We start from the raw sequence: 56640 nt of genomic DNA, 5'->3' as shown, positions 1-56640 counted from the left end.
CCAATACCGGACCGAAGGTCAGGGTTTTCAGGGGTTTTATGCCGCAGAACTCCAGGGTGGTCTTGCGCATTTGGTGCAGGCCTGGCATGCGATACACCCACCGGTAGTACCACGGCGGCGTGTCCATGGTCACCAAAAGGTGAGCCGTGCGGCCCTTGAGCAGCTTATCCGGGAAGGGCGAGCCCTTGCGGTACTTGAAGGCAAAACCGGGCAGAAACACGCGGTCGAAGAACCCCTTGAGCAACGCCGGAATGCCGCCCCACCAGATCGGGTATACCAATGTCAGGTGTTCGGCCCAGGTAATGTCGTTCTGTGCGTTGATCAAATCGGGCTCAAGCAACTGGATCTGGTTATAGCCATCGTGCAAGACCGGATCGAAATCCAGGGTGTCCAGGCGCAGCAGGCGCACCTCATGGCCTGCTTGCGTGGCAGCCTCGACATAACGTTCGGACACAGCGCCGCAAAAGCTGTCGTTCGAAGGGTGGCCGAGGATTACGAGCATGCGTTTGCGCTTCATGACAAACTCCAGGTAATGAAGTGCCAAGGGTAAAGTCTGCCCCTTACGGTAGAGTCAAGCCTTGCCGGTTAGCGGTAGAGACAAACAGTCCAGCAGCGCTCGGGTGTAGCCCGGCAAACCGTTGAATGAAGGGGCGCAGAAACGCAATGTGCGTTTTTCCGGCAGCTACGAGTGGATTACAGTGGAAGCACCGAGGGGGCGGTGTCGAACGTGCAATCCCTCACCCAGTCGCGCAGCTTATGCTTTGGGCTCGTCCCAGTCGCTACGCGTCGCAGCAGTCAGCGTATCCCAGTCATCAGGAGGGTTGCCGCGGCCCAGCATCTTCTCGAATACGGCGTAGGGATCGGATTTGCTGCCTGCGGACTGTAGAGTATTTTCGTCGTTCACCCATGCGTAGACGATGACCTTGGACCTTGAGTCGTAGCGAAAGAACAGCCGAAAGCGCCTACCGATTTTCGCCCGCCGCCAATGTCGGTAGGCGGTGCCCAGCGTGTTGCCTTGGCGGAACTCGTCACGGCCCGGGTCGGCAGGCACAGCCTCCATGATCAGATGGCTCAACGCCCGAAACAGCTTGACGTTGGCGTTGCTTTCAAAACCTTGCGGGTCGTTCTGCTCGGCCCGGGCGGCGGCTTCTTGCAATTTGCGTAGCTGTAAAGTCACACCTTCATGGAACAACAGTGTCCAGCCATGTCGCAGCATCAGATCGCGACCTCACCGTCGATATCTTCGTCCAGATTTACAGCGTGGCCCGCATTGGCGAGCATGGTTTGCGCCAGGTCTTCCGGCAGGGTGGTGAGGTTGCGCCCGCTTCGGATATCAGCCTCCAGCAAACCCAGGAATGCACCGATGGCAGGGTCCTCATGGATGGATTCTACGCGGCTGACCACGACTTCCCCGGCGCGTACGTCGAATGCGATCTTGCCACCCGTGTCGAGGCCTAAAAGCTGGCGAACGGACTTGGGCACTGTGACCTGCCCCTTCGAGGTCAACGTGGCGATTTCGTGGATGGCAGGCATGAGCGTTCTCCCAGATGTATTGATTGAATGGTAAGGAATAATCCTTACACGGTCAATCTTGGTTTTCTGCTGATCAAGCATAGGCGGGGAGGACGCTCAGTAGCGCCGCAGGATGAGTTACACCACCTCTCGGGACACGATCCTCTAAAGACTCTCAGGGTCCCCGAAGAACATCTGTATCCGCGACCGCAGCCACCGCTCCGCCGGGTCATTGTCCTGTGCCCCGCGCCAGGCCATGTGCAGTTCGAAACTGCGCACGGGTATCGGCAGGTCCTCGGCCCGCAAGCCGCCGGCGGCCGTCAGTGCATCCGCCGTGTAGTCCGGTACCGTCGCCACGATATCGGTGCCTGCCAGCAAGCTCCCCAGCCCGTTGAACTGCGGCACAGCCAGCACCACGTGGCGCTTGCGGCCGATTTCTTCCAGGGCTTCGTCGATGAACCCGGACAAGTCCCCGGCAAACGACACCAGCGCATGGGGCCGGGCGCAGAAGTCATCCAGGGTGATGCTGCCGGGTACGCTGTCGGCGCGCAGCAGTTTCGGCATGCTGCGGCGCAACACCTTGCGCTTGGCGTTGGCCGGCAGTTCGCTGGTGTAGCTGACCCCCACCGAAATCTCGCCCGAGGCCAGCAGGGTTGGCATCAGCAAGTAGTTGACCCGTCGCACCACCAGCACGATACCAGGCGCCTCGGCGCGAATGCGCTTGAGCAGTTGCGGCAGCAAGGCGAACTCGGCGTCGTCCGACAGGCCGATGCGGAACACCGCATTGCTGGTGGCCGGGTCGAATTCGGCGGCGCGGCTGACTGCAGTGGAAATCGAATCCAGTGCCGGTGACAGCAGGGCGAAGATCTCGTGGGCCCGTGCCGACGGCTCCATGCTGCGCCCCGTGCGCACGAACAACGGGTCATCGAACAGGTTGCGCAGGCGCGACAGCGCCGCGCTGATGGCCGGTTGGCCGAGAAACAGTTTTTCTGCGGCACGGGTCACGCTGCGCTCGTGCATCAGCGTTTCGAACACGATCAGCAGGTTGAGGTCTACACGACGCAGGTCGTTTCGATTCATCGGTGCGCTTCGCCTAATGTGGGGCAGAGGTGAATCTTAAGGCCAAAGGCTGTTACCCTGCACGGGTTTAGGGGGACCAATCGCAGGGAAAGTCAGGTGCCCAATCGATGACAAGCATGTCGACTATTAATGCCCACTGATGGTCTAACGGGCAAAGCCCGGATAGAGTCAGTGGTAATTAGAGGTTCACAAAGGCGAGGTATGCGATGTCCCGCATGATCCGTTTCCACAAGTTCGGCGCTGCCGACGTGCTCCGTTGCGAAGAGCAGGCCGAACCGTCACCCGCTGCCGACGAGGTGCAGATCCGCGTCGAAGCGGTTGGCGTCAGCTGGTATGACGTGCTTTGGCGCCAGAATCTGGCACCGTCCCAGGCGCGTCTGCCAGCGGGGATCGGTCACGAAATGGCCGGGGTGGTGACTGCGGTCGGGGAAGGGGTCGATGACATTGCCGTCGGTGACCGGGTTGCCAGCTTCCCGGCTACCAGTGCCAACGACCACCCGGTGTACGGCGATGTCATTGTACTGCCCCGTACAGCCATCACGCGCTACCCGAATGTGCTCACCCCGATCGAGGCCAGCGTGCACTACACCCCGCTGCTGATCGCCTATTTCGCCTACGTCGACCTGGCACGGGCCAAGGCCGGGCAGACAGCACTGGTCACCGATGCCAGCCATTGCGCCGGGCCTGCCTTCGTGCAGCTGGGCAGGGCCCTGGGGCTGAAAGTGTTCGCCGCCACCAAGGAAGCGGCGCAGCGTGACTACCTGCTGGGCTTGGGCGCAGACAAAGTGATCGTCACCGAAGAGCAAGACCTGCTGCTGCAGATTGGCAAGTACACCGATGGCCGTGGTGTGGACATGGTGCTCGACGGCATGGGCGGCCCGCAGATGTCGCTGTTGGGTGATGTGCTGGCGCCGCGTGGCAGCCTGGTGCTGTACGGTCTGCAAGGCGGCAACCAGACGCCATTCCCGGCTTGCGCGGCATTCCAGAAGAACATTCAGTTCTATGTGCACTGCATCGGTAACTTCACCGGCAAGCCAGAGCTTGGCATCAGCCAGGATCAGGTGGCACTGCAGCGTGCGTTGCGCGATATCAACCAGTTCACGGCCGACCAGCTGCTGACACCGCAGATCATCAAGGTGTACCCGTTCGAGCAGGTGGTCGAGGCGCATCGCTACATGGACCAATGCCCGTGCGGCGGGCGCGTCGTGCTGGACATGGCGCATCACTGACGGTGGATGGCGCAAGCGGCGAACCCGGGCAAGGTCCCGGGTTTTTTGTGCGCGGGATAAAGTGATTCAACACTTAAAGTAGGACTGTTCCTACAATAAATCACGATATGGACTACATATAAGTCCGTATCTTTCGGGAGGTCAGAAATATCCCGGCAAATAATCAGCCTTGAACGCTTTCGCCTTGCGAGTCACTGTGAACTGACACGTATGCTGAATGGTTTTTTTACCCTGAACTGTATCTTCAATTCGCGCTGCCTCCCTCTCGATAATGGCCCAATGATAGTTTGTGCAAGGAACGTGGGATGAGCATGGCTATGCCTGATATAGAGCAGCATGTGACAGCGACAGGCCATCGCAGGGGCGGTTTTTTCTCGATGGCTTGGCGACAGTGAAGGGTTACGTCATTACTTTCATTTTGTTGTAAGAAATTTCTTCTAGGTAAGTTTGGCGCATGTTCACGTGCAAATGTTAGGTGCCGCATGCGCTGGCTGCATGAAGTTGATGAGGTGATTGCGTGACTGCTATTCACGACCAGGCGATGCATTATATCTACCAGCAAGTACTCGAGCGCTTGTTGAATCACATGTCACAGGCGCAGCGCGCTTCCTTGCAGTTGCTGATACAACGCCTGTTGGTCGCTGCAGGCGGGCCCGAGTACATCGGTACTTTCAGCTTGCAGGTATTGCAAGGGAGCGACCGCCATAGCAGCCGGCTGCTGGCCATGTTGCGTGCCGCGCAACTAAGCATTGCGCTGCGTTCGCCGGTAACCTTCCAGCTGCGGGTATTGGTAGTCAGCCTGCCGGTTGCCGATAGCGCCACGCTGGAAGCTCACGAGCGCAGTTTTAGCGCGTTGTTCATGCAGGATGACCCGCGGGTGCAATTGCAGATGATTGAGGGGCGCGCAGTGGTGCCGTTCAGTCGTCGGCTCTCGGTAATGCCTGAGCGCTGGCTGCTGGCGAGGGACGCGATGTTGATGTTCGGCCACATGATCGATGCCAGGCCGGAAGCCCTGCTGGGCTGCCGCCTGCACCTGGAACTGGCGGGGGCCGTGGTTCAGGCCCTGCAGGCAGCGGTGCCTCCCGATGCGTTGGTCACCGCCATGCCCGGGCTCCAGCGGCGCCGATACCTGGCGTGGGCCCGGCGTAGCCTGCGCCTGGCCGGCGTGCGTGGCTCGCATGCAGTGCACCAGTGCCTGGCGGCGCTGGCCCAAGGGCTGAGCCGATTGCACGGTGCTGCTGGGGGCGCGCCGGGTGGGCAGCACGAGCCGGTTCCAGGCGCCGTACCGGAGCGCGCGCCGGTGCGGCTGATTGCTATTGATGACCTGTTGCCGCACTTGCTTGAAGAGCAGCAGCTTGACGCGATGCTGGGTTGTCACTTCGAGACGCCTGCGGATGCTTTGCCGCTGTCCGAATTCGTCGACTCGCTAGCCACGGCACAGCTGCATGAACTGCGCGCCCGCAGTCTGGAGCCGCTGGCCGGGCGCCCTGCACTGAGGCTGGCAGGGCAGGCGGGTGGCCGCAAGCAGTGTGACGCCGCGCCGTTGCTATTTGGCAAAGCTTATGGCATCAACCAGGCCCAACTGGTGTGCCTGCTGTTCAGCCCGTTTGCCAGGCAGGGGAAAAACCTCGAGCGGTTCTTGCAGTGTCGGCACGCCGACATGGTGGTGGCGTTGCCGTACCTGCACAGGGCCTTGCAAGGCAAACCCTGCCCCGATGCAGTCAAAGCCTGGCTGGTGAATACCAGTGGCTTGCAGTTGGGGCAACTGCGGCAAATTTATGATGGGCAGTTGCCGTTGGCGGGATGGCGCCTGCTTAACAACCTGGCCCGCCGCGATGCACACCTGAGGCTGCTGCCACAGCTGGCGTTGGGGCGGCGGCGTGGTGTTGCGGGGCTGCATTGATGGGGCGAGCGGCCCCAGGCGAGTTCGCGTATCGCAAGGTGTATCGCTACCTGGAAGCGTTGATCGATCAAGCTGCAGGCGTTGGCACATGCCGGTTGCCGTCATTGCGTGAGCTGTCCCGGCGGCTGCGGGTGTCGTTGGCCACGGTACAAAGTGCCTACAGCCTGCTGGAAGAGGAGGGCCGTGTACACTGCCTGCCGAGGTCGGGCTATTACGTACAGAACGGTGGCAAAGATCAGGCCGTGGCCGTGGCCCGGCAGCCTCCCTTGCCGACGCAGCCACTGTTGGAGCGCATGCTGCTTGGCCACGAACGGCGTTTGGCCCGTCAGCGTGACCGCAGCGTTGCGTCCTGGGAAGCGCTGGGTAGCGCCCGTTTGCGCAATGCCGTGGCTGAGCGATACACCCGCTGCTCCAACCAGTACTGGCATGCCGATGACGTCCATCTGGCCCCCGATGTGCTCGCGTTGCTGGAGACGCTGCTTGCGGCGCTGGCCATGCAAGGTGGTACCGCATTGGTGCATTCGCCCTGTTGCTGGCAAGTGTTGCGCGCCCTGGCGCGTGCCGGCATGCGCGTGCTGGAAACACCACTGGATGCCCGTGGCAACCCAGAGCTGCACGCATTGGCCAAGCTGCTGGGAAGCGAGCGGGTAAGCCTGCTGGTCATGCCGTCATGCCTGGGCATGCCACAAGGGCGGCTAGCTTCACCGCATTACCAGCAGCAGCTTGGACTTTTGCTTGACCAACACCCTGTATGGCTGCTGGAAAACGACCTGGACAGCGAGCTCTGTTATGACGGGCCGCCGAGCACACGACTGCGTGACTGGATCGACCCGCGCTGGCTTTTGGTGATGGGCACGTTCGAGGCCGCAGTGGGGGCAGAGGCGCCGTATGCCTATTTACTGAGCCGTGACCCTGTGTTGGCCAAGGCATTCGCTGAACGGGCGTTTCGGCTTGCGCCGCTACGTTTGCAGGCGCTTGCTCACATGCTCGGCAAGGGGGAAATCGAAACGCAGCTGTTACAGCTACGCACAGACTTGCAAAGGCGTACGCAACACCTGGCGGATGTACTGCAATCGCAATTCGGCCAACGGGTGGTTTTCGACATGCCGCAAGGTGGGCAAATGCTGTGGGTGAGCTTTTGCCAGCCGCTGGCGTGGGACGGTATTGCCGCAGCGTTGGCAGGTTCTGCACTGCACGCACTACCGGGCGAGCAGTTCGGCCTGCCGGGGCATTACCCTCAACACCTTGCGCTGATCTGGCTGGGGGGGCGCCCGGATGAACTGCAACTGGCGGTAAGGCGACTGGCGCAGGCGCTGGAGGCGCGCTGCGGGCGAAACACCCGCTTCTCAAGTTGAAATCAAGACGCTTGCAGGTGCCGCCAAGTGCTGCGAGAGGGCCGACAAGTGAAATGACGGCCTGTAAACCTCAAGGCTCATTCGCAGCACAAAGAGCCACCTGCAGGGGGCGTAAATTGAGTACTCCTCAGGGTTGCTCTTGCCCCTGACGCAAACAGGTACTGATCAGCGCCGCACCTACCAGCAACGCGGCAATGATCCACAACCCGTTGCGGGTGCTGCCGGTGGTCTGCTCGATCAAGCCCATCACCGACGGCCCGACGAAGCCGCCAAACAGACCGCAAGTGGTGACGAAGGCCAGTCCCGCCGCCAACGCACTGCCGCTCAGTCGGCTGGAGGGGAAGACGAAGATGATCGACTGCACCACGAACAGCATCAGCGCGGTCAGGGAAAACCCGAGCAGGCCAATGAACGAGTTGGCCAGCGATGCCAGCAGCAATCCGGCCGCCATGGTCAGCAGGCCAAGGAACAGCAGGGTGCGGCAGCGGCGCGGCGAGGTGGCCAGGCGTGGGAAGGTAGCTGCGCCAATGGCTGCTGCAATCCACGGCACCGCTGTCAACAGGCCGACCTGGAAGGGCGAAAGCGCAGCGTAGGTGCCGATAATGCCCGGCAGAAAGAAAATCACCGTGTAGATGGTGATCTGGTGCACGAAGTAGACCGCGATCGCCAGCCAGATCTGCCGGTCGCGGAACATCTGCCCCAGCTTGCTCTGCTGCGGTGCGGCCGCCTGCTCTGCGGCCAGGCGGCGCTCGATGTCCTGGGCGTCGGCAGCCGTCAGCCAAGGCGCCGAGGCTGGACCGTCCGGCAGCTTCTTCCACACCACATAGGCCAGGGCTACGGCGGGCAGGCCTTCGAGTACGAACAACCATTGCCAGCCATGCCAGCCCAGTACACCGTCCAGCTCCAGCAGGGCACCGCCCAGCGGGCCGCTAAGGATGTTGGCCAGGCACACACCCAGCAGGAAGTACCCCGTGGCACGGGCGCGTTGTTCGCGGTCGAACCAGTAGGTCAGGTACAGCATTACCCCGGGGAACAGGCCAGCTTCGGCTACCCCCAGCAACAGGCGCATGATGTAGAACGAGGTCTCACCCTGAACGAAGGCCATGCCCGCCGAGAGCAAACCCCAGGTAATCATGATACGGGTGATCCAGAAGCGCGCGCCCACCCGGTGCATGATCAGGTTGCTGGGCACTTCGGCCAAGGCGTAGGTAAGGAAGAACAAGCCCGCGCCCAGGCCGTAGGCTGCTGCCGAAAGGCCCAGGTCGATGCCCATGCTGGCTTTCGCCAGGGCGATGTTGGTGCGGTCAAGAAAGCTCATCACGTAGACGACGATGAGCAGTGGCATCAATTTGCGTAGCAGCAGGCCGTTCAAGCGCTGCTCATGGGTGGTGGCAGGGGCGCAAGCCGCTGCGCGGGTGAGGGTTGTCATTGTTTTTTTCCCCGTGAAAAAGTGCTGGTGGTGTGCCGCGCAGCAGCGGCACACTCAGGTCTGTGGGTCAGGAACGGTTGATGTCGAGCCACACTGCGCCGTTGGGGTACTGGTAACGTTCCAGGGTCTCAGCGTGCATCTCGATGCTGTAGCCAGGGCGTTGTGGCGGCATGTAGCGCCCGCGATGGATCACCACCGGGTCGATGAAGTGCTCGTGCAGGTGGTCGACGTACTCCAGCACCCGGTTGTGCAGCGAGGCAGACACCGCGATGTAGTCGAAAAGCGCGATGTTCTGCACATATTCGCACAGGCCGACGCCACCGCCGTGCGGGCAGACCGGCACGTCGTACTTGGCGGCCATCAGCAGCACGATCAGGACTTCGTTCAGGCCACCCAGGCGGGCTGCGTCCAGTTGGCAGAAGTCCAGTGCACCGGCCTGGAACATCTGTTTGAACATCACCCGGTTGTGGCAATGCTCACCGGTGGCGACACCGATTGGCGCAATGCGCTGGCGAATGGTGGCGTGGCCGAGAATGTCATCGGGGCTGGTCGGTTCTTCGATCCAAAGCGGTTCGAATGCGGCCAGGCGGCGCATGTTGGCCACCGACTCTTCGACGCCCCACACTTGGTTGGCATCCATCATCAGGGTGCGCTCCCAGCCGATTTCGTCGCGCAGGATGCTGGCGCGGCGGATGTCCTCTTCCAGGTCGGCCCCGATCTTCTGTTTGATGTGGGTCCAGCCGTCTGCCACGGCCTCGCGGGCCAGTTTGCGCATTTTCTCTTCGCTGTAGCCCAGCCAGCCCGGGGCAGTGGTGTACCCGGGGTAGCCTTCACGCAGCATGTGTGCCTCGCGCTGGGCTTTGCCCGGCGCCTGGCGGCGCAGCAGGGCGATGGCCTCTTCGGGGGTGAGCACGTCGGTGACGTAGCTGAAGTCCAGGCAGCGCACCAGCTGCTCTGGCGTCATGTCGGCCAGCAGTTTCCAGACAGGCTTGCCCTCATGCTTGGCCCACAGGTCCCACACTGCGTTGATGATGGCGGCGGTGGCCAGGTGGATCACGCCCTTTTCCGGGCCCAGCCAGCGCAACTGGCTGTCGCTGACGGTAAAGCGATGCCAGAAAGCGCCCATGTCGGCGCTGATTTCTTCGAGCGTAAGGCCGACGATCAAGGGGGCCAGCGACTGCACCGCCGCCGCGCATATCTCGTTGCCACGGCCAATGGTGAAGGTCAGGCCATGGCCTTCGAGGGCGGCAGCGTCGGTGTGCAGCACCACGTAGGCCGCCGAATAGTCGGGGGCGCTGTTCATGGCGTCGGAGCCATCCAGCGACAGCGAAGTGGGGAAACGGATATCGCGAACGCTCAGGTGGGTAATGCGTATGCTCATGGTCGACTCTTGTTCTGCTCAGGCACAGGGAGACCTGACTGTAGGTTGTCGAGCGATACAGGCATAATCGCCAAATCTTAATCAGTGATACCGGATTCGATATGTCTCGCTTGCCACCTGACAAGGCCCAGGCGCCTGCCAGCCTCGGTGCCTTGAAGATTTCCAGCCGTCAGATCACGTTGCTCAATGCCCTGGGTGAATTCGGCAACCTACGCCGCGCCGCCGCCGCGATGCACACCACGCAACCGGCCGCCAGCCTGTTGCTACAGCAGCTTGAGGAGCGCCTGGGGGTACGTTTGTTCGAGCGCCTGCCCCGGGGGATGCAAGCGACGCTGTATGGCGAGGTGATGATTCGCTATGCGCAAAACGCATTGCATGAGTTCGATCATGCCCAGGCGCAAATCGCCGAACTGGCGCGCGGTGCGTTGGGCCTGGTGCGGGTGGGCAGCGTCATGGGCCCGGTACCGGGCGTGCTGACCAAGGCGGTGCTGGCCTACAAGCGCGACCAGCCCAAGGTACGTATCTCGCTGGAAGTGGGCACCAGCGACACCTTGCTGCCGGCCTTGCTACGCGGTGATTTCGATATGGTGGTGGGGCGCCTGCCGGACCAGAGCGACAGCCAGGAACTGAATATCGAGCTGTTCGACGGCGGTGAGCAGATGCGCGTGATTGCTCGCGCAGGTCATCCCTTGGCGACAGCCACAGGGCTGCAGTTGGCCGACCTGGTGAGCTTGACGTGGATCTTGCACCCCATCGGCAGCCCGATGCGCCGTCGCGTCGAAAGCGCATTGCAGGCCGGCGGCATGGTGCAGTCGCTGGATATCGTCGAAACCGCGTCGATCCTGGCGACCACTGCCATGCTCGAAGCGTCCGAAATGATTGCGGTGGTGCCCAATGACGTGGCCCAGCATTATGCCCGCTATGGCATGGTCGCCATCCTGCCGGTGGAGTTGCCCCTGGCGATGGCCAACCTCGGCGTGCTGACCCTGCGCTCGCGGCCCAACTCGGTTGCCCTTGATACCTTGCTGCGCTACCTGCGGGCACAATAACTTTCACCTGCATGAGGCCCTGCGTCTATGCCGCCGGACATGACCCATTCCAGTTTTTGCAACTGGATCCGTTACAAGCACCTGGTGTTGATCGACACCCTGGCGCGCACCCGCAACATGCACGCCACCGCCACGCGCATGAACCTCAGCCAGCCGGCGCTCAGCAAAATGCTGCGTGACCTTGAGGAGCAGTTCGGCTTTGCCCTGTTCGAGCGCCTGCCTCGCAGCATGCCGCCGACCGAGCTGGGTGAATACGTGGTGCGATACGCCCAGGGTGCCCTGGCCGAGTCGCAACAGTTCGTCGATCAGGTCAACCGCCTGCGCAACGGCGGGCACGGTTTCATCCGCGTTGGCGGGATCTTTGCCGCGACCGCATTGGTATTGCCGCAGGCCATCGCCGCCATCAAGGCGCGAAGCCCGTTACTGTCGATTGAAGTGGTGGAGCATTCCAGCGATCACCTGCTGACCATGCTCGAGCAGAACAAGCTGGACATCATGATTGGCCGCTTCACCGAGGAACGCTTCGGTCAGCTGTTCGACTTCCAGCCGCTGGAGCCTGAACCCTTCAGCCTGGTGGTCAACAGCGAGCACCCGCTCAATCAGCTCGACAACACACCGCTTGAGGCGCTAGGCGATTGGCCGTGGGTGCTGTACCCGGTGGGTACGCCGATCCGCAACCGCCTGGAGCAGGCGTTCCGGGTGGCCGGAATCGCCACGCCTGCCGACTGCGTGGAGACCATCTCCATGCCCATGTTCCTGCAGTTGCTGCAATCGGCACCGATGATTGCCATGCTACCGCGCTCGATGGTGGCCGCGCAGTTGGCCAGCGGGCAGTTCAAGGAGCTGCGCAGCCCTTTGCAGGTGCCCGCGCTGGAGTATGGAGTGGTCACCCGCAAGGATGAACCGCTCAGCGCCTCCGCCAGGGCGTTTGTCGAGATTCTGCTGGAGGGCGCGCAGCGACGGCGGCAATCTCCGGCAGATGCCTAGCCGATTGAAGATCACGCACCGAAATACCCTTGCGATAACTCCAGGTTATCGCTCGATCGGATCATCTCATTGGGAATGCGGCACCAGGCTTCTTACAGTGGCTACAGCCATAACAAGAAGTCAGCCGCTCCGCCCTGAGAGGTCCCATGCAACTGATTGCCAAATCCGGTGACCCCGCCGTCATCCGCCTCAACCCTTTGGACAACGTCGTCATCGCCCGCCAGGCCCTGCTGCCAGGCGTGCGCCTGGATGCCGAGGCGACTACCGTGCGCCAGCCCATCCCTTCAGGCCACAAGCTCGCCACCGAGCCTGTGGCGCAGGGCCAGCCGTTGCGCCGTTACGGGCAGATCATCGGGTTTGCGTCCCAGGCGATCGACGCTGGCGACCATGTGCACGTGCACAACGTGCAGATGGGCGATTTTGCCCGTGACTATGCGTTTGGTGTCGATACCCGCAGCCTGCCAGGCAGCGCCGCGCAGTTCCAGGGCATCGTGCGCGCCGATGGCCGTGTCGCCACCCGCAACTACATCGGCATTCTCACCTCGGTAAACTGTTCGGCAACCGTGGCCCGGGCCGTGGCCGACCATTTCCGCCGTGACATTCACCCCGAGGTGCTGGCCGACTACCCGAATGTCGACGGTGTGGTCGCCCTGACCCACGGTGCCGGCTGCGCAGTCGACCCGAGCGGTGAAGCCTTGAGCCTGCTGCGCCGCACCCTGGCCGGGTACGCCGTCCACCCCAACTTCGCTGCCGTGCTGATCATCGGCCTGGGCTGCGAAACCAACCAGATCGAAACCCTGCTGGAAACCCAGGGCCTGCAGGCGAGTGCGCAACTGCGCGCCTTCACCATCCAAGGGGTCGGGGGCACCTCTAAAACCATCGCTGCCGGTATCGCCCAGGTCAAGGCGCTGTTGGCCGAGGCCAATCAGGTACGGCGCCAGCCAGTCAGTGCCCGCCACCTGGTGGTCGGCCTGCAGTGTGGCGGCTCAGACGGCTACTCGGGGATCACCGCCAACCCGGCACTGGGCAATGCCGTTGACCGCCTGGTGGCCGCCGGTGGTACCGCCATTCTCTCCGAAACCCCGGAAATCTATGGTGCCGAGCACTTGCTCACGCGGCGCGCGGTAAGCCGTGAGGTGGGGGAGAAGCTGGTGGCGCGCATTCGCTGGTGGGAAGACTACTGCCAGCGTATGAACGCCGAATTGAACAACAACCCCTCGGCCGGCAACAAGGCAGGGGGGCTGACCACTATCCTCGAGAAATCCCTGGGCGCAGTGGCCAAGGCAGGCTCCAGCAACCTGGTCGATGTGTATCAGTATGCGCAAGCCGTGCGTGCCCAGGGCCTGGTGTTCATGGACACCCCCGGCTACGACCCGGTCTCGGCCACCGGTCAGGTGGCCGGCGGGGCCAACCTGATCGCCTTCACCACCGGCCGGGGCTCGGCCTACGGCTGTGCCCCGGCACCATCGATCAAGCTGGCAACCAACAACCGGGTGTTCGAGCACCAGCAAGAGGACATGGACGTCAATTGCGGCGGCATCGCCGATGGCTCCACCAGCATCGAGGAGCGCGGCGCATTCATCTTCGAGCAGATGCTGCGCATTGCCTCCGGGGAACGCAGCAAGAGCGAACAGCACGGCTACGGGCAAAACGAGTTCGTCCCGTGGCAGATCGGCGCCGTGACCTGATCGACCGCTCCCGTCCCATTTGCGAGGCAACTGCAATGATTCAAACCACACGGTACAACGTGCAAACGCTTACCACGTTTGTCGAGCAACTGTTCATGAAAGCCGGAGCCGACGTGGACGTCGCCCAGGTAGTGACCCGGGTGCTGCTCGAAGGCGAACTGCTCGGCCACCGTACCCATGGCCTCAACCTGGTCAGCCGCTACATCGACGGCATGCTCAGCGGGCAGGTCAAAGCCCGCGCGCAGGCGCTGGAACAGGTCGCCGACAGTGGTATTTCCAGCGTGTTCGACGGCCATTATGTGTTGGGGCCCTATTGCGTCAGCCGGGCACTGGATTGTGCGGCCGCAGGCGCGACCAAGCAGGGCATCGGTATTGCGGTAGTACGTCGCGCTGCCCATATCGGCTGCCTGGCCGCCTACCTCAAGCCATACACCGACCAAGGGTTGCTGGCCATCGTCTACTCGTCGGATCCGTCGGTGGGGTTGGTCTGTGCTCATGGCGGCATCGACCCGGTGTACACCCCCAACCCGATTGCTGCCGGTATCCCGACCCAGGGTGAGCCGATTCTGCTGGATGTCAGCATGTCCACCGTCACCCTCGGCCTGGTCGGCCAATGCCGCGATGCCGGCCGGCGTCTGCCGCACCCGGTGCTGGTGAGCAATGACGGGCAGCTCAGCGATGACCCGGACGATTTCTTTACCCGCCCGCAAGGCAGCATCCTGCCGCTCGGCGGCCAGGCCTTTGGCCACAAAGGGTTTGCCCTTGCGCTGTTGGTCGAAGCCCTCACCTCGGGGCTGGCCGGCCATGGGCGCAAGGATGCACCGGGTCAGTGGGGCGCCTCGGCCACTGCGCTGGTGATTGACCCGCGCATGTTCGGCGGCCTGGAGGCGTTCATCGACGAAACCAGCTTCCTGGGGGGATTGGTTCTGGCAAGCCGCCCGCTCGACCCCGAACGCCCGGTACGCCTGCCCGGGCAAGCAGGCCTTGCCCTGCGTCGCCAGGCGTTGGAGCAGGGCGTGAGCCTTTCGCCGCAGCTGATAGCCGACCTTGAGCGCGTGGCTGGGCAGTTGCAACTGCCGGGACTTTTCCAATGATGCACAGCAAGGGAACACACATGACTGATCGAACGAACGCCAATCAAACGCTGCCACTGAGCCATGATGCCAGCGTTTTTGACAGCGGCAGCTGGGTAGGGCGCGTCTGGTTGCCGGCGCAGGGGCCGGCGGTGGTGCTGGTGAAAGCCGGCGCCGTCTACGATATCAGTGCCCACGTGGCGACCGTCTCGGCGCTGCTGGAAGTGGACGATCCGGTGGGCTACCTGCGTGCCTTGCCACTGGCCGAACCCTTGATTGCGCTGCCGGCATTGCTGGGCAACAGCGATCCCACACGGCGCACCCCGCACCAGCCGTGGCTGCTGGCGCCGATCGATCTGCAAGCGGTGAAGGCCGCCGGTGTGACCTTCGCCACCAGCCTGCTGGAGCGTGTGGTAGAAGAACAGGCCAAGGGCGACCCGGCCAAGGCCGACGCCATCCGTGACACCCTGGCCAGCCGCATCGGCGCCGACCTGTCGCAGATCGTGCCCGGTTCGGCTCAGGCCGAAGCGCTGCGCAGGGTGCTGGTAGAGCAGGGCCTGTGGTCGCAGTACCTGGAAGTGGGTATAGGCCCGGATGCCGAAGTGTTCACCAAGGCCCAACCGTTGTCCGCGGTTGGCCACGGCGCCGACATCGGCATCCACCCCAAGTCCAGCTGGAACAACCCAGAACCGGAAGTGGTGCTGGCCGTGTCGAGCAATGGCAGCATCAAGGGCGCCATGCTCGGCAACGACGTCAACCTGCGTGACTTCGAAGGGCGTAGCGCGTTGCTGCTGTCCAAGGCCAAGGACAACAACGCTTCCACTGCACTGGGCCCGCTGCTGCGGTTGTTTGACGAAAGCTTCGGCCTGGACGATGTGCGCGCTGCCGAGGTGGACCTGCGGGTGGAAGGCGAGGACGGCTTTGTCCTGTCCGGGCGCAGTTCCATGCGCCAGATCAGCCGTGACCCGCAAGACCTGGTGCAGCAAACCCTCAACGAAAACCACCAGTACCCTGACGGCCTGGTGCTGTTCCTCGGTACCCTGTTCGCCCCCAAGCAGGACCGCGATCAGCCGGGTAACGGCTTCACCCACAAACCGGGTGACGTGGTGAGCATCAGCAATCCGCAACTGGGTACTCTGTGCAACCGCGTGACCACCAGCGATCTGGCACCGCAGTGGGACTTCGGCCTGCGCGCGTTGATCGACAACCTCGGCCAGCGTGGCCTGCTGGAGGTCGCGGCCACCGCCCGCCCGCTTTGAACGGCTCGCTGCGTCAGGGAGGGGCGCAGCATCATCGAGGGATCGTCAAGGCGCTGACAGCGCGGCAACAATAATAATAAAGGTCATCACATGAACCCAATGAAGAAGTACCAGCGCATTACCGTCGTGTTCCTGCTGCTGATCGGCATCGTCAACTACCTGGACCGTAGTGCGCTGTCGATCGCCAATACCTCCATCCAGAAAGACATGATGATCAGCCCGTCGCAGATGGGCATCCTGTTATCGGCGTTTTCCATTGCCTATGCCTTTGCCCAGTTGCCAATGGGCATGATCATTGACCGCCTGGGCAGCAAGATCGCCCTCGGCGCCTCGTTGCTGGGCTGGTCGGTTGCCCAGGCGGCGTTTGGCATGGTCAACAGTTTTGCCGGGTTCATGGGCCTGCGGGTGTTGTTGGGGATTGGCGAGGCGCCGATGTTCCCATCGGCGGCCAAAGCATTGTCGGAGTGGTTCGACGCCAACGAGCGCGGCACCCCGACCGGTGTGGTCTGGTCGTCGACCTGTCTTGGCCCCTGCCTGGCGCCGCCTTTGCTGACGCTGTTCATGGTCAACTTTGGCTGGCGCGGCATGTTCATCATTACCGGCGTGATCGGCGTGGTGCTGGCGCTGTGCTGGCTGACCTTCTACAAGAGCAAGGCCCGTTTTCTGGCAGAGCTTGCCGCCGAGGGCAAACCGCTGCCGAGTGAGCGCCAGGCTGCGGCCGCCACTGCAACCGCGCCCAAGGCTTCGTACTTTGCCGGCTGGCTTGATCTGTTCAAGCACCGCAGTACCTGGGGCGCGGTGTTGGGCTTCATGGGGGTGATCTACATGCTCTGGCTGCACCTGACCTGGCTGCCGGGCTACTTCGAGCGCGAGCATGGCCTGGACCTGTACAAGACCGCCTGGGTGGTGTCGCTGGCGTATGGCTTCGGTGCGGCGGGTACCATCGTTGCCGGGCGCTTCTGTGACTGGCTGGTAACGCGTGGCATGAGCGTGCTGGGCAGCCGCAAGTTCAGTGTCATCACTGGCCTGGTGCTGGCAGCGCTGTTCACCTTGCCACTGTCGTTCGTCACCGGCCTGACGGGGTGCATCATGCTGCTTTGCCTGGCGCTGTTCAGCATCAATATGGCCAGTGCCACCGCCTGGATGATCGTCAACACCATTGTCGACAGCCAGCGCGTGGCCTCGTTTGGCTCGATCCAGAACTTCGGCGGTTACATCGCAGGCTCGGTGGCACCGATCGTGACGGGCTTCAGCATCCAGTACTCGGGCTCGTTCACCACAGCGTTCATGATCAGCGCGGTGGTAGCGCTGTGCTCGGCGGTGGCGTACTTCCTGCTGCTTCAGGCACCCATTGGCCTCGCCAAGGTCGAGGCGGGCGCGATGGCTGGCGCAACTGAACAGGCGTGAACGCTGCGGGGGCTGCAATGCAGCCCCTGAACCATTGGTTGATGGTGAGGCGACCCGCGGCGCTTGTCATGGAGGGGTATCTGTATGTATAAACAGTGCCTGTTGCCGCAACCTGACCTCCACCCGTGATCGCCCATTCCGTCGACGACCCGTTCTACTACCTGCATAACTTCCGGCAGGTCGTGCTGTGGGTCGAACAGCGCTACCAGGACTTGCTCGATGACCAGGAACTGGCCTTCATCCGTGCCTTCAGTCAACTGCAAGCGCCAGCCCAGGCCTTGATGGTGCGCATGGTGATGCGCAAAGGCGAGTTGTTTCGCAGCGATCGGCTCGACTACGCCGAAATCGGCGATACTGCGCTGGCGCTGCAGCCGTTGCTGGCCCTCGGCTGGGTACGGGAGCCCGAGCAACTGGACCTAGAACAGCTATTCGCGTTGCTGCGCAAGGAAGAACTGGCCCGCTGCTTCGCCCGGCAACTGAGCCGCCCGCGCGCGGCCAAGCATGAATTGTTGGCACAGCTGCAACCCCTGGCGCTGGCGGCCCGGTCACTGGTCGAATGGTTTCCTGACAGCGAGGTGCGCATCCTCCAGTGGTGCCTGCAACCTCTGTGCGACCGCATACGCCTGCTGTTTTTCGGCAACCTGTACCAGGACTGGTCAGACTTCGTCCTCGCCGACCTGGGCTTGCTGCGTTACGAGCAGGTGCCGTTCAGCTCCGATTCTCGTGCCTTGCAGCAACGTGACGATGTCGACCTGGCCATGGCGCTGCACCAGTGCGCCGAGCGCCTGGAGCAGGGCGGCGACCCCCTGCCGATCCTTGCCACCCTGCAGGGCCTGCACAGCAGCAACCCCTGGCTGGCCCGGCGCCATGCGCGGCTGCAATTCGCCGTGGGCCAACAATGCGAACGCCTGGGTGAATGGGACCTGGCCACGGCTGTGTATGCGCAGTGCAACCATCCCCAGGCGCGCATTCGCCAGGTGAGGGTGCTGGAGCGCAGCGAACAGTGGCACCTGGCCCATGCTCGGGCGTTGCAACTGGCTGCGGCACCTGCCAATGCGCTGGAGGAGCAGGCGCTGCAGCGCATGCTGCCACGCCTGGCGCGCAAACTCGGCGGTCCGCCACAGCGGCGCCAGCGCACCACGCCGCTGGAACTGATCGAGCTCGAACTGCCCTGTGGGCACGCTGCGCTGGGCGTTGAAGAAGCCGTGCGTCAACACCTGATGCAAGAGGGGGGGCATGCGCATTACGTGGAGAACACGCTGTTCAACAGCCTGTTTGGCCTGTTGTGCTGGGAGGCCATCTTCGCTCCGGTGCCCGGCGCATTCTTCAACCCGTTCCAGGCCGCGCCACAGGACCTGCACGACAGCGACTTCCAGCAACGGCGCAGTGCACTGTTCGAACGCTGCCTCGGGCGGCTCGACGAGGGTAGCCATCGCCAGGCGATTCTCGACTGCTACGTGGCCAAACAGGGGCTGCAGTCGCCGTTCGTGTCCTGGTCCATGCTCAGCGATAAACTGCTGGAGCAGGCCTTGGCTTGCCTGCCGGCCGCAGCGCTCAAGCAATGTTTCCTGCGCCTGTTGCAGGACATTCGCAACAACCGTACCGGCATGCCCGACCTGATTCAGTTCTGGCCCGAGCAGGGCCGTTATCGCATGGTCGAGGTCAAGGGGCCCGGTGACCGCCTGCAGGACAATCAGCTGCGCTGGCTGGAGTTCTGCAGGCAACACGGCCTGCCGGTCGCGGTGTGCCACGTGCGCTGGAGCGAAACACTTTGAGCTACAGCGTAGCGGTGCGCGCCTTGTGTGAGTTCAGCGCCAAGGTCGGCGACCTGGACCTGCGCTTCACGCCATCGCCCACTGCCCAGGAGGGTATCGAAGGGCATCAGCGGGTGGTGGCACGGCGGGCTGCCGGCTACGAGTCGGAAATCGCCCTTGAAGGCCAGTTCGAAACCCTCAGGGTGCGGGGTCGCGCCGATGGCTATGACCCTGGCAGCAATCGCCTGGAAGAGATCAAGACGCACCGTGGTGACCTGGCGCGTCAACCGGCCAATCACCGTCAGTTGCACTGGGCACAGGCCAAGGTCTATGGCTGGTTGATGTGCCAGGCACGACAACTGCCCGCCATCGAGGTGGCGCTGGTGTACCTCGACGTGGACAGCGATAGCCAGACGCTGTTCACGGAGCACTGTTCGGCTGCCGAGTTGCAGGCCTTCTTTGAAACCCAGTGCCAGCGCTTTCTGGGCTGGGCCCGATGGCAGCAACGACGCTTGGCCGAACGTGACCAAGGCCTGCTGGCGCTGAGTTTCCCCTACCCACAGTTCCGAAAGGGCCAGCGGCAGTTGGCTGAAACCTTGTACAAGGCGGTGAGCACCGGCCGTTGCCTGATGGCCCAGGCCAGCACCGGCATTGGCAAAACCCTCGGTACCTTGTTCCCGCTGCTCAAGGCCATGGTGCCGCAGCAGCTGGACAAGCTGTTTTTTCTCACCGCCAAGACACCAGGCCGGGCACTCGCCCTGGATGCCATGCGCCAGATCACCGATGCCACGCCGCAACCTGCCCTGCGCACATTGGAGTTGATCGCCCGCGACAAAGCCTGTGAGTACCCGGACAAGGCCTGTCATGGTGAGTCCTGCCCCTTGGCCGCAGGTTTCTACGACCGTTTGCCGGCTGCGCGCGAGGCTGCAGCAGCACTGCCGTTGCTCGACCGCACAAACCTGCGTGAAGTGGCTTTGGCGCACCAAGTGTGCCCGTACTACCTGGGCCAGGAGATGGCACGCTGGGCCGACGTGCTGGTCGCCGACTATAACTACTACTTCGATGCGCATGCTTTGCTGTTCGGCCTGACCCAGCTCAACCAGTGGCGAGTGGCAGTACTGGTGGACGAAGCGCATAACCTGGTCGAGCGTGGGCGCGGCATGTACAGCGCCAGCCTTGACCAGGGCCAGCTGCTGGCGTTGCGACAGAGCAAACCGCCTGGGCTGGTCAGTGCGCTGGACCGCCTGAACAGGCAGTGGAACGCGCTGTATAAAGAGCAGCGTGCGCCGTACCAGGCCAGCGAGTCGCTGCCCGAAGGCCTGCTGCGCGCCCTGCAGCAGTGCGTCGGGGTGATTCAGGAACAGATGAACCAGGCCCCGACGCACATCGACCCCCAGGTGTTGCAGTTCTACTATCAGGCCTTGCAGTTCTGCCGGGTTGCCGAGCTGTTCGACGAGCACTTTCTGTTCGACATCAGCCAGCGCCAGGGCCCGCGCAAGCGGCGGCTGGCCACGCTGTGCCTGCGCAATGTCACCCCGGCGCGGCTGCTGGCACCACGCATGCAGGCGGCGCGCAGTGTGACGCTGTTTTCCGCCACGTTGAGCCCACGGCACTTCTACAGCGACCTGCTGGGCATGCCAGCCGATACTGCCTGGCTGGACGTGGCCGCACCGTTCCGTGCCGAACAGCTGGAGGTGCGCATTGCCAGCCAGGTGTCCACCCGTTACCAGCAGCGCCAAGCCTCCCTGGCGCCGATCGTTGACCTGATTGCCCGGCAGTATGAGCGCATGCCGGGTAACTACCTGGCGTTCTTCAGCAGCTTCGAATACCTGCAACAGGTGGCAGGGCTGTTGGCCGAGCAGCATGGGCAGATTCCGCTGTGGTCACAGGAGCCGGGCATGGACGAGGCAGCCCGCCAGGCATTTCTCGATCGCTTTGTCGCCGATGGCCGAGGTGTGGGCTTTGCCGTATTGGGCGGCGCTTTCGGCGAAGGGGTGGATTTGCCCGGCACGCGGCTGATTGGCGCGTTTGTCGCTACCCTGGGGCTGCCTCAGGTCAACCCGGTCAACGAGCAGTTCAAACAGCGCCTGGGGCGGCAATTTGGCGCGGGTTTCGATTACGCGTACCTCTACCCGGGCGTGCGCAAGGTGATCCAGGCGGCGGGCCGGGTTATTCGGGGTGATCAGGACCGTGGTGTACTGGTGCTGATTGACGAACGCTTCGCCGAGCCGCGGGTGCAGCAGATGTTTCCAGGGTGGTGGGCGGCGGCTATTGTCTAGCGGTCTTTCGCCTTTGACGATCAGTCGCAATCAGGGGGGGATCAAACCACCCACCAAGTTCCCCTCATGGCACACCGCCGCAAGGCGGCCCAAGCGCGTCAACCGGGCATTCCGTCTGCCCGGGGCCTTAGCAGGATGGGCAGGTAATGGCGCAGGAACAGCAACAGCGCCAGGCTCCAGCACAGTGCCGAAACGCTTACCCCCAGCGATGTGAACAGCGGTAGAATCACCCGGGCCAAGGTCGCCAGTTGCATCAGGGTAAAGGCCCAGGCAATGCTGGTCGGCACCTGCAATGGCCTGCCGGTGTGGCCCAGGCTGACCCGCGCCATCATGGCCAGGATCAGCCCGGTCATGGCGCCAACGGTCAGCGCGTGGGTCACCAGGCTCGGGCTCAGGGCCACCCCGCTATGCCACAACGCCATGCCCAGGCAGGCCAGGGCGAGCCAGGCGTAGGCCAGGTGTAGCGACCACAGCAACGGTACGCGCCACAGGCCACGGTCGTGCCACAGCACCAGTCGGGTCGCGTGCAGCGCGAACAAGGCAAAAAACAGCACCGCCAGGCTTGCTTGCGGCGTATCGGCCAGGCCAGTGGCAAACGCCAGCGGTACTGCGACGCTGAGCAACAGGCAGGCTCGGTCCAGCCATGGGCGGGCAGGGGCCGCGCCAAGGTGACCCAGGCCACGGCGGGTAAAGAATGGTATGACCCGGCCGCCGAGCACGGTCATCATCGCCGTCACCAGCCACAGCCCAGCAAATATTCCACGACGCTGCCACAGTTCGTCCTGGTGCAGCCAGCCGGCCAAGGTCAGCCATTGGCAGGCGGCAATCAACAGCACCAGTACGACGATCGGGTAGTTGTTGCGCAGGCGCCGTTGCAGGATCGGTCGTGCCAGGCTCAGTGCCACCAATGGCAGGAAGCTGCCTTCGACCAGTACCAGCAAGCTACCCGGTAGTGGCATAAACCAGCTTACCCGCCCCAGCAGCCAGAGCAGGAACAAACCCTGCAGCGCCCGCCCGCTCAAGCCGGGGATGCCGCTCCAGTTCTGCACGGCGGTCAGCAGAAAACCCGCGATAATGGCGGCGGCGAAGCCGTAAAGCATCTCGTGGCGGTGCCAGGTGAGCATACCCCCGGGCGGTGCAGGGGCCAGTGCCCCAGCCAGTACGCCGGCCCACAACAGCAGGGCGATCAGCGCAAACAAACCGCCACCCAGGAAGAACGGGCGAAAACCCAGGCTCCAGACGGCTTGGCGTGGGCGTGAAGCAGTGGGTTGCAAGAGCATGGGCAGTCCTTGGTTCGTTCAGTAGGCTTCAATTGGGGTAAGATCACGATCCGTGCCACTTGCAAAGCCCTTGAATATCAAGGTGATGGCACTTCTCAGGGTCCGAATGACACGCGCGTGTTGCGGTCATTCAGACTAGCTTGTATGTCGTTTTGACTTGCTTCAGGGTTTGCCTGGTTCAGTGCCGGCTGACGCTTCGCTACAGGATTCACGTTTTGTCCGACCTCTCGAAAAATCCGCTGCTGCAGTACATGGCCCGTCTGGCCCCATCCAGCCAGCAAACCATGCGCTACATTCTTCAGGACGCCGCCGACCGGCTAGGTTTTGTCGACTGCAACATTGTCGATGTGCCTTGGCATCGGCTCGAGCCGGGCCATGTGATTGCACTGGTGGCTGCCCTGCGTGCCGATGGCTACGCGCCCAACAGCTCGTCGCTGTACGTCAACGCGATTCGCGGGGTGATGAACGAGGCCTGGCGTCAGGGCCTGATCGACCACGAGCAGCTGTTGCGTATTCGCGAGGTCAAGCCCGCCACGGGCAGCCGCCTGCCGCCAGGGCGCAACCTGCGCCGCAGCCTGATCCGCGAGCTGATGGATGTGTGCGCCGCCGACCCGCGGCCACAGGGGGTACGTGATGCGGCGATCATTGCCTTGCTGTACGGCACCGGCATGCGCAAGTCGGAGTCGGTCGACATCGACCTCGACCAGGTCGACTTCGAGGCGCGCAGCCTGCAGGTAGTGGGCAAGGGCAACCACCAGCTGGTCAAGTACGCACCGCCATGGGCGTTCGAGAAGCTGCAGGCCTGGCTTGAACTGCGCCGCCAGGAGCTGCCTGCCGGGGCGGAAGATGACCCGTTCCTGTTCAACCGCATCCGTCGCGGCAACCACATTACCCGGGCGCGCATTACCAAGCATGCGATCTACTACATTGCCCGCCAGCGCGGCGCGCAGGTGGGGGTGAAGATCATGCCGCACGATTTTCGCCGGGCATTCATTACCCGGGTGATCGAAGAGCACGACCTGTCGATTGCGCAGAAGCTGGCGCACCATGCCAATATCCAGACCACGGCCATCTACGACCGGCGTGATGACAACGAGCGTCGGCGTGCCGTGGACCGCTTCGATTACTGAGGCTTGATATTGTGGGGCTCAAAGCAGCCCCATTTTCACGTATGCCGGCACCGAAACAGGGCCGACACACGCCCCTGCTTTGTGCGCCATTCCCCCGCATGCCCGATGCCAGAGCGGGCACCGCACAGGTTTCATCATCGTTCACCTGCGAAGTTGGCCCGCAACCTGCTATATCCAGCCTGCGAATTTGATCGAGTGGTCAGGCCGTGCGCGCTAGCAGGCGCCCGCGCCGGACCCTCTAAACGGCCAGCAGGCCACGGATTTCAGGGGCCGCAGGATGTCGCTCGCGGAGCAGATCGAACAACAGCAAGACGATGCGGGCTGGAGTGCTCACCTGCAGTTGCGCTTTGTCCAGCGTGACGGCGTGACCCGCCTTGGTGCGTGGAAGCATTTCGGACCTCTTTTGGTGCAGCGGCCTTTCTATCCTGAAGGTGCGCCGTGCCATGTCTATGTCCTGCACCCGCCAGGCGGCATCGTCGCCGGCGACCGCCTGGAACTGGACATTCACCTGGAGCCGGGTAGCCACGCGCTGCTGACCATGCCCGGCGCCAGCAAGTTCTACCGCAGCATCGGCCCGACCGCGCGGTTGGCCCAACGCTTCCATCTGGCCGCGGGCAGCACCCTGGAGTGGCTGCCGCAGGACAGCATCTTCTTCTCCGGCGCCCGCGCCAGCCTCGCCAGCCGTTTTACCCTCGAGCCGGGCGCCCGCCTGCTGGCCTGGGAAACCCTGTGCCTGGGCCGTCCGGTCATGCACGAGCGTTTCGACCACGGCGCCCTCGACAGCCTTTTGCACATCGAACTACCTGACGAGGTTGGCCTGCATGAGCGCCTGCGACTCGCAGGCGGGCACCTGGACAAGCTGGGCGGGCACCCGCTACTCGCCACCTTCTGCGCCGCACCTGCCGATCAGGCAGTGCTGGAGCAGGTTCGCCCGCTACTCGATGAACTGGGCAACCCGGCCGGTGCGACCCTGCTCGGGTCGTTGCTGGTGATCCGCGTGCTCGACCATGACAACCAACACCTGCAACGCACCCTGCAACGCCTGTGGCATGTGCTGCGCCCGGCCATCCTCGGCCTGCCAGCCTGCCCGCCGCGTATCTGGGCTACCTGAGAGAGCGCCATGGAGCTTACCCCGAGAGAGAAAGACAAACTGCTGCTGTTCACTGCCGCGCTGCTGGCGGAGCGGCGTCTGGCCCGTGGCCTGAAGCTCAACTACCCGGAGGCCGTGGCGCTGATCAGTGCCGCGGTGCTCGAAGGCGCCCGCGATGGCCGCACAGTCGCCGAGCTGATGAGCCTGGGGCGTGAAGTGCTGACCCGTGAGCAGGTGATGCCCGGTATCGCTGAAATGCTTCACGACGTGCAGGTTGAAGCGACCTTCCCGGATGGCACCAAGTTGGTGACCGTGCATGACCCCATCGTCTGAAACCGCCAAGGAGCGTCGCATGATCCCAGGTGAAATCCAGGTCGCCGCGGGCGACATCGAGTTGAACATTGGCCGAGAAACGGTCAGCGTCAGTGTGGCCAACCATGGCGACCGGCCGGTGCAGGTCGGCTCGCACTACCACTTCTATGAGGTCAACGACGCGCTGGTGTTCGACCGGGCGCCCACCCTGGGCTTTCGCCTGGACATCCCGGCCGGCACTGCCGTGCGCTTCGAGCCGGGTCAGGCGCGTACCGTGCAACTGGTGGCTTATGCCGGCAAGCGTGAGGTCTATGGTTTCCAGGGCAAGGTGATGGGCGCGCTGGAGGGCAGGGTATGAGCCGTATTTCCCGTCAGGCCTATGCCGACATGTTCGGGCCCACTGTTGGCGACCGCGTGCGCCTGGCCGACACGGCGCTGTGGGTGGAGGTCGAGAAAGACTTCACGATCTATGGCGAAGAGGTGAAGTTCGGCGGCGGCAAGGTCATTCGCGATGGCATGGGGCAGGGCCAGATGCTGGCGGCCGAGGCCATGGACCTGGTGTTGACCAATGCGCTGATCATCGACCACTGGGGCATCGTCAAAGCCGACATCGGCATCAAGCATGGGCGCATCGCGGTGATCGGCAAGGCCGGCAATCCCGATGTGCAGCCAGGCGTGAACGTACCGGTCGGGCCAGGGACCGAGGTGATCGCGGCCGAGGGCAAGATCGTCACCGCCGGTGGTGTCGATTCGCATATCCACTTCATTTGCCCGCAGCAGGTGGACGAGGCATTGAACAGCGGTGTCACCACGTTCATCGGCGGTGGAACCGGGCCGGCCACCGGCACCAATGCCACCACCTGCACGCCCGGCCCCTGGTACCTTGCGCGCATGTTGCAGGCTGCCGACAGCTTGCCGATCAACATCGGGCTGCTGGGCAAGGGTAATGCCTCGCGGCCGGACGCGCTGCGCGAGCAGATTGCCGCAGGTGCTGTCGGGCTCAAGCTGCATGAAGACTGGGGCTCTACGCCAGCAGCCATCGACTGTTGTCTGGGCGTGGCCGAGGAAATGGATATCCAGGTGGCGATTCACACCGACACCCTCAACGAGTCGGGCTGTATCGAAGACACGTTGGCGGCCATCGGCGACCGTACCATCCACACCTTCCATACCGAAGGTGCCGGTGGTGGCCATGCCCCGGACATCATCCGTGCGGCGGGGCAGGCCAACGTGCTGCCATCCTCGACCAACCCGACCCTGCCGTACACGATCAACACCGTGGACGAGCACCTGGACATGCTCATGGTCTGCCACCACCTGGACCCGAGCATCGCCGAGGACGTGGCCTTCGCCGAGTCACGCATTCGTCGCGAAACCATCGCTGCCGAGGACATCCTCCACGACATGGGCGCCTTTGCCATGACCTCGTCCGACTCCCAGGCCATGGGCCGGGTTGGCGAGGTGGTGCTGCGCACCTGGCAGGTGGCGCACCAGATGAAGCTGCGTCGCGGGCCGCTGGCACCGGACACCCCATACAGCGACAACTTCCGGGTCAAGCGCTACATCGCCAAGTACACCATCAACCCGGCACTCACCCATGGCATCGGTCACGAAGTGGGCTCGGTGGAGGTCGGCAAGCTGGCCGACCTGGTGCTGTGGTCGCCAGCGTTCTTTGCGGTCAAGCCGGCTTTGGTGCTCAAGGGCGGGATGATCGTCACCGCTCCCATGGGCGACATCAACGGCTCCATACCCACCCCCCAGCCTGTGCACTATCGGCCGATGTTCGGCGCGCTGGGGGCGGCGCGGCATGCCACACGCATGACATTCCTGCCCCAGGCGGCAATGGACCGCGGGTTGGCCGAGGAGCTGAACCTGCGCAGCCTGATTGGCGTGGTCAACGGCTGCCGGCGGGTACGCAAACCGGACATGGTCCACAACACCCTGCAGCCGCTGATCGAAGTCGATGCGCAGACCTATCAGGTGCGTGCCGATGGCGAGCTGCTGGTCTGCGAACCGGCCAGCGAACTGCCGCTGGCCCAGCGCTATTTTCTGTTCTGAGGAGTACCCATGATTGTCTTGAGCCGCCGTATCTCCGAACCCGGCACGCGGGTTGTCAGTGGCACTGTCACCCTCGACGTGGACAGCCGTATCAAGAGCCGCCTGCGAGTAACCCTGGACGATGGCCGCGAAGCCGGGCTGATGCTGGAGCGCGGCCACCTGCTGCGCGGAGGTGAAATACTGGCCGATGCCGAGGGCACCCAGCTGATCCGCGTGCTGGCGGCGCCCGAGGCGGTGTCGACGGTGCGCTGTGCCGATCCACACCTGTTGGCCCGCGCGGCCTACCACCTGGGTAACCGCCATGTGCCGCTGCAGATCGAGCCCGGGCTGTTGCGCTTCCAGCACGACCATGTGCTGGACGACATGCTGCGGGGGCTGGGCCTGACGGTAGAGGCCGAACAGGCCCCGTTCGAGCCTGAAGCGGGCGCTTACCAAAGTGCACCGCATGGCCACAGCCACAGTCATGCCCATGGCCACGATCACCCGTTCGTACGCCTGCCTGTCCATTCCTGAACTGCCTTGGAGCAACCGATGAAAAAGACTTTCGCCTTGTTTCTGTTGATGCTGGCACTGCCAGCCTTCGCCCATCCGGGCCATGACAGCAACCCACTGCAGGACGGCCTGCTGCACCCGCTGACCGGGCTCGATCACCTGCTGATGCTGCTGGGCACCGGCGTGCTCGCCGCGTTGACCCGGCGCAACCTGACCTTGCCCCTGGCGACCCTGGCGGCCATGTTCGGTGGCGCCGTGTGCGGTCACCTGTTCGGCGATGTACTGGGTATGGAAACCCTGATTGCCGTGTCGCTGCTGGTGGCTGCCGGGGCGGTGCTGCTGCCGAGCCGCCAGTCGCTGCTGGCCATGGCCATGCCGGTGTTCGCCTTGTTCCATGGCTGGGCCCATGGCGTAGAAGCCACGCCGACCGCGTTCTGGCAATTCAGTGCAGGGTTTGTCGCAGTCAGCGGCTTGCTGCTGGCGGCGGGCTTTGCAGTCGGTTGCCTGCTGCGCCGCCACAGCGGCCTGCAGAAGGCCTTTGGCGGTGGCCTGTTGGCCGGCGCCGCGCTGGTGCTGGCCGGCTGATGAACAGCGACCTGGCGCTGCTGCGCCTACTGCAGTTGGCCAGCCCCGGCTTGCCGGTGGGTGGTTTTACCTATTCGCAAGGCCTGGAGTGGGCGGTCGAGGCCGGCTGGGTTCGGGGCGTGGACAGTTTTGTCGGCTGGCAGCGTGAGCAGGTTCACGACACCCTGGCCTGCCTCGACTGGCCGGTGCTGGCGCGTCTGTACCACGCCTGCCAGGCTGAGGACGCCGAAGCGTTCGGCCACTGGAGCCGGTTCTTGCTGGCCAACCGCGAAACCGCCGAGCTACGCCTGGAAGAACAGCAGCGCGGCGCAGCGCTGGCGCGGTTGCTCGACGGCTGGCAACTGGGCCAGGCACCAGCCTGGCGTGCCAGCCTTGAGCTGACCCAGTTGGGCGGTATGGCCTGGCTGGCTGCACACTGGGCCATCCCGTTGCGCCAGCTGGCATTGGGCCATGGCTTTGCCTGGTTGGAGGGCGCTGTCATGGCGGGCGTCAAGCTGGTGCCATTCGGCCAGCAGGCTGCCCAGACCTTGCTGCGCGACCTTGGCGCCGAATTGCCCGCTGCACTGGACCAAGCGCTGGTCCTGGGCGATGACCAGCTCGGCGGCGGCCTGCCGCTGCTGGCCATCGCTTCATCGCGTCACGAAACCCAATACACCCGTTTGTTCCGTTCCTGAGGACTGCCTGCATGCAAAGCTATCAACAACCCCTGCGCGTCGGTGTCGGCGGCCCGGTCGGCTCTGGCAAGACCGCTCTGCTGGAAGCGCTGTGCAAGGCCATGCGCGATCACTACCAGATCGCCGTGGTTACCAACGACATCTACACCAAGGAAGACCAGCGCATCCTCACCGAGGCCGGCGCCCTCGAGCCGGAGCGCATCGTTGGCGTTGAAACCGGTGGCTGCCCGCACACGGCCATTCGTGAAGACGCCTCGATGAACCTGGCGGCGGTCGAAGCGCTGGCGCGCAAGTTCGGTAATCTTGAAGTCATTTTCGTGGAAAGCGGCGGTGACAACCTCAGCGCCACGTTCAGCCCGGAGCTGGCTGACTTGACCATTTACGTGATCGACGTGGCCGAGGGCGAGAAGATCCCGCGCAAGGGCGGGCCAGGCATTACCAAGTCCGATTTCCTGGTGATCAACAAGACCGACCTGGCGCCTTATGTCGGGGCTTCACTGGAGGTGATGGAGCGCGACACCCAGCGCATGCGGCCGCAGCGGCCCTGGACCTTCAGCAACCTGAAGAAGGGCGAGGGGTTGCAGGCCGTGATCGATTTTATCGTCGAGCGCGGGATGCTGGGTGTGCGAGCCTGACAGATCGAGGTCTCTGTGCGGGCATGTCCGTGAAGAAACCAACGCGGTGGATGGCACCGGCTCTGCCGGTGTTCGCGGGTGAACCCGCTCCTACGACGGGCTGTGTCCAACCACCGATGGGTATCCACCACCCATCTGTGTAGGAGCGGGTTTACCCGCGAATACGGTAGCGGCCGCAACAGTGAACGGCAGGTCGAGATTGGCCAGCAGGGCCGGCCCTTTCGCGGGTGAACCCGCTCCTACGGGCGACCGCGCAGGCGGTCGAATGATGAGCAGGACAGTTGCCCCCACAGGTGTGGGTGTTGCCTGCATCATTTGTGACAGCAGTGAGGCTTGTCCGGTTGCCCTTCATAGCGGTCATGGTGCCGCACCCAATCCATGGTCCCACCTTCGTTGCGCCCCAGTGGCGCAATGTCGAGGAAGTTGTAGGTGTTGACCAGAATGTCCAGCCCGCGGGCGTAGGTTGAGTAGGTGTGGTACACACTGCCGTCGGCTTCGCGGAAAAACGCACTCAAGCCGGGCAGCTCGCTTTCATTGCCCTCATACGGCTCATAGTTGTACTGCCGCTGGCCTTCACTGCCGACACTGACGCCAAAGTCCTCGTTGAAGTCGCTGCCATGCGACGAATACCACGGGAACTGCCAGCCCATGCGCTGGCGAAATGCCTGGAATTCGGCATACGGCGCCCGTGACACCGCCACCAGCGATACATCGTGGTGGGCCAGGTGCAGGTTGGCGCCGTCAAAGTGGTCGGCCAGAAAAGAGCAGCCGGGGCAGCCCTCGCTCCAGCCTTCGGCGAACATGAAGTGGTAAAGCAGCAACTGGCTGCGGCCTGCGAACAGGTCGGCCAGGCTCAACGCGCCGTTTGGCCCGAAGAAGCGGTAATCCTGCTCGACCTTTACCCAAGGCAGGGCGCGACGGGCTGCAGCTAGCGCGTCGCGGTGGTGGGTAAATGCTTTTTCGTGCAGCCACAGTTGCTGGCGAGCCGCCAGCCACTGGCTGCGGGAAACCACCGGGTGCCTGCTTTCGCTGTTGCTCATGGTGCTGTCTCCTCGCTGGGGGATTCACACCTTGGTCGAGTACGATCAGGTCGATTCGACAAGCACCGGTGGCCGGGCGATGAGCGGTACCTGCTTAGCCGGATTGGGCGATATGCCCCTCGGCCAGTTCATCGGCGCCGTCATCCTCACCCGGCAGGGCGGTGATCACGCTGAAGTCGCTGACTTCTACCTTGCCGCCGCCATAGCCCAGCAAGTGGAAGGAAAACGCCTTGCGCTCGGTCGGGTTGTCGAAGCTGAACTCCATCTCCAGTGGCGCGTCGGCGGTGACCTTTACCTCTTCTGGCAGGCCCAGCGGCACGTCCTGTTCCAACTGCTTGGCCTTGAGCCGGATATAGGCCGCACGTTTGGGGTCCAGCGAGCGGACCTTGACCCGCACGCGGGTGTGCGAGCCTCCGGGCATTTCCAGATACTGGGCGCCAATGAGGTTGTCGGCCCAGTCATCGTCAATGCGCTTGCGCAACTTGATCGGCGAAGGGCCGCCGAACTGGTAGCGCAGGTTGAGCGGGGTTTGCAGCAAGGATTGGTCGAGTACCACGGCCAAGGCGCCGATCTGTTGGCCCAGCAAGCTGTCGGCCGGCCCGAGGTAGCGGGCCTGGTCGGCGATGAAGCCTTCACTGGCATAACGCCGGCAGCGCTGCTGGAAGTCACATTCGGTGAACAGGCCCTGGCCGTTGTGGTAGCGCAGCATGCCGTTGGTGTAGGAGATCATCTCGCGGCCGCTGTCGTAGTCGCGGAACAACGAGCGACCGCCAAGCGCGACGGGAATGGGCAGCGCGAAGTAGTCGAGCAGCGAGGTGGCCAGGTCGATATGGCCGTAGGTACCGCGCTTGATGGTTGGCAGCTGGGCCTGCTCCGGCGCCAGGGTAAGGTTGAAGCCCCAGGAGGAGGCCAGGCGCACGCCATCGATGCCGTGGGACTCGTCGGAAGTCAGCACCACCAGTGTGTCCTTGAGGACGCCCTGGCGCTCGAGATTGTCAAGAAATGCCCCGACCGCGTCATCCAGGTAGGCGACCGCTGCCTGTTTCGGTGTGGCGTAGCGCTCGAGGTACTCGGCCGGCGCCGAATAGGGCTGGTGGGTGCCCACGGTGAGCAGCGTCAGCATCCACGGCTTGTCCTGCTTCTGCAACTGGCCTACATAGCCCAGGGCGCCTTCGAAGAAAGCGCGGTCATCCTTGCCCCATGGGAAGTGCAGGTAGTTCTTGTTGCTGAACCACTCCTGGCCATGCACCGCATCGAAACCGATGTGCGGCATGATGCGGTCCTTGGCCATGAAGCGCAGGCCCGCGCCTTGCAGGTAGTGGGTGGTGAAACCGGCCTGGCGCAATTGTGCCGGCAGACAGGCCTGGTTGCGTTGGTTCTGGGTCAGCAGTTCCACGCCCTTGGGCGTGCCGTTGGCCAGTTTGTCGTAATCGCCGCACAGCATCGCATACAGGCCACGGATGGTTTGGTGGGTGTGCAGCACGTAGTCTGGGGTGTTCATGCCGCGCTCGGCCCATTTGCTGAGCTTGGGCATCAAGTCTTCGTTGAAACGGCTGTTCAGCGCCTGGCGGTTAGGCCGCAGGTAGGCGCCCGGGATGCCTTCCAGGGTAATCACCAGCAAGTTGCGGGCGCTTCCCGGGCCGGCAAGCAGCCTTTGCCCATGCAGGTCGGATTGAGTCAGGCCGCTGCTGGCCAGCGGGGTGAAGGTTTGCGTGCGGCCCATCCAGCCTTCGACCTGGCGTTGCAGGTTACCGACCCCGGCAGACATCAACTGGTGGGGGAGGTTGTATTGCCGCCACTGGTCGGCATCGGAGGGTAGCAACTGCTGGCTGCCCCAATGCGCGCCGAACAGCATTACGGGTATGGCCCAGGCTTTGCGCGGCAGTGGCTGGCTACGCCGTGCACGGCTGCGCCACGCACAGGCCAGCCAGGCCAGCAGGCCGCCACCCAGGGCCCAGGGCAGCCAGGCATGGGCCAGGCCGCCACCGGTCGAATTCTCCATGAACTGCGGGTCGGTCAGGTAGTTAAGGTCGGCGCTGGTGGGCAGTCGACCCACTGCGCTCACCAGTTCGGCCGAGGCCACCCAAAGCGCCGCCCAGGCCAGCAGCACCGGCAGCGCCAGCCACCACGGCCTGCGGTGTAGCAGCACTATCAACAGGCTGCCGAGGGCGAGATCGGACAGGTAACCGAACGGGTTGGACCAACCCAGCATGGCGCGTGTACCCAGTGGGATCACCAGTACCAGAGCGGCCAAAGTGGCAAGCCGGGTGCTTGGGTGGTCGGACAGGTTCTTCACAAAAACTTCCCTTTTGCCATTAAATCGTCATGCATCTGTGCTTGATGATATCAGGCCAGGGCAGGGAAGGCGGCCGGTTACAAGGCTTGTAACCAAAGCCGGGCCCGTTCGCACGGGCCCGGCCGATGGCAACTATCAGAAGTAATAAGGGAATTTCAGGCTGAAAGAAAAGTCAGGTGCGTCATCGGTCAGACCAATGGACAGGTTGGGCACGATGGTCAGGTTGTCGGTGGCGGCGAAGGTCAGGCCAATATTGAAGTTGGCGGCGTTGTAGTCACTGTTGGAGATCGATTGCCAGTCGCCGCCATCAGGTTTGATCTTGCTCTTGCGGGCGAACTGGTCGGATACCGAGAACGACATACTCATCTTTTCGTTAAGGGCAAAGGCGATGCCACCGCCGATCTGCCACGAGTCGCCAAGCTTGACGTCACCCGGCACCTTGCTGTTCACCTGCGGACTGATGTCGCTGAACGAGTCTTGCATGTTGTAGGTGTAGGACAGGCTGCCGAACAGCACGGCCGGGTCGAAGGTCTTGACCAGCGAGATCCCCGGTGTGATCGACCATACACCGTTGCCGGTCGGTAGGCTTTCCGGTACCGCGAGGTTGTTGTTGCCGTCCACCTCGCGCAGTTTGATGCCATAGGGGTCTTTGCCGGTTGGTGCCTTGATGCGCAGGGTGGCCACTGCGTCAGGCCAGGTTTCGTCCTCGTCGAGGAACTTGTAGGCCACCCCGACGTTGATATCGCCGATTTCCGGGTCGCGGGTCACGCTGGCATCGGAAGTGGTTGCCCCGGCCCCACCCGCCCCCCCGGACGAGTAGGTGGACTCGCGGTAAACCACGGGGACGTTGATATCGAACTGCCAGCGCTGCGCCATGTTATAGCGCGCGGTCATGTCCAGGGTCCAGTTGTCAGCCTTGATTCGGTCGAGGTTGATGCTGCCGAGGAAAATCGAGTCCAGTGCCAGAAAGCCATTGAGTGTCAGTGCACGGGTATCGTAATGGGTATAGGTGACACCGGTTTCGAAGCTGAACTTGCCCCCGCCAAAGAATCCGCTGGCTTCGTCATACAGGTTGGAAACGCTTTGTGCCGGCTCGGAATCGGCTGTCAGCGCCTGGCCGTAGGAGCTCCCAGTAGTGCCCGGCGCGCCAGAGGCGACGGTCTGCGCACCTTTCACCCCCTCTGCCGGAGACTTGACCAAGCGTCTGGGTTGCGCGGCAGCAGGGGCCTCCTCGACCTGGCGCACACGTTGCTCCAGCACCATCAGCGCCTGTTGCTGTGCCTCATAGCGGCGTTTGAGTTCAATCAGTTCCTGTTTCAGCGCTTCGACTTGTGGGTCGGCGGCTGCGTAAAGTGCGGTGGCGGGGGCCAAGGTAGTCAAGCACACAAAAGCTCTGAGCGTAAAAGATCGGTACATGGAGTTGCCGTCCCTTCCAACTACTTTCGATGAGACTGAGCGTAGATCAGTATCCGAAGGTGCGAAGACCTTTGAGCTGGTCGAGGCTACCGTTGAGGGAAGCCGCTGTCGGCACGCTCTCGCGCATGACAACGTTCAGGCTCGTGACGTTGTTGACCAGGTTACCGTTGCCGAGCAGCGTCGAGTTCTGCAGCAGGCCACCCTGGGCCAGGCGTTGCACGCTGCTGCCCTGGTTGTTGCTGGCATTGATGTTGAGCTGCACACCCACACCGCTGGAAGACACACTGAGCGCGCCGGCGCCATTTTCCCCGACCAGGGTCTGGCCGGCGGCCAGTACCTGGCCTTGCTGTTGTACGGCAGGGGCCTGGTTGGCTTTGGTCACGTTGATATCGACGTTGTTGTAAGCGGCGTTGTTGTCACCGGCTGCACGCACCACCTGGGTCACACCTTCGGTGGTGGTCAGGCCGTTGCCGCCCGTTACCACGCCAGTCCCGGCAGCGGACGCGCTGCTCGGTGCCGTACCTGCGCCTTTTCTATCGATCATCGATACATAGAACTGAGGCTTGATGGTCGATTGCTGAACCTGCAGCGTGGACGTTGCCCCGATCACATCCCCTTTTGCATTTTGCCAGGTGCTGGACATGACAATGCCGAAGCTCACGATTCGTCCGGGCATCACATAGCGGCCCCTCAGGTTGGCCAGCTCCTGGTCCTTCAGTTCGATGGGTTTCAAGGCCTCTGCGTGACTGGGCAAGCTGGCTGCCAGGCAGGCGATGGCCAACCACAATGAAGTCTTCATGAAATGCTCCCTGGAGCATCATGCTCCTTGTCATTAGAACAGTCGTTAGAAGAAGTCGCTTCTGATGAAGCCGAAGTCCAGCAGCTCTGAGTCCTGCACGGGGGTGAAGTTGTTCACCCGGCCCTTGGCGGTCAGTGGCAGGGGCGGGTCGAGCAGGATGTTGTTCTTGTCGTAACCCTGGCCGATCACCGCGAAGATGATGCCGTTCCAGCCCTTGAGGAAATCGTCGACCTTGTATCGTTTGTGACCCAGCACCGGATCACCGATGTACACCCAACCTTTGTCGACTTTCTGCATGACCACGAAGTGCTTGTAGCCGCGCACATCCATCAGCACCACGACAGGAATGCGCACGCTGTGCAGGGTTTCGGGCGCCACCCGGTAACCGCGGGCACGCATCCCGAGGCTTTCGACGTAGCGCTTCATGTCGAGCATCGAGAAGCCTTGCGTGCGCACAAGGTCCTGATCGGCGTGGGCCAGCATGCCTTCGATGATCTGATGTTCGTCCACATCCAGCCAGTAGGCCTGGCGCAGGATGGTCGCCAGGGCGGCCGCGCCGCAGCTGAAGTCGGTCTTTTGTTGCACCAGGTCGGCGAACTTGCGTTCGCGCAAGCTCTGGATCGGTTTGAAAACAACGGCGCCGCCCGGCAGGACGGACAGCGGCATTTGTGCAGCTTCGCTCACGCTGGCCAGGCACAGCAAAAACGCCAAGGCGAAAATACGCATGATCGGGTGCCTTACGGTGTGTTGAAGAAAGGCCCCCCGAAGGGGGCCTCAAGCACAGCGGTCAGAACGAGGTGTTGGAGATGGCCAGCGAGTTGCTTTGCTGGTTGCCCACACCGGCTGCTACGTTCACGCCCAGGTTACCGCTGCCACCGTTCACCGAACCGCTAAGGGTTGCAGTGTTGGTGACTGGGTTGGCCCAGCCGGTCGGGGTCAGCACTTGGAAGGACACAGTATTGCTCAAGTCGTAAGCGCTGCTTTCGCTGTAGCTCTTCGAAACGTCGTTCGAGGATTCCTTGGATTGCTCGCCAGACTTCGAGAACTCAGACGCCGAAGCATTCTCGTACGAAGAGTCGTGAGACTTGGTGTACGAAGACTCTTTGGACTTGTCGTACGACGACTGATGCGACTTGTCGTAGTTGGAGTCGAATGCTTTCTCGAACGACGAGTCGTATGCACTTTCGTGCGACTTGTCGACCGACACATCCAGCGACGCACTCAGCGAGCCATCGAAGGAGCTGGAGTCGGTACGCTCGAAACGACCAAAGTCGGTGGTCCGGGTACGCGAGGCGCTAACATCAGCGTCCAGCGAAGCTGCCAGGCTGGCGCTGCTCGACGCGCTGTGGCTGCCGCTGGCAGAGCCACTGGCACCCCAGCCGAACGAGCCACTTGCGCTCGAGTTGTGGGAGCCGCTGGCACTGCTGGATTGCGAGCCGCTGGAGTCCCAGCCACTGGAGCCGCTGGAGCTGGCGCTATGCGCACCGGCGACGCTGAAGCTCGAAGACGAGCTGCGGTCGTCGGTCGAGTTGAAGCTGCCTTCCTTCGAGCTTGAACCGCTGGCCGACTTGGTGATGGTAATCGTATCCACCCGATAGGTGCGGTCGGCGCTGTTGTTTACAATCAGGCCTGGGCCGTCCTGATTGGCCGAAGCCGTGGCAGTGGCGTTACCCAGCGGAGCACCGGTGTTGGCGATGGCCATGGTGTTTTTCTGCTGGTTGAGGTCGCCACCGGCAACGTTGATGCCGATGTTGCCCTCAGCCCCGCTGGCTGAGCCGCTCATCACAGCCGAAGACTGGGTCGAATAGTTGTCGACCCGGTTGTTTCTGCTGGTTTGCACGACGTCAGCCGTGGCACTGGCCATGCCGAACACGAAGCTGTTGTCCAGGCTCGAGTCGGAGCCTGCGTTGGCAATGGCAGCGGCGTTGTCTTGCTGGTTGCCGTTACCGGCCGCCACGTTTATGCCAACGTTGCCGCTGGAGCCGGTGCCAGAGTCACTCATCTCGGCTTCGTTGATGGTGCCTTCATTGGAGATGCGGTTGCGAGTGCTGGTTTGGGTATCCCAGGCATTGGCCGTTGCATACACAGGGATCTTGGTGGGTGGAGGCTTGTGATGACCATTGTTATGGTGGCCGTTATGGTGGTCATTACGCCGATCATTTTGCCCAGCTTGTACAGCAACAGCCATGACCGCAGCAATTGCGAAAACCAGAGGCTTGATTGCCATCGAGGGTTTCATGGTGATTCTCCGTACGCTATTAGGTTAAGTGTCGTTCTTAACTGCAGGGTCAATCCGCGACCCGGATGCTCAAGGTGTTGGCCATTCGGTTTCCCACCCCGGCACTCTGGTTCAACTGGATCACCCCTCGGCTACCGGTGAAGGCCTGGTCACTGGTAGTGACCTGGCGATAGCCTGCTGGAATGTCAGTTGCTCCCGAGTTGTTGATCAGCGCCACGTTCTGTTGCATGAGGACGCTGTCGTCGATGCTTTGCGGTTGTGCACCAATGCTGATGCTCAGTGCATTGGCTTGCTGGGTGTTGGCACCTGCGCTCTGGTTGACCCCCAGGGCGCCGCTGCCGTTGCTGAAAGCGTTGCCCTGGATGGTCGAGCGGGCGTCCATCGCGGGGTCGGCGGGCGTGTCGAGCCGTTGCCGGATCTGGGTGCTTGCATTGGCTTCGGGGCCGACGGCGATGGCGCGCGCATTGACCTGCTGCTGTTTGTCACCAGCGGCCTGGTTGACAGAGAGGTTGCCCTGATAGCGGCTGCCGGAGCTGTCGATATCGGCGTTGTTGATGACGGGAACCAGGGATTGCGCAAAGGCCGGTGCAGTGCAAAGGACGGCCAGCATCAGCAGTGTGCGCTTCATCTCACTTGCCCCCGCCGGTCAGAATCTGCAGTGGCGCGAGGCCTCGCTGCACGCTTGAGTTGACCATGTTCGAGATACCGTTACCCGACCCCGTGCCGCGTCCGCCCGCCAAGTTGGGAAGCTGGTTCTGGTTGCCGAGGTTGCCACCCAGGTTGTTGGTCTGCTGGGTGACCAGGTTGCTGATGCCTGCACCGCTGCTGATGCTGGCGAAGTCGCCATCGCTCAGCTCGTTGGTTTGCTTGAGCACGTGGGCAGAAGGGTTGGCATTGACGGTGGTAGGGCTCGGGTCTGGGATCAGGGGTGGGATGGTCGCGTTGCGCACCTGCACATCGCGCTTGATGATGATGATCCCCTTGTCCGCCTGAGCTGTCAGGCTTAGTGACCCCAGTACACAACCCACCAGTAATAGGTGATAGAGGCGTTTGTCACGTTTCCTCACGACGGCAACTCCTTCTTAGAGCGCTGGCCCTAGTTCAGCGATGCGAACGATAGAGCAGAAGGTGTGCCGCTTTTTAGAATACGTTTCAGGTCAGATAGTTAGGGCAAGAGGCTGACAAAATGCGGCGCATGTTGTCTCAGGCTTGAAACAGCGTGCCCTGCACGTTGCCGGCAAAGTCGGCTGTGGCCTTGATTGGAAGGGTTTTTGCAAGTGTGTTTCACGGGCTTGACACTGCCACCAGGGCAGGGGGAAGCCCCGCAATTTCGGGGGCTTTGCCCCACCGGAGTGTGTCAGTGGTTTAACACTCGGTTGGGCATGATGGCGCATCGCCACCAAGCAGCATAGCAACCGATTGCAAGGCCAGCAATTGGCGTTGCGGCCAATTGCCATCAAGTATTTGGTGCGGCTGGTTGTGCCGCCTCAGCCACGCCTGGCTGTCATCGAAAAAGCGCTGACGATCGCTGAGGTCGGGTTGGCAACGCTGACCATCGGCAATCCAGTCCACCCCTTGCGGGCTGAGCAACAGGTGCAGGTCGTAACGCCGTGCCAGCAGTGCCTCTTCCAGCCAGGTTGGGCAGTCGTCGAACAGTGCGTGGCTCCAGAGCATGTTGCTTAGCAGGTGGGTGTCCAGAATCAGCAGCGGGGGCGCCTGCTCACGCGCACGGTCCTCCCATGCCAGTTGCCCGCGGGCGATAGCGGGAATATCGGCGTAGCAGGTGTCACGGCATTGCTGGTCGATGAAATGGCGCACGTATTCGCCCACGACCAGGCCACCAAAATGTGCCTGGATCACCCCGCTAAGCCAGCTTTTGCCACTGGATTCTGGGCCGCACAGTACCAGCACTTTCATTGCTTGCGACGCACTCATGGCTGTACCAGCGCCGGGTCGCGGCGCCATTCCAGCCAGCCGCGTACGGCAATCAGGGTGAGCACGGCGAAGAAGCCGGCGGTGAAATACAACTGCTGATGCAGGTATTGGCCCACATAGATGATGTCGACCACGACCCACAGAGGCCAGCACTGCAGGCGTTTCTGCGCCATCCACAGTTGCGCTACCAGGCTGAATCCGGTCAGGGTGGCATCCAGCCAGGGCAGGGCGGCATCGGTCCAGTTGGCCATGGCCGCGCCCAGGGCGGCGCTCAGCAGCACCCCGGCGGCCAGGCCGGTGAGCAGTGCCGGGCGTGGCAGGCGGGAGACCTGACGGGCCTCTTCAGCGTGGTCGGGGCGCTTCCATTGCCACCAGCCGTACAGTTGCAGGATGGCGTAGGCCACTTGCAGCAACATGCCCGAGTACAGCTTTACCTCGTAGAACAGCCAGCCATAGATCAGTACCATGACCAGGCCGATCGGCCAGCACCAGGCGTTCTGCTTGACCGTGAGCCAGACAGCGGTTACGCCGAGGAGGGCGGCAATGAGTTCAAGGCCGGACATCGGCGATCCTTGGAGGCTACGGGGAAGGGGCGAGATTGTAGCGGGTCGGCCGGGGAAGGTGTAGGGCGCAGCGGCGGGATACCCGGTTGTAGGAGCGGGTTTACCCGCGAACACCGGCAGCGCCGGTGCCACCCACCGCGTTGCTTCCTTCGCAGGCATGCCCGCAAAAGGGCTTGTTCTCAGACCCGGAACTGCCGCAACAACTGCTCCAGATCTTCGCTCAACCGCCCCAATGCCACCCCGGCATCGCTGGACTGACGCGCCGCATCGGCGGTCTGCTGCGACAACCCGGCAGTATCCAGCACATTGCGGTTGATCTCTTCGACCACATGCGACTGCTGCAAGGTAGCGCTGGCAATGGAGGCATTCAATGCGGTGAGGTTGTTCAGCACCTGGTTGATGGCGTCCAGGCTGGCGCCGGCCTCGCGGGCTTGTTCGACAGTCTGGCGCGATGCCTCGCTGCTGGTGTCTATGGCCTTGACCGCAGCGTCCGACTGACTCTGCAGGTGCTCGATCATGGTATGAATCTCGGCCGTCGATTGTGCTGTACGCTGGGCCAACAGGCGCACCTCGTCGGCGACCACGGCAAAGCCTCGGCCTTGCTCGCCAGCCCGTGCCGCCTCGATGGCGGCATTCAGCGCCAGCAGGTTGGTCTGTTCGGCAATGGAACGAATCACGTCCAGTACGCCGCCGATGCGCGTGCTGTGGCCGGCCAGGTCGCGGATTACCTGTACGGCCTCATCGATGGTCAGCGACAGGCGGTCGATCTGCGCCAGGCTGCCGTGGATGGCCTGCTGGCCGTGCGTCACCTGTTGTTGTGCCGTACGCATTTCTCCGGCGGCCTGTTCCGCGGTCTTGGCCACGTCCTGCACGGCGTAGGTCACCTCATTGACTGCAGTGGCCACCTGGTCCATCTGTAGCGATTGTTGGGCACTGCGCTGTTGTGCAGCACCTGCATTGTCACCGACGTGCCCGGCGGACTGGGCCAATGCGTGGGCCGCGCCTTGCAGTTGGCCGACTACACCTTGCAGTTTGCCGTTGAAGCGGTTGAAGTGCTCGCCAAGGTGGGTGATCTCGTCGCTGCCATGGGTGTCCAGGCGCCGGGTAAGGTCGCTTTCACCGCTGGCGATGTTGCCCATTGCCTGCACCGCTTCCTGCAGCGGGCGGGCGATGCTGCGGGCAATCAGCATGACCACCAGCGCCATCAGCAGGGCAATGCCCACGCCAATCAGCGAAGCGTCGCGCAACTGGCGAGCGAATTCGGCCTGCACGTCATCGACGTACACGCCTGAACCGATGATCCAGCCCCACGGCTTGAACAGCTGAATATACGAGGTCTTGGCTACCGGCTCACTGGCGCCGGGCTTGGGCCAGCGATAGTTGACCGGGCCGGCGTCCTGCTGGCGGGCAAGGGCGACCATTTCGTTGAACACGGCGAAACCATCGGGGTCGCGGATGGCGGAAAGGTCCTGGCCGTCGAGCTTGGGGTTGGCCGGATGCATGATCATCTTCGGCCCCAGGTCGTTGATCCAGAAATAGTCGTCATGGTCGTAGCGCAGCGCGCGCACTACCTGCAGCGCCTGTTGCTGGGCGGCTTCGCGGCTGAGCGTGCCGGCAGCTTCCAGGCCTTGGTAATAGGCCAACACACCTGCGGCGGTCTGCACCACATGGCGGGTTTTCTCCGCCTTGGCCTGGTACAGGTCACCATGGATCTGCCGCAGCATCAGCAGGCCCAGTACCACCAGCATGGCCACCGCCACTACAAGGATCAGCCACAGGCGCCGACTGATTGACATCGATCTCAGAGTGTTCATCCATCAGCTCCCGCATTGTTCTTTTTATTGATGTGCATCGAAGCATGCTTTGCAGTGAGCCCCCACTCGACTAATGGCTAAGTGCTATGTTGGTGATAGTCTGCAACAGGTCGTGTAAAGCGATTGCCAAGGGGCTCTGTCAGGATTTCGGCCGCGCAAGATGAAACCTTTAACAGGCGTGAACTTTTCTACTGGCGTTGCGCCCAACAGTCGCTGTAAAACAGCCGGGCCGTGTAAGGCAATTTCAAGCAAATCAAGAACAAGGGGCCTGCGACAAACAGCGCTCCATCCGGGGGAATGATGGATTTTTGGACTGCCTTCCAGGCAATCATCTTAGGCGTGGTCGAAGGGCTGACGGAGTTTCTGCCGATTTCCAGTACCGGTCACCAGATTATCGTCGCCGACCTGATCGGTTTTGGCGGCGAACGGGCCATGGCTTTCAACATCATCATTCAGCTGGCGGCGATCCTGGCGGTGGTGTGGGAGTTTCGCAGCAAGATTTTCGAAGTGGTCTTCGGCCTGACCCACCAGCCCAAGGCGCGCCGCTTCACGGGCAACCTGCTGTTGGCGTTCATGCCGGCGGTGGTACTGGGTGTCCTGTTTGCCGACCTTATTCACGAATACCTGTTCAACCCCGTCACCGTGGCAGCAGCACTGGTGGTGGGTGGCGTCATCATGCTCTGGGCCGAGCGCCGTGAGCACCGCGTACAGGTGGACCATGTGGACGACATGCGCTGGAGCCATGCGCTGAAAATCGGCTTCATCCAGTGTCTGGCGATGATCCCGGGCACGTCGCGCTCCGGTTCGACCATTATCGGTGGCTTGCTGTTCGGCTTGTCGCGCAAGGCAGCGACCGAGTTCTCGTTCTTCCTGGCAATGCCGACCATGGTCGGTGCGGCGGTGTATTCGGGCTACAAATACCGTGACTTGTTCCAGCCCGGCGATCTGCCGGTGTTCGCGCTAGGCTTCGTGACCTCGTTCATCTTCGCCATGATTGCCGTACGGGCGTTGCTCAAGTTCATTGCCAACCATAGCTACGCGGCATTTGCCTGGTATCGCATAGTGTTCGGCGTGTTCATTCTGGCGACCTGGCAGTTCGGTTGGGTCGACTGGTCCACGGCACATGGCTGAGGCGCTGCGTGGGCAACGGGCTGAACGCGTGCGCAATGTGCGCCTGAAGCTGCTGCTGTTGGGCGTGCTTTGCCTATTGCCCGGCCTGGGGGCGGCGCGCATGGCCTGGAACGATCAGACCTGGTGGCCGTTGGCGTTGTACCCGGCCATGAGCCTTATCACCCTGTTGCTGTATTGGCAGGACAAGCAGCAGGCACGTAACCAAGCCTGGCGTACACCCGAGAAAGTGCTGCACATCAGCGAGTTGCTCGGTGGTTGGCCGGGGGCGCTGTTGGCGCAGCAGTTGTTTCGGCACAAGACCCGCAAGGTTTCGTTCCAGTTGGTGTGCTGGGGGATTGTGCTGCTGCACCAAGTGTTCTGGGCAGACTGGCTGTTTCTTGACGGACGTTATCTGCCCCTTGGTTGATGGGCAGTTGTACCGGCCTCTTCGCGGGTGATGCCGCGAAAGGGCCGGTACAGGTCGATCACATGACCAACCCCACCTGCAACCGCTTGGGCAACCGACGCACTACCAGCTGGTGCGAACGCTGCAACAGGTCACACAGTTCATCACGCCCCATGGGGTAGGGCGGTGCCATGCTGACCCATCGCGCCCGCGCCAGGTACGGTGCCGGCCGTATCCCGGGTCGATCGCAATAACCCAGAAACAGCTCGTCGGCTACCTTGAACGACAACCCGGCACCCGCCAGGTCGAGCACCGCGAACATCTTGTTTTCTGCCACCGAAAACACTCGGATGCCGCCCCATTTATAGTCTTCCCGCGCCCCCGGCAGGCTCAGGCAAAATGCCGCTACCTGGCCTTCGCTCATCTTCCGTTCAGACATACCGCTCTCCACATGCCTCGAATGACGCCGCCAAGTGATCGATCCACACCCGGACCGCAGGCAGCAGGCCACGCCGGTGTGGGTAAACCGCCTGCAGGTAACCACCCGGCAGCGACCAGTCTGGCAGCAGGCGCACCAGTTCGCCGCGTTCCAGTTCCTCTTCACAGAACATGCTGGGCAGCGCAGTGAACCCCAGGCCGGCACGTACAGCAGCGTTACGTACTACGAAATCGTCGATCGCCAAGCGTGGCTCCAGCGATATTTCCTGCTGCTTGCCATGGGGGCCGAGCAGGCGGAAGTGTACCAGCCGGTCTGCTTCGGCTGCGCCCAGCACGGGCAATGATGCCAACTCGTCCGGTTCGCGAATGTGGTCGGCAAAACCGGGTGCGGCCACCAGTTGCATTTGCGCCTGGCGCAGGCGGCGGGTCACCAGGGCCGGGTCTTCGTCGCCCAGGTCGCGTACGCGCAACGCCACATCAATGCCTTCCGAAATCAGGTCGACCCGGCGGTTGAGCAATACCATGTCCAGTTGCACCAGCGGATACTGCTCGAGAAAGCGGCTGATCACATCCGGCAGGAAGGCGTGTGCCAGTGCCACCGGGCACGATACCCGTAAACGCCCGCGCGGCTCACTGCTCATGCTGGCCACGGTTTCGTCGGCTGCTTCGGCCTCCAGCAACATGGCCTGGCAATGATGCAAGTAACGTTCACCTACTGCGGTGAGCTTGAGTTGCCGTGTGGTGCGCTGCAACAGGCGTGTGCCCAGGCGCTCTTCAAGCTCGGCGATACGCCGCGACAGGCGCGACTTGGGTATGCCCAGCTGGCGCCCGGCGGCGGCGAATCCGCCGGCTTCGACGACGCGCGCGAAGTAGAAGAGGTCGTTGAGGTCTTGCATGGGAATGTCTCACTGTTCCACCTGTGGGACAAACTAACGCATTTTTGCTTACTTATCAGCTATTGATCATCTCGGTAGGATTCTCCCCATCGTGATCGCCCACAGATGCGGTCTTCACTCACAGGAGAGTCCCATGAAACTGTTGCACATCGATTCGAGCATCCTGGGCGACAATTCCGCCTCGCGTCAGTTGAGCCGTGAAGTGGTCGAAGCCTGGAAGGCTGCAGACCCAAGCGTTGAGGTGGTTTACCGCGACCTGGCTGCCGATGCCATTGCCCACTTCTCCGCTGCCACCCTGGTCGCTGCAGGCACCCCTGAAGACGTACGTGACGCGGCCCAGGCTTTCGAAGCCAAGCTGAGCGCAGAGACGCTCGAAGAGTTCCTGGCTGCCGATGCCGTGGTGATTGGTGCGCCAATGTACAACTTCACCGTGCCGACTCAGCTCAAAGCCTGGATTGACCGCGTAGCCGTCGCCGGCAAGACCTTCCGCTACACCGAAGCCGGCCCGCAAGGCCTGTGCGGCAACAAGAAAGTGGTGTTGGTTTCCACCGCTGGTGGCCTGCACGCTGGCCAGCCGACTGGCGCCGGGCATGAAGACTTCCTGAAAGTGTTCCTGGGCTTCATCGGTGTTACCGACCTGGAAATCGTCCGGGCCCACGGCCTGGCCTATGGCCCGGAGCAGCGCAGCCAGGCGATCGATGCTGCACAGGCGCAGATTGCCAACGAGCTGTTTGCTGCTGCCTGATCAAGGGAGCGGTTGGTTGCAAGAGTGGCCCTGTCGAGGTACAAGGCCACTCCAACCTGTAGAAGCTCTCAGGCCACCGGGATAAGCGGATCAGCTGCCGCCAGGGCCGATGCCCGGTCAGCCGCTGGCGGATAAATCCACACTGAATTGATCTGGCGCTTCAGCGCCTTGGCTTCGGCCTTGTCCTCCGGTGGCGAAACCTCACGGTCCCATCCTTCGGTGTACACCGCGCCCCAGGCCCCCAGGTCCAGGCACGTCACGTACTTGGGCTGGCTGTAAGCCATTGGTGCTACGCCAAGCAACTCGGCAGCGGCATTGTTGCCCGCATGGCGCCCCAGCGCAATCGCATGCTGGCACGACATCAGGGCATGATTGCCAAGCTCGTCACAGGGGGCGTAAGCCACGTCTCCCGCTGCATACACGGCATCATTGCCCTTGACCTTCAGGTTGCCATCGACATGCAAGCGGCCGCGGTTGTCGCGCTCGCCGCTGATCTGTTCGGTGAGCGGGTTGGCCTTGAAGCCAACCGTCCAGACCACCGTGCTGGCGTCGATACGCTGGCCGTTGTCCAGCTTGACACCGGCAGGGTCTACAGAAACTACAGTGGCACCGCAAACCCACTCCACGCCCAGGGCCTCGCATGCCTGCTCGATGGCTGGGCGGATGCCGTCACCCAGGGCTGCGCCGATCCTGGCGCCGCGGTCGATTACCACTACGCGCAACGCGGCGTCTTCACCCAGTATCGCGCGCAAGCGGGCCGGCAATTCGGTGGCCGTCTCGATACCGGTAAAACCGCCCCCGGCTACCACCACGGTATTGCGTGCCGGCGTGTTCGGCAGGCTGGCCAGTGACTTCAGGTGGGTTTCCAGGCGTGCGGCGCTGTCGAGCTTGTCGACGTCGAAGGCATGCTCGATGCCGTCCATGTCAGGGCGCACGAGCTCACTGCCGCAGGCCATGATCAGTCGGTCGTAGGGCAGGGTGCAGCGAGTGCCGCTGCGAGTGCGATAGCCCACGCGGCGGGCCGTTTCATCGATGTGGTATGCCGTGCCCTGCACGAAACGGACATTGGCAGCGTCGAACAGCGCCTGCAGTGGTGCGGCCATGGTATGCACGTCTGCCTCGTAGAAGCGCGGACGCACATGCAGTTCAGCCTGGGGCGCGAGCAAGGTGACCTCGACGCCCTTGCTGCCGTTGAGGTCAAGCTGTCGGATGGCGCTGAGTGCGCTCCACAGGCCGGCAAAGCCCGCACCAATGATCAGGATCTGCTTCATGGTTGTGCTCCTTTGAAGTTCGGTGGACAAGGTAGACCGTATTGCCGGTCAACGGTGTTACCAGTGCTTGCTGGAGTGCTTCAGAATGTTGGCGGCGTGATCACCCAGATCACCACGGCATCCACTTCACCGGGGTTGCCGTAGCGGTGAGGTTCCTGGCTCGAGAAGCTGAAGCTGTCGCCTTCACTCAGCTGGAAATGCCGCTCGCCTACCCACAGCTCAAACGTGCCGCTGAGCAGGTAACCGGCTTCTTCGCCGTCGTGGCTGTAGCTTTGCTGGCTGTAGGTACCTGGCGGGAAACGTGAGTGCAGCATCTCCAGCTGACGGTTGGGCTGGGGGGTGAGCAGTTGATCGACGATGCCATCTTCGTAATGCACGCTCAGGCGGCTGTTGCGCCGCACCACATAGCCTTGGTCTTCGGGCGCGGTGGTGGCCTCGCTGGCGAAGAACCACTGGATGGTCACGCCCAGGCTGCGGGCGATGTTGAACAGCGCCGGGATCGACGGGTAGGAGAGGTTGCGCTCCAGCTGGCTGATGTAGCCTGCAGTCAGTTCACTGTGTGCGGCCAGCTCCGCCAGGGTCATGCCGCGGCGCTTGCGCAGGCCGCGGATGCGGGTGCCGAGGAACTGCGGCGCGGCGCCCCCCGGTTCGCTGGCGGGGGGCTGGGGGGGTTGGCTCATGCGCGTCGGTCCATCGCAAAAGCCGCAGTATGAACAGCCTCAGAGCGCCCAGGCAACCGTCAGGCCATCGTGAATCGCTTCTTCGGCCGTGCGCGGCGCCAGGCAGTCGCCAATCCGCCGTACGTCCACCACACCTGCCAGTTCAGTGGCCAGGCGGTCTTGCGGTTGATGCCCCATGCACAGCACCAAGGTGTCGATGCCTTCGAAGATCATCGGATCGCCGCTGGCGGTGTGCTGCAGGTACACCGTGTTGTCGTCGCTGCCGTACAGGCGTGCGTATGGGGTGACAGGGATACCCAGGCGATGCAGCTCGCCGGCCAGTTGGTCACGTACGTAAAGCGGCAGGCTCTCGCCGCAATGAGTGCCGTTGACCGCCAACTGGACCTGATGGCCTTCGCGCACCAGGCGTTCGGCGATACCGGGGCCGATCCAGTCACAGCGCCAGTCGATCACCAGCACCGAACGCCCCGGTTTCACCTCATTGCGCAGCACTTGCCAGGCGTCCACTACCTGAAGCTCGCCGGTACGCTCGAACGCCGGCCAGTAGGGGGTGGCGCCGGTAGCGGCAATGACCAGATCAGGGCGCTCACGTTCGACCAGTGCGCGGTCGACCCGGGTGTTGCGCACCACTTCTACACCTGCCAGGGCCATTTCCCGTTGCAGATTGGTGCTGGCACCCCCGAACTCGCTACGCCGTGGCAGCAGCTGGGCCAGCAGCACCTGCCCACCGAGCTGCGGGCCCGCCTCGTACAGCGTGACCTGGTGCCCGCGCGCGGCGGCCACGGCGGCGGCCTTCATGCCGGCAGGCCCGCCGCCGGCGATCATTATGCGTTTGGGCGAGGAAGTGGGCGTGAGGTGCCCGTACTGCAACTCACGCCCGGTTTCCGGGCGCTGGATGCAGGAAATGGGCAAGCCACGATGGAAATGGCCGATGCATGCCTGGTTGCAGGCGATGCAGGCGCGCACGTCTTCGACCTGGCCGCGTTCGGTCTTTTCTGGCATCGACGGATCGCAGATCAGCGCCCGGGTCATGCCGCACACATCAGCCTGGCCGCGGGCCAGGATCAGCTCGGCTTCCTGGGGCTGGTTGATGCGCCCGGTGACGAACAGGGGGATAGCCAACTGTTGCTTGAAGGTGCCAGCCTCGCGGGCCAGGTACGCCGGTTCGATGGCCATCGGTGGCACGATATGGACCGCGCCACCCAGCGAGGCCGAGGTACCGGCGACGACATGCAGGTAGTCGAGCTGGCCCTGCAAGGCCACGGCAGCAGCCAGTGACTCGTCTTCACTCAGGCCCTGGCTGTCGCGCTCGTCAGCGCTGATGCGCAGGCCGATGATGAACTGCTCATCGGTGGCTGCGCGCACTGCGGCCAGCACTTCGCGCAAGAACCTCAGGCGCTGATCCAGGTCACCGTTGTAGCCATCACTGCGTACGTTCACCCGCGGGTTGAGAAACTGCGCGGGCAGATAGCCATGGCTGGCCACCACCTCGACGCCATCCAGCCCGGCCTGGTGCAGGCGGCGGGCGGCGCAGGCGTAGCCCTGGACGATTTCGTCGATCATTGCCTGGTCCAGCGCGCGGGGCATCACCCGGAAGCGCTCATTGGGCACCGCAGATGCCGAGTAGGCTACCGCCAACAGGCCGTCTGCCGACTCCATGATCTCACGCCCGGGGTGAAAGAGTTGCGACAGCACCACGGTGCCGTGCGCATGGCAGGCCTCGGCAAGCTGCCGGTAGCCATCGATGCAGGCATCGTCAGTGGCCATTAGCACATGCGAGGTGTAGCGGGCACTGTCGTGGACCCCGGCGACCTGCAGCACGATCAGGCCGACGCCGCCGGCAGCGCGGTCGCGCTGGTAGGCGATCAGCTTGTCGTTGACCAGGTTGTCGGTGGGCAGGCAGGTGTCGTGCCCGGTGGACATGATGCGGTTTTTCAAACGTTTGCCGCGGATCTGCAAGGGCTCGAACAGGTGTGGGAAGGCGGTCTGCATACAGGCGGCTCCGGTGCGGTGTTTTTATTTTTTCTTATAAAAGTGTAGCGATAGTAAAAAATCAACTTGTTTTTTTACTTGTGTCTGTCTAGGTTTTCCTCACTCGCATGGCGAGGGTGTGACCTCAGAACAACAAGAAAACGGGCCCGTCGGGCACCGCCAGGAGGAAACTACGATGCAGCTATATCCACGTGTGACCGGCCTTTGTGCAGCCTTGCTGGCCCTTGGCCTGGGCACTGCGCAAGCTGCGCAGCAGATGGTTGTGGTCGGTTATGGCGGCGCGGGCCAGAAGGCCCAGGATGAGGCGATCTTCAAGCCCTTCATTGCCCAGGACGGCAGCCAGCTGATCCAGAGTGAATACAACGGCGAAATGGCACGGATCCAGGTCATGGCCGACACCGGCAACGTCGATTGGGATGTGGTGCAGATCGAAGGCCCTGACTTGATGCGCGGCTGCGACGAGGGGATCTACGAGCACCTGGACTGGCAGCGCCTGGGCCATGCAGCCGAACTGATCCCGGCAGCCGCACAGGATTGTGGGTCGGCCGCGCTGGTCTGGAGCGTGGCTATTGCCTACGACCGCAGCAAGCTGGCCCAGGCGCCGGCATCGTGGGCGGACTTCTGGGACGTCGACAAGTACCCTGGCAAGCGCGGCCTGCGCAAGCGTGCGGTGTACAACCTGGAATTCGCACTGTTGGCTGACGGGGTCAAGGTCGAGGACGTATACCGGGTATTGTCCACGCCGGCAGGGGTCGAGCGGGCCTTCGCCAAACTCAGCGAACTCAAACCCCATATCCAGTGGTGGGACGCCGGCGCTCAACCCGCGCAATGGCTGGCAGCCGGTGACGTGGTGATGACCTCCACCTACAGCGGACGAATTGCGGTGGCGGCGCAGCAGGGCAGCCCGTTGGCCGTGGTATGGCCTGGCAGCCTGTACGGTATGGACTATTGGGCGATCATCAAAGGCTCGCGGCATGTCGACCAGGCCAAGCGGCTGATTGCCTATGCCAATCAGCCGGATACCCAGGTGCGGTATGTACAACAGATCCCCTATGGGCCCACCAATACCCAAGCCGCGGCCAGGCTTGACCCGGCGCTGGCCGACTGGGTACCCACTTCACCTCAGAACCTGCAGGGGGCGCTGGCCATGAACGTGGAATTCTGGGTCGATCATGGCGAAGAACTGGAGCAACGCTTCAACGCCTGGGCCAGCAAATAGCGTTCAGAAAAGGGGCAACAAGATGACTGCAACGGAACTAAGCCTGCGTCGGGAGCTGGCTGCCTGCTACCGGCTGATCGCGCACTTTCGCATGAGCGATCTCATCTTCACGCATATCTCCCTGCGCCTGCCTGGGCCGGAGCACCATTTCCTGATCAACCCGTATGGCTTGCTCTTCGAGGAGATCACAGCGTCCAGCCTGGTGAAGATCGACCTGCAGGGGCGGCCGGTGGGGGCTGCCCGTCACCCGGTCAATCCGGCCGGGTTCGTCATTCACAGTGCCATTCACGCTGCCCGCGAGGATGCCCGGTGCGTGCTGCACACCCACACCCGCGCAGGCTGCGCGGTGGCCGCACTGGAATGTGGCCTGTTGCCGGTCAACCAGATGTCCATGGAGTTTTACGGCAACGTGGCTTACCACGCCTACGAGGGCGTCGCGCTGGACATGGATGAACAGCAACGGCTGGTGGCCGACTTGGGCAACAAGCCGGTGATGATACTGCGCAACCATGGGCTGTTGACCACGGGACGCAGTGTGGCTGAAGCCTTCTTGCGCATGTACTACCTGGAGAAGGCTTGCGAGATCCAGTTGGCGGCGCAAAGTGCTGGGCAACTGATATTGCCGTCGACCGAAGTTTGCGTGCGTACCGAACGGCAGTTCAACGCGCCGGGGAGAGGGTTGAAGCAGGGGGAGCTGGCTGACCCGGATGCGCTGCAACTGGCTTGGGCGGCGTTGTTGCGAATGTTGGAAAAGGTGGCGCCTGGTTATCAGGATTAAACCTGTGCTTGCTGATTTGGCAACGTAGACGCCCAGCGGACAGCGGGCGGATGGAACAGTCACTGTAGTGCAACCATTGGGTTCAACTGTGCTGGTCCCTTTTCAAGGAATACCGTTATGCTGTAACGAAATATGTCTAAAAAGCCTGCAGAAGGAAGTCGCAATGCCACTTAAGGACCTGCTTATCGCCCTGGTGGTGATTGTCGCCTGGGGCGTCAACTTTGTGGTCATCAAGGTTGGCCTCGACGGGTTGCCACCGATGTTGCTGGGGGCATTGCGTTTCTTGCTGGTGGCGTTCCCGGCGATCTTGCTGGTCAGGCGGCCCAAACTGCCGTGGCGCTGGCTGATCGCTTACGGTGCGACCATTTCACTGGGCCAGTTCGCGTTCCTGTTTCAGGCCATGTACAGCGGCATGCCGCCAGGGTTGGCTTCGTTGATCCTGCAGTCGCAAGCCTTCTTCACCCTCGGTTTTGCTGCGTTGTTTCTCGGTGAGCGGCTGCGCCTGGCCAGCGTGCTGGGGCTGCTGGTAGCGGCCGGCGGCCTGGCACTGATCGGCAGCGAAGACGGCGGCCATGTGCCCATGCTGGCGTTGGTGCTGACCCTGTGTGGCGGTGCGATGTGGGGCCTGGGCAACATCATTACCCGGCGGTTCGGCTCGGTCGACCTGGTCGCACTGGTGATCTGGGGTGGGCTGATCCCGCCACTGCCATTCCTGGCACTGTCCTGGTGGCTGGAAGGCCCCGAGCGCATTGGCCATGCCTTGGCCAATATCAGTTGGAGTTCGGTGCTGGCCCTGGCGTATTTGGCCTTTGTCGCCACCATGCTCGGCTACAGCCTGTGGAGCAAGTTACTGTCGCGTCACCCGGCAGGCAAAGTGGCGCCGTTCTCGCTGCTGGTACCGGTGATTGGCCTGAGTTCGTCGGCGTTACTGCTGGGAGAGCGCCTGACCGCTACGCAGGGCTGGGGCGCATTGTTGGTGATGGCCGGCCTGCTGGTGAATGTCTTCGGTGCGCGCATCGGTCAGCGTTTGCGGGCTGCCAACGCGTAAAGCGCTTAAATCTGCCGACCTGCGCTCTGTTAGAATCGGCCTCTTTTTGCCAGGCCAACGGAGCGCATCCATGATCATTTCCACCACCAGCCAGCTCGAAGGCCGCCCGATTGCCGAATACCTGGGCGTGGTCAGTTCCGAATCGGTGCAGGGCATCAACTTCGTGCGCGATTTCTTTGCACGGTTTCGCGACTTCTTCGGTGGCCGTTCGCAAACCTTGGAAAGCGCGCTGCGCGAGGCCCGGGAGCAGGCCACTGAAGAACTCAAGGCCCGGGCACGACAGTTGCAAGCCGATGCGGTAGTGGGGGTGGATTTTGAGATCAGCATGCCGTCGGTACAGGGCGGCATGGTCGTGGTATTTGCCACCGGTACGGCAGTACGCCTGAAGTAAAGCCTTTTGCCATTGGTCGGCTGCAAGGTTCTTGTCCGGTCGGTCCGCAAATGACCAGCTAGTCTCACTTTCACAGGCCGCGTTCCCTGGGCAACTTGTCTGGTTGCCGACGCGACCGCCACTGGAGGGAGACTGGGCATGAGCGAATCCTTTTTCGAAGACCTGAACGATGCGTTCCCGATCAACAGCCAGGTGCGTTGCGGCCAGACGGCATTTCGCCTGGGTTTCGCCCACATGACGCTGGATGATTCCGAACAGCTCCAGCCTGCACATTTGCAGCGCAGCAAAAAAGGCCGCTTCATGCCGCGGGTACCGCTCAAGAAGTGATCCCGCGTCTGCACACACCCCGCCCAACGGCGGGGTTTTTATTGCCATTCGTTGATCCGCCTCATGGTATTGCCCGGTAGCGCTCGCCGGATGGCCCGGCCTGTGGTTTTCTGACGCGGCATTCCAGCAACGGAGGATTGAATGCTCATGCGAGTCAGGGAAGAAACCTATTGGCAGTGGGCCGACGCACATTTGCACAGCCGCTGCCACGACGAAGCACTCAGCGACGGCACCACACTGGACGTGCAGGTGCGCTTGTCGCGCCTGGGGGCGACGCAGCTGTTTCTGGGGCTGTACGCCGGGGACGGGCGGGCGTTGCTGGAAGAGTATTACCCCGCGCTGCCGGGCGAGACCATGACCCGTGCGCTGGTGTGGGGTGTCGACCGCGCCCGGGCGATGGCAACAGGCGCCTTGCCTCTGCCGGAAACCCGTCTGCAGCGGCGCCAGGCATGAAAAAGCCCGGCCTATGCGGGCCGGGCTCTGGTAAAGGTGCGAACCCTCAATTCAGCGGTTCGATCACCTTGACTGCCTGCTGCTCACGGGCAGCGGGCCATTCTTGTTGCAGGGTCTGCAGCACGCGGCCAACGAATTCAGTGTCGGCGGCGGCTTTCTTGCCGACGTAGCCTTGGCCACGGCGGTAGACCTTGAAGCGGGCACGCATGCTGGGCAGGTGCTCTTCAAATTCATCTTCGACGGTGTTCGGTGGCAGGCGGTCGAGGCGCACTTCACCGGTTTGGCTAACCCACAGCAAATGGTCGTCAAGGCTGTCCTTGCGCACGGCGAACAGCTGGGCCAATTGGTCGATAGTCGGATTGTTGTTCAAGTTCATCATAAAGCCCCCATTACCCATTCATAGGTGATTTTCACAGTTGGCGCTATCACGGTGTAGCGCACTACCAAGGCTGCTACAGCAGCATCGCAACAGGGGCTTTCTCACGCTGCCTTTTGGACAGTTTCCCTCTCCACGGACGGCCTGCGTTACCGCGCAGGCCGTCTGGAACACCCTTGCCACCGCTCCCGATCGGGGAGACGGCTTCATCATGCCCAAGCGTGATGAATGGCGTCAACCATTTTGTAGTGAATTTTTTTGCTCACTACATTCTGTCGTTTTGTCCGACAATCAAAGCTTGCGTTATAAGCCGGAAAGGATGTCGAAGGCGGCTTGTACCCGCGCTTGGTTGGGGTAATTCCGATTGGCCAGCAGCACGACTGCCAGCTGTTCTGCCGGCACGAACGCGGCGTACGCGCCGAAGCCGTTGGTGGCGCCGGTCTTGTTGTACCAGGCTGCCGGTAGCGCGGGCAGGGCCGGCTGCAAGCGAGTGGTGGCCTGCGGTTCGCGGATCAGCTGTGGGCTGTTGCCATCGATCAGTGTGCTCAGCGTGACCGGGTAGGGGTAGCGTTCCCAGCCCAGGCCTTGCGTCATGGCGCCAACCTGGAAGTAGCCCTGCTGGGTAATGGCGGTGGCTTTCGCCAGGGCCGGTGGCAGGCCCTGCGGCTGCATGTGCAACCGCACATAGCGCAGCAGGTCGCTGGCGCTGGTTTTGATGCCGTAGGCCTCATCGGCGTAAGGGCCGGGCCCTACACGCACCGGCTTGTCGTCGGCGTCATACCCTTGGGCATAAAGCCCCTGGGCGCTGGCCGGAACCTGTAGGTAGGTGTTTTTCAGGCCCATCTTCGTCAGCAGGCCCTCACTCATCAGTGTGGAAAACGGTTGGTGCTGCGCACGGGCGGCCAGGTCACCGAACAAACCCAGACTGGGGTTGGAGTAGCAGCGCTGGGTGCCAGGTTTGGCACGAGGTTGCCAGTGGCGGAAGAAATCGACTACCTGTTGCGGTGTTTGTACGGTGTCGGGGAACTGCAGTGGCAGGCAGTCGGCGCTGTAGGCGCCCAGTTCCAGCACCGTCGCGTCGCCGATGGGGACGCCGGCCAGTGCCGGGTGATAGCGCTTGGCCGGGGCCTCGAGGTCAAGCTTGCCCTCGGCGCTGGCAAGCGCGGCCAGGGTGGCCGTGTAGGTCTTGCTCAGCGAACCGATCTCGAACAGCGTATCGCGGCTGACCGGTACGTTGTCGGCCTTGCTGGCCACACCGTAGCTGAAGTAATGCGCGTGGTCGCGTGCATAGATGGCCACAGCCATGCCGGTGATGCCTTGTTCCTGCATGAGCGGGCGGATGATCTGGTCGACCTTGGCCTGTAACTGGTCGTCGGCCTGGGCGCTGGCATGGCCTAAGGCAAGGGTAATGGCGGCTGCAAGTGCAGCCAGACGTGGGCGGAGCATGGTGAGTCCTTTTGTGGAGCGTGTCCGTTGAGCGATACCGCTCGGGGTTCCGGCGTTAGCGACGGGGAGCCAAAGACCTTATCGTCTGCCCACCCACCATGACAAGATGGATACAGTGATGAAGTATTTGCGCATGTTATTTGACAATTTCACCCTGGCCTTGCTCGGTGTGGTACTCATCGCCACCTTGCTGCCTTGCTCGGGCGATGGCGCGGTGTATTTCGGCTGGCTGACCAACCTGGCCATTGGCCTGTTGTTCTTCTTGCATGGCGCCAAACTGTCCCGTGAAGCCATCATTGCCGGTGCCGGGCACTGGCGCCTGCACCTACTGGTGTTCTCCTGTACTTTCGTATTGTTCCCGCTGCTGGGCCTGGCGTTCAAACCTCTGTTCGTACCGCTGGTGGGTAACGAGCTTTACCTTGGCATCCTGTACCTGTGTGCCTTGCCTGCAACCGTGCAGTCGGCCATTGCCTTTACCTCGCTGGCCCGCGGTAACGTGCCGGCGGCCATCTGCAGCGCAGCGGCCTCCAGCCTGTTGGGTATCTTCCTCACCCCGTTGCTGGTGATGCTGCTGCTGGGCGCCGGTGGTGATACAGGTTCCGGCCTGGACGCGGTGTTGAAGATCACTTTGCAGCTGCTGGTGCCGTTCGTTGCCGGGCAGGTCGCGCGGCGCTGGATCGGCGCCTGGGTCAAGCGCAATGCGCGCTGGCTCAAGGTGGTGGACCAGGGTTCGATCCTGCTGGTGGTGTACACCGCCTTCAGTGAGGCCGTGGTTACCGGTTTGTGGCACACCGTATCGCCGCAGCACTTGGCGGGGTTGTTCGTGGTGTGCGCAATTCTGCTGGCAGTGGTGCTGTTTGGCACCCGCTTGCTTGGCAAGGCGCTGGGCTTTGACCTTGAGGATCGCATCACCATCCTGTTTGCCGGCTCCAAGAAAAGCCTGGCTACGGGTGTGCCCATGGCCCAGGTGTTGTTTGTGGGCAGTGGCATTGGCGCGATGATCTTGCCGCTGATGCTGTTTCACCAGATACAGCTGATGGTGTGTGCTGTGCTGGCGCAGCGTTATGCCAGCCGTGAGCAGGGGGTGGAGGCTTCGGCGGTGTCTTGAGCGCCTTTGCGTTCCCATGAAGATACTGTGTTGGCGGTCAAGCTTTTCTGCGGTGCTCAGAGCTGAAAAGCTTGGTCGTATCAAGGGGTTGATACCCGCGAAGCAGGCCGGTCCTGCTGGCCAATTTCTACCCGCTGTTCACCGTCGCAGCCGCCGCCGTATTCGCGGGTAAACCCGCTCCTACAAAGATCGGGGGTGGACACACATCGGGGG

At 62.7% G+C, this 56640-nt stretch carries 55 protein-coding genes (1 of these 55 only partly in view); 30 read left to right on the top strand and 25 right to left on the bottom strand.

The window, feature by feature from the left end; genetic code table 11:
* From QYE47_RS20100 to QYE47_RS20085, 4 genes are all read right to left on the bottom strand, one after another.
* Window positions 1-517: the 5' portion of an NAD(P)H-dependent oxidoreductase gene (locus QYE47_RS20100; RefSeq protein ID WP_014591305.1), read on the bottom strand. Its footprint begins 62 nt before the window's first position; the window shows 517 of its 579 coding nt (coding positions 1-517); its start codon is at window positions 515-517; the stop codon falls past the left edge of the window.
* A 237-nt stretch (window positions 518-754) separates the two neighbouring features.
* A complete protein-coding gene (locus QYE47_RS20095) occupies window positions 755-1216 on the bottom strand; it encodes a type II toxin-antitoxin system YhaV family toxin (protein WP_070383858.1) in 462 nt (153 codons plus the stop codon).
* Entirely contained in the window at window positions 1216-1533 is a 318-nt protein-coding gene (locus QYE47_RS20090) for a type II toxin-antitoxin system PrlF family antitoxin (RefSeq protein WP_014591303.1), read from the bottom strand. The genes QYE47_RS20095 and QYE47_RS20090 overlap by 1 nt, the downstream gene beginning before the upstream one ends.
* A gap of 144 nt (window positions 1534-1677) precedes the next feature.
* The gene (locus QYE47_RS20085; protein WP_014591302.1) at window positions 1678-2592 is read right to left on the bottom strand and encodes a LysR family transcriptional regulator; all 915 of its coding nucleotides are present in this window, start codon (window positions 2590-2592) and stop codon (window positions 1678-1680) included.
* Between the two features lie 206 nt (window positions 2593-2798).
* On the opposite strand from QYE47_RS20085, the gene QYE47_RS20080 reads away from it, so the two are divergent.
* From QYE47_RS20080 to QYE47_RS20070, 3 genes are all read left to right on the top strand, one after another.
* On the top strand, window positions 2799-3821 hold the full coding sequence (locus QYE47_RS20080) for a zinc-dependent alcohol dehydrogenase family protein (RefSeq protein WP_014591301.1): 1023 nt from the start codon (window positions 2799-2801) through the stop codon (window positions 3819-3821).
* A 517-nt stretch (window positions 3822-4338) separates the two neighbouring features.
* Complete coding sequence (locus QYE47_RS20075; RefSeq protein WP_070383859.1) at window positions 4339-5724, top strand: hypothetical protein; 1386 nt, start codon at window positions 4339-4341, stop codon at window positions 5722-5724.
* On the top strand, window positions 5724-7079 hold the full coding sequence (locus tag QYE47_RS20070; protein WP_070383860.1) for a GntR family transcriptional regulator: 1356 nt from the start codon (window positions 5724-5726) through the stop codon (window positions 7077-7079). Before QYE47_RS20075 ends, QYE47_RS20070 begins: the two co-directional genes overlap by 1 nt.
* Window positions 7080-7206: 127 nt before the next feature.
* On the opposite strand, the gene QYE47_RS20065 is transcribed toward QYE47_RS20070, so the two are convergent.
* The gene (locus QYE47_RS20065; RefSeq protein WP_070383861.1) at window positions 7207-8508 is read right to left on the bottom strand and encodes an MFS transporter; all 1302 of its coding nucleotides are present in this window, start codon (window positions 8506-8508) and stop codon (window positions 7207-7209) included.
* Between the two features lie 67 nt (window positions 8509-8575).
* The gene (locus tag QYE47_RS20060; RefSeq protein WP_003253941.1) at window positions 8576-9889 is read right to left on the bottom strand and encodes an L-fuconate dehydratase; all 1314 of its coding nucleotides are present in this window, start codon (window positions 9887-9889) and stop codon (window positions 8576-8578) included.
* A 101-nt stretch (window positions 9890-9990) separates the two neighbouring features.
* Here QYE47_RS20060 and QYE47_RS20055 point away from each other — a divergent pair, with 101 nt between their 5' ends.
* From QYE47_RS20055 to QYE47_RS20020, 8 genes are all read left to right on the top strand, one after another.
* Complete coding sequence (locus QYE47_RS20055; protein WP_019437173.1) at window positions 9991-10938, top strand: LysR family transcriptional regulator; 948 nt, start codon at window positions 9991-9993, stop codon at window positions 10936-10938.
* A gap of 27 nt (window positions 10939-10965) precedes the next feature.
* On the top strand, window positions 10966-11925 hold the full coding sequence (locus tag QYE47_RS20050; protein ID WP_014591296.1) for a LysR family transcriptional regulator: 960 nt from the start codon (window positions 10966-10968) through the stop codon (window positions 11923-11925).
* 146 nt (window positions 11926-12071) lie between these two features.
* A complete protein-coding gene (locus QYE47_RS20045; RefSeq protein WP_019437172.1) occupies window positions 12072-13613 on the top strand; it encodes a UxaA family hydrolase in 1542 nt (513 codons plus the stop codon).
* Between the two features lie 35 nt (window positions 13614-13648).
* A complete protein-coding gene (locus QYE47_RS20040) occupies window positions 13649-14707 on the top strand; it encodes an Ldh family oxidoreductase (RefSeq protein ID WP_019437171.1) in 1059 nt (352 codons plus the stop codon).
* 20 nt (window positions 14708-14727) lie between these two features.
* Window positions 14728-15945, top strand: coding sequence for a fumarylacetoacetate hydrolase family protein (locus QYE47_RS20035; RefSeq protein WP_019437170.1), 1218 nt, complete (start codon window positions 14728-14730; stop codon window positions 15943-15945).
* A 99-nt stretch (window positions 15946-16044) separates the two neighbouring features.
* On the top strand, window positions 16045-17352 hold the full coding sequence (locus QYE47_RS20030) for an MFS transporter (RefSeq protein ID WP_014591292.1): 1308 nt from the start codon (window positions 16045-16047) through the stop codon (window positions 17350-17352).
* 125 nt (window positions 17353-17477) lie between these two features.
* On the top strand, window positions 17478-19127 hold the full coding sequence (locus tag QYE47_RS20025) for a VRR-NUC domain-containing protein (RefSeq protein WP_019437169.1): 1650 nt from the start codon (window positions 17478-17480) through the stop codon (window positions 19125-19127).
* A complete protein-coding gene (locus tag QYE47_RS20020; RefSeq protein ID WP_014591290.1) occupies window positions 19124-21385 on the top strand; it encodes an ATP-dependent DNA helicase in 2262 nt (753 codons plus the stop codon). Before QYE47_RS20025 ends, QYE47_RS20020 begins: the two co-directional genes overlap by 4 nt.
* A gap of 98 nt (window positions 21386-21483) precedes the next feature.
* Here the strand turns inward: QYE47_RS20020 and QYE47_RS20015 are convergent, their stop codons facing one another.
* Window positions 21484-22665: an NnrS family protein gene (locus QYE47_RS20015; protein ID WP_070383863.1), complete on the bottom strand. Its 1182-nt coding sequence runs from the start codon at window positions 22663-22665 to the stop codon at window positions 21484-21486.
* Window positions 22666-22880: 215 nt separating this feature from the next.
* Here QYE47_RS20015 and xerC point away from each other — a divergent pair, with 215 nt between their 5' ends.
* The 9 genes from xerC (at window position 22881) to ureG (ending at window position 29641) form a co-directional block, all read left to right on the top strand.
* The gene (gene xerC, locus QYE47_RS20010; RefSeq protein WP_014591288.1) at window positions 22881-23795 is read left to right on the top strand and encodes a tyrosine recombinase XerC; all 915 of its coding nucleotides are present in this window, start codon (window positions 22881-22883) and stop codon (window positions 23793-23795) included.
* 277 nt (window positions 23796-24072) lie between these two features.
* Window positions 24073-24906, top strand: coding sequence for an urease accessory protein UreD (locus QYE47_RS20005; protein ID WP_070383864.1), 834 nt, complete (start codon window positions 24073-24075; stop codon window positions 24904-24906).
* Window positions 24907-24915: 9 nt separating this feature from the next.
* Complete coding sequence (locus QYE47_RS20000; protein ID WP_003253929.1) at window positions 24916-25218, top strand: urease subunit gamma; 303 nt, start codon at window positions 24916-24918, stop codon at window positions 25216-25218.
* A 19-nt stretch (window positions 25219-25237) separates the two neighbouring features.
* Window positions 25238-25555: an urease subunit beta gene (locus QYE47_RS19995; RefSeq protein WP_070383865.1), complete on the top strand. Its 318-nt coding sequence runs from the start codon at window positions 25238-25240 to the stop codon at window positions 25553-25555.
* Entirely contained in the window at window positions 25552-27255 is a 1704-nt protein-coding gene (ureC, locus tag QYE47_RS19990) for an urease subunit alpha (RefSeq protein WP_014591285.1), read from the top strand. Before QYE47_RS19995 ends, ureC begins: the two co-directional genes overlap by 4 nt.
* 9 nt (window positions 27256-27264) lie before the next feature.
* Complete coding sequence (gene ureE, locus QYE47_RS19985; RefSeq protein ID WP_019437166.1) at window positions 27265-27768, top strand: urease accessory protein UreE; 504 nt, start codon at window positions 27265-27267, stop codon at window positions 27766-27768.
* Between the two features lie 18 nt (window positions 27769-27786).
* Entirely contained in the window at window positions 27787-28332 is a 546-nt protein-coding gene (locus QYE47_RS19980; RefSeq protein ID WP_070383866.1) for a HupE/UreJ family protein, read from the top strand.
* A complete protein-coding gene (locus tag QYE47_RS19975; protein WP_019437165.1) occupies window positions 28332-29006 on the top strand; it encodes an urease accessory protein UreF in 675 nt (224 codons plus the stop codon). Before QYE47_RS19980 ends, QYE47_RS19975 begins: the two co-directional genes overlap by 1 nt.
* Before the next feature lie 11 nt (window positions 29007-29017).
* Entirely contained in the window at window positions 29018-29641 is a 624-nt protein-coding gene (gene ureG / locus QYE47_RS19970; protein WP_003253923.1) for an urease accessory protein UreG, read from the top strand.
* Between the two features lie 311 nt (window positions 29642-29952).
* Here the strand turns inward: ureG and QYE47_RS19965 are convergent, their stop codons facing one another.
* The 11 genes from QYE47_RS19965 to mcpP all read right to left on the bottom strand — a co-directional run bounded on the left by QYE47_RS19965 (window position 29953) and on the right by mcpP (window position 41743).
* A complete protein-coding gene (locus QYE47_RS19965; RefSeq protein ID WP_070383867.1) occupies window positions 29953-30681 on the bottom strand; it encodes a thioredoxin family protein in 729 nt (242 codons plus the stop codon).
* A gap of 94 nt (window positions 30682-30775) precedes the next feature.
* The gene (locus QYE47_RS19960; protein WP_014591280.1) at window positions 30776-32977 is read right to left on the bottom strand and encodes an LTA synthase family protein; all 2202 of its coding nucleotides are present in this window, start codon (window positions 32975-32977) and stop codon (window positions 30776-30778) included.
* A 135-nt stretch (window positions 32978-33112) separates the two neighbouring features.
* On the bottom strand, window positions 33113-34393 hold the full coding sequence (locus tag QYE47_RS19955) for a hypothetical protein (protein ID WP_019437162.1): 1281 nt from the start codon (window positions 34391-34393) through the stop codon (window positions 33113-33115).
* Between the two features lie 46 nt (window positions 34394-34439).
* Window positions 34440-35192: a hypothetical protein gene (locus QYE47_RS19950; protein ID WP_014591278.1), complete on the bottom strand. Its 753-nt coding sequence runs from the start codon at window positions 35190-35192 to the stop codon at window positions 34440-34442.
* A 45-nt stretch (window positions 35193-35237) separates the two neighbouring features.
* Entirely contained in the window at window positions 35238-35918 is a 681-nt protein-coding gene (locus QYE47_RS19945) for a C39 family peptidase (RefSeq protein WP_010953761.1), read from the bottom strand.
* A 61-nt stretch (window positions 35919-35979) separates the two neighbouring features.
* Window positions 35980-37431: a hypothetical protein gene (locus tag QYE47_RS19940; RefSeq protein ID WP_014591276.1), complete on the bottom strand. Its 1452-nt coding sequence runs from the start codon at window positions 37429-37431 to the stop codon at window positions 35980-35982.
* A 49-nt stretch (window positions 37432-37480) separates the two neighbouring features.
* Window positions 37481-38059 (bottom strand): hypothetical protein, encoded by a 579-nt coding sequence (locus QYE47_RS19935; RefSeq protein ID WP_014591275.1) that lies wholly within the window; start codon window positions 38057-38059, stop codon window positions 37481-37483.
* A 1-nt stretch (window position 38060) separates the two neighbouring features.
* Window positions 38061-38498, bottom strand: a complete 438-nt coding sequence (locus tag QYE47_RS19930; RefSeq protein ID WP_014591274.1) for a hypothetical protein — start codon at window positions 38496-38498, stop codon at window positions 38061-38063.
* A 298-nt stretch (window positions 38499-38796) separates the two neighbouring features.
* On the bottom strand, window positions 38797-39366 hold the full coding sequence (locus QYE47_RS19925) for an AAA family ATPase (protein ID WP_014591273.1): 570 nt from the start codon (window positions 39364-39366) through the stop codon (window positions 38797-38799).
* On the bottom strand, window positions 39363-39929 hold the full coding sequence (pnuC, locus tag QYE47_RS19920; RefSeq protein WP_014591272.1) for a nicotinamide riboside transporter PnuC: 567 nt from the start codon (window positions 39927-39929) through the stop codon (window positions 39363-39365). Before pnuC ends, QYE47_RS19925 begins: the two co-directional genes overlap by 4 nt.
* Before the next feature lie 179 nt (window positions 39930-40108).
* Window positions 40109-41743 carry a methyl-accepting chemotaxis protein McpP gene (gene mcpP, locus QYE47_RS19915; protein WP_014591271.1) on the bottom strand — a complete coding sequence of 545 codons (1635 nt, stop codon included), beginning with the start codon at window positions 41741-41743 and terminating at the stop codon, window positions 40109-40111.
* A 300-nt stretch (window positions 41744-42043) separates the two neighbouring features.
* Here mcpP and QYE47_RS19910 point away from each other — a divergent pair, with 300 nt between their 5' ends.
* Complete coding sequence (locus QYE47_RS19910) at window positions 42044-42874, top strand: undecaprenyl-diphosphate phosphatase (RefSeq protein ID WP_014591270.1); 831 nt, start codon at window positions 42044-42046, stop codon at window positions 42872-42874.
* Window positions 42867-43280: a DUF1294 domain-containing protein gene (locus QYE47_RS19905; protein WP_014591269.1), complete on the top strand. Its 414-nt coding sequence runs from the start codon at window positions 42867-42869 to the stop codon at window positions 43278-43280. The genes QYE47_RS19910 and QYE47_RS19905 overlap by 8 nt, the downstream gene beginning before the upstream one ends.
* Window positions 43281-43338: 58 nt before the next feature.
* Here QYE47_RS19905 and QYE47_RS19900 read toward each other — a convergent pair whose 3' ends face one another.
* Both QYE47_RS19900 and QYE47_RS19895 read right to left on the bottom strand, forming a co-directional pair.
* Window positions 43339-43698: an MmcQ/YjbR family DNA-binding protein gene (locus QYE47_RS19900; RefSeq protein WP_019437155.1), complete on the bottom strand. Its 360-nt coding sequence runs from the start codon at window positions 43696-43698 to the stop codon at window positions 43339-43341.
* Window positions 43691-44593 carry a LysR substrate-binding domain-containing protein gene (locus QYE47_RS19895; RefSeq protein ID WP_014591267.1) on the bottom strand — a complete coding sequence of 301 codons (903 nt, stop codon included), beginning with the start codon at window positions 44591-44593 and terminating at the stop codon, window positions 43691-43693. The genes QYE47_RS19900 and QYE47_RS19895 overlap by 8 nt, the downstream gene beginning before the upstream one ends.
* A 133-nt stretch (window positions 44594-44726) precedes the next feature.
* Here QYE47_RS19895 and QYE47_RS19890 point away from each other — a divergent pair, with 133 nt between their 5' ends.
* Complete coding sequence (locus tag QYE47_RS19890) at window positions 44727-45338, top strand: FMN-dependent NADH-azoreductase (RefSeq protein WP_014591266.1); 612 nt, start codon at window positions 44727-44729, stop codon at window positions 45336-45338.
* Between the two features lie 68 nt (window positions 45339-45406).
* Here QYE47_RS19890 and QYE47_RS19885 read toward each other — a convergent pair whose 3' ends face one another.
* From QYE47_RS19885 to QYE47_RS19875, 3 genes are all read right to left on the bottom strand, one after another.
* Window positions 45407-46609: an NAD(P)/FAD-dependent oxidoreductase gene (locus QYE47_RS19885; RefSeq protein WP_014591265.1), complete on the bottom strand. Its 1203-nt coding sequence runs from the start codon at window positions 46607-46609 to the stop codon at window positions 45407-45409.
* Window positions 46610-46689: 80 nt separating this feature from the next.
* Complete coding sequence (locus tag QYE47_RS19880; RefSeq protein ID WP_014591264.1) at window positions 46690-47289, bottom strand: helix-turn-helix domain-containing protein; 600 nt, start codon at window positions 47287-47289, stop codon at window positions 46690-46692.
* Window positions 47290-47328: 39 nt separating this feature from the next.
* Window positions 47329-49281 carry an FAD-dependent oxidoreductase gene (locus QYE47_RS19875; protein WP_014591263.1) on the bottom strand — a complete coding sequence of 651 codons (1953 nt, stop codon included), beginning with the start codon at window positions 49279-49281 and terminating at the stop codon, window positions 47329-47331.
* Between the two features lie 175 nt (window positions 49282-49456).
* Here QYE47_RS19875 and QYE47_RS19870 point away from each other — a divergent pair, with 175 nt between their 5' ends.
* From QYE47_RS19870 to QYE47_RS19845, 6 genes are all read left to right on the top strand, one after another.
* Entirely contained in the window at window positions 49457-50500 is a 1044-nt protein-coding gene (locus QYE47_RS19870; protein WP_014591262.1) for an ABC transporter substrate-binding protein, read from the top strand.
* On the top strand, window positions 50454-51278 hold the full coding sequence (locus tag QYE47_RS19865) for a class II aldolase/adducin family protein (RefSeq protein WP_080557802.1): 825 nt from the start codon (window positions 50454-50456) through the stop codon (window positions 51276-51278). Before QYE47_RS19870 ends, QYE47_RS19865 begins: the two co-directional genes overlap by 47 nt.
* Window positions 51279-51441: 163 nt before the next feature.
* Window positions 51442-52326: an EamA family transporter gene (locus tag QYE47_RS19860; protein WP_003253899.1), complete on the top strand. Its 885-nt coding sequence runs from the start codon at window positions 51442-51444 to the stop codon at window positions 52324-52326.
* A gap of 70 nt (window positions 52327-52396) precedes the next feature.
* Window positions 52397-52717: a YbjQ family protein gene (locus tag QYE47_RS19855; RefSeq protein ID WP_003258990.1), complete on the top strand. Its 321-nt coding sequence runs from the start codon at window positions 52397-52399 to the stop codon at window positions 52715-52717.
* Window positions 52718-52855: 138 nt separating this feature from the next.
* Window positions 52856-53044 carry a hypothetical protein gene (locus QYE47_RS19850; protein ID WP_014591260.1) on the top strand — a complete coding sequence of 63 codons (189 nt, stop codon included), beginning with the start codon at window positions 52856-52858 and terminating at the stop codon, window positions 53042-53044.
* Between the two features lie 141 nt (window positions 53045-53185).
* Window positions 53186-53497 (top strand): hypothetical protein, encoded by a 312-nt coding sequence (locus QYE47_RS19845; RefSeq protein ID WP_014591259.1) that lies wholly within the window; start codon window positions 53186-53188, stop codon window positions 53495-53497.
* A 46-nt stretch (window positions 53498-53543) separates the two neighbouring features.
* Here QYE47_RS19845 and QYE47_RS19840 read toward each other — a convergent pair whose 3' ends face one another.
* Complete coding sequence (locus tag QYE47_RS19840) at window positions 53544-53876, bottom strand: hypothetical protein (protein ID WP_003253895.1); 333 nt, start codon at window positions 53874-53876, stop codon at window positions 53544-53546.
* 300 nt (window positions 53877-54176) lie between these two features.
* A complete protein-coding gene (ampC, locus tag QYE47_RS19835; RefSeq protein WP_014591258.1) occupies window positions 54177-55319 on the bottom strand; it encodes a class C beta-lactamase in 1143 nt (380 codons plus the stop codon).
* A 106-nt stretch (window positions 55320-55425) separates the two neighbouring features.
* Between ampC and QYE47_RS19830 the strand changes: the two genes are divergently transcribed.
* Complete coding sequence (locus QYE47_RS19830; RefSeq protein ID WP_019437150.1) at window positions 55426-56427, top strand: bile acid:sodium symporter family protein; 1002 nt, start codon at window positions 55426-55428, stop codon at window positions 56425-56427.
* Window positions 56428-56640 lie beyond the last annotated feature (213 nt).

Origin of the sequence: Pseudomonas sp. 2,4-D (assembly GCF_030418155.1) — a bacterium.
Lineage (GTDB): Bacteria > Pseudomonadota > Gammaproteobacteria > Pseudomonadales > Pseudomonadaceae > Aquipseudomonas > Aquipseudomonas alloputida.
This window is presented reverse-complemented; position numbering and strand designations above follow the sequence as displayed.

Bases quoted from the DNA above. Each gene is read 5' to 3' on its own strand.
- QYE47_RS20095 (WP_070383858.1), bottom strand. From the start codon at position 1,216: ATGCTGCGACATGGCTGGACACTGTTGTTCCATGAAGGTGTGACTTTA.
- QYE47_RS19995 (WP_070383865.1), top strand. From the start codon at position 25,238: ATGATCCCAGGTGAAATCCAGGTCGCCGCGGGCGACATCGAGTTGAAC.
- QYE47_RS19870 (WP_014591262.1), top strand. From the start codon at position 49,457: ATGCAGCTATATCCACGTGTGACCGGCCTTTGTGCAGCCTTGCTGGCC.
- ureE (WP_019437166.1), top strand. From the start codon at position 27,265: ATGATTGTCTTGAGCCGCCGTATCTCCGAACCCGGCACGCGGGTTGTC.
- QYE47_RS19980 (WP_070383866.1), top strand. From the start codon at position 27,787: ATGAAAAAGACTTTCGCCTTGTTTCTGTTGATGCTGGCACTGCCAGCC.
- QYE47_RS19900 (WP_019437155.1), bottom strand. From the start codon at position 43,698: ATGTCTGAACGGAAGATGAGCGAAGGCCAGGTAGCGGCATTTTGCCTG.
- QYE47_RS20065 (WP_070383861.1), bottom strand. From the start codon at position 8,508: ATGACAACCCTCACCCGCGCAGCGGCTTGCGCCCCTGCCACCACCCAT.
- QYE47_RS20035 (WP_019437170.1), top strand. From the start codon at position 14,728: ATGACTGATCGAACGAACGCCAATCAAACGCTGCCACTGAGCCATGAT.
- QYE47_RS19860 (WP_003253899.1), top strand. From the start codon at position 51,442: ATGCCACTTAAGGACCTGCTTATCGCCCTGGTGGTGATTGTCGCCTGG.
- QYE47_RS19905 (WP_014591269.1), top strand. From the start codon at position 42,867: ATGGCTGAGGCGCTGCGTGGGCAACGGGCTGAACGCGTGCGCAATGTG.
- QYE47_RS19910 (WP_014591270.1), top strand. From the start codon at position 42,044: ATGGATTTTTGGACTGCCTTCCAGGCAATCATCTTAGGCGTGGTCGAA.
- QYE47_RS19950 (WP_014591278.1), bottom strand. From the start codon at position 35,192: ATGAAGACTTCATTGTGGTTGGCCATCGCCTGCCTGGCAGCCAGCTTG.
- QYE47_RS20070 (WP_070383860.1), top strand. From the start codon at position 5,724: ATGGGGCGAGCGGCCCCAGGCGAGTTCGCGTATCGCAAGGTGTATCGC.
- QYE47_RS19855 (WP_003258990.1), top strand. From the start codon at position 52,397: ATGATCATTTCCACCACCAGCCAGCTCGAAGGCCGCCCGATTGCCGAA.
- QYE47_RS19975 (WP_019437165.1), top strand. From the start codon at position 28,332: ATGAACAGCGACCTGGCGCTGCTGCGCCTACTGCAGTTGGCCAGCCCC.
- QYE47_RS19895 (WP_014591267.1), bottom strand. From the start codon at position 44,593: ATGCAAGACCTCAACGACCTCTTCTACTTCGCGCGCGTCGTCGAAGCC.
- ampC (WP_014591258.1), bottom strand. From the start codon at position 55,319: ATGCTCCGCCCACGTCTGGCTGCACTTGCAGCCGCCATTACCCTTGCC.
- QYE47_RS20045 (WP_019437172.1), top strand. From the start codon at position 12,072: ATGCAACTGATTGCCAAATCCGGTGACCCCGCCGTCATCCGCCTCAAC.
- QYE47_RS19955 (WP_019437162.1), bottom strand. From the start codon at position 34,393: ATGTACCGATCTTTTACGCTCAGAGCTTTTGTGTGCTTGACTACCTTG.
- QYE47_RS19845 (WP_014591259.1), top strand. From the start codon at position 53,186: ATGCTCATGCGAGTCAGGGAAGAAACCTATTGGCAGTGGGCCGACGCA.
- QYE47_RS20050 (WP_014591296.1), top strand. From the start codon at position 10,966: ATGCCGCCGGACATGACCCATTCCAGTTTTTGCAACTGGATCCGTTAC.
- pnuC (WP_014591272.1), bottom strand. From the start codon at position 39,929: ATGTCCGGCCTTGAACTCATTGCCGCCCTCCTCGGCGTAACCGCTGTC.
- mcpP (WP_014591271.1), bottom strand. From the start codon at position 41,743: ATGAACACTCTGAGATCGATGTCAATCAGTCGGCGCCTGTGGCTGATC.
- QYE47_RS20015 (WP_070383863.1), bottom strand. From the start codon at position 22,665: ATGCTCTTGCAACCCACTGCTTCACGCCCACGCCAAGCCGTCTGGAGC.
- QYE47_RS19925 (WP_014591273.1), bottom strand. From the start codon at position 39,366: ATGAGTGCGTCGCAAGCAATGAAAGTGCTGGTACTGTGCGGCCCAGAA.
- QYE47_RS19875 (WP_014591263.1), bottom strand. From the start codon at position 49,281: ATGCAGACCGCCTTCCCACACCTGTTCGAGCCCTTGCAGATCCGCGGC.
- QYE47_RS20060 (WP_003253941.1), bottom strand. From the start codon at position 9,889: ATGAGCATACGCATTACCCACCTGAGCGTTCGCGATATCCGTTTCCCC.
- QYE47_RS19965 (WP_070383867.1), bottom strand. From the start codon at position 30,681: ATGAGCAACAGCGAAAGCAGGCACCCGGTGGTTTCCCGCAGCCAGTGG.
- QYE47_RS20085 (WP_014591302.1), bottom strand. From the start codon at position 2,592: ATGAATCGAAACGACCTGCGTCGTGTAGACCTCAACCTGCTGATCGTG.
- QYE47_RS19880 (WP_014591264.1), bottom strand. From the start codon at position 47,289: ATGAGCCAACCCCCCCAGCCCCCCGCCAGCGAACCGGGGGGCGCCGCG.
- QYE47_RS19850 (WP_014591260.1), top strand. From the start codon at position 52,856: ATGAGCGAATCCTTTTTCGAAGACCTGAACGATGCGTTCCCGATCAAC.
- QYE47_RS19830 (WP_019437150.1), top strand. From the start codon at position 55,426: ATGGATACAGTGATGAAGTATTTGCGCATGTTATTTGACAATTTCACC.
- QYE47_RS20090 (WP_014591303.1), bottom strand. From the start codon at position 1,533: ATGCCTGCCATCCACGAAATCGCCACGTTGACCTCGAAGGGGCAGGTC.
- ureC (WP_014591285.1), top strand. From the start codon at position 25,552: ATGAGCCGTATTTCCCGTCAGGCCTATGCCGACATGTTCGGGCCCACT.
- QYE47_RS19935 (WP_014591275.1), bottom strand. From the start codon at position 38,059: ATGAAGCGCACACTGCTGATGCTGGCCGTCCTTTGCACTGCACCGGCC.
- QYE47_RS20030 (WP_014591292.1), top strand. From the start codon at position 16,045: ATGAAGAAGTACCAGCGCATTACCGTCGTGTTCCTGCTGCTGATCGGC.
- QYE47_RS19840 (WP_003253895.1), bottom strand. From the start codon at position 53,876: ATGATGAACTTGAACAACAATCCGACTATCGACCAATTGGCCCAGCTG.
- QYE47_RS20040 (WP_019437171.1), top strand. From the start codon at position 13,649: ATGATTCAAACCACACGGTACAACGTGCAAACGCTTACCACGTTTGTC.
- QYE47_RS19945 (WP_010953761.1), bottom strand. From the start codon at position 35,918: ATGCGTATTTTCGCCTTGGCGTTTTTGCTGTGCCTGGCCAGCGTGAGC.
- QYE47_RS20080 (WP_014591301.1), top strand. From the start codon at position 2,799: ATGTCCCGCATGATCCGTTTCCACAAGTTCGGCGCTGCCGACGTGCTC.
- ureG (WP_003253923.1), top strand. From the start codon at position 29,018: ATGCAAAGCTATCAACAACCCCTGCGCGTCGGTGTCGGCGGCCCGGTC.
- QYE47_RS19865 (WP_080557802.1), top strand. From the start codon at position 50,454: ATGGCGAAGAACTGGAGCAACGCTTCAACGCCTGGGCCAGCAAATAGC.
- QYE47_RS19940 (WP_014591276.1), bottom strand. From the start codon at position 37,431: ATGAAACCCTCGATGGCAATCAAGCCTCTGGTTTTCGCAATTGCTGCG.
- QYE47_RS20055 (WP_019437173.1), top strand. From the start codon at position 9,991: ATGTCTCGCTTGCCACCTGACAAGGCCCAGGCGCCTGCCAGCCTCGGT.
- QYE47_RS20000 (WP_003253929.1), top strand. From the start codon at position 24,916: ATGGAGCTTACCCCGAGAGAGAAAGACAAACTGCTGCTGTTCACTGCC.
- QYE47_RS20005 (WP_070383864.1), top strand. From the start codon at position 24,073: ATGTCGCTCGCGGAGCAGATCGAACAACAGCAAGACGATGCGGGCTGG.
- QYE47_RS19890 (WP_014591266.1), top strand. From the start codon at position 44,727: ATGAAACTGTTGCACATCGATTCGAGCATCCTGGGCGACAATTCCGCC.
- QYE47_RS19885 (WP_014591265.1), bottom strand. From the start codon at position 46,609: ATGAAGCAGATCCTGATCATTGGTGCGGGCTTTGCCGGCCTGTGGAGC.